The organism is Afipia sp. GW821-FHT14H12 (genome assembly GCF_058803465.1).
In genome coordinates this window covers 1-55,428 of the sequence record NZ_JBXAOZ010000003.1, presented here as the reverse complement: position 1 = coordinate 55,428, position 55,428 = coordinate 1, and the positions used below count along the sequence as shown (strand labels likewise).

General features: G+C 62.5%; 58 protein-coding genes and 1 tRNA gene (1 of these 59 only partly in view). 29 read left to right on the top strand and 30 right to left on the bottom strand.

All coding sequences use genetic code 11. From position 1 onward, the window contains the following. The 4 genes from dxs to AC1RNA_RS14740 form a co-directional block, all read left to right on the top strand. On the top strand, positions 1-635 hold the end of the coding sequence (gene dxs / locus AC1RNA_RS14755; RefSeq protein WP_492951588.1) for a 1-deoxy-D-xylulose-5-phosphate synthase. It extends 1,282 nt beyond the left edge of the window; only the last 635 of its 1,917 coding nucleotides appear in the window; its start codon lies beyond the left edge, outside the window; the stop codon is at positions 633-635. A 38-nt stretch (positions 636-673) separates the two neighbouring features. Next, positions 674-1,405 carry a TlyA family RNA methyltransferase gene (locus AC1RNA_RS14750; RefSeq protein WP_492951587.1) on the top strand — a complete coding sequence of 244 codons (732 nt, stop codon included), beginning with the start codon at positions 674-676 and terminating at the stop codon, positions 1,403-1,405. After that, complete coding sequence (locus AC1RNA_RS14745) at positions 1,405-2,646, top strand: class I SAM-dependent RNA methyltransferase (RefSeq protein WP_492951586.1); 1,242 nt, start codon at positions 1,405-1,407, stop codon at positions 2,644-2,646. Before AC1RNA_RS14750 ends, AC1RNA_RS14745 begins: the two co-directional genes overlap by 1 nt. Positions 2,647-2,873: 227 nt before the next feature. Further along, entirely contained in the window at positions 2,874-4,556 is a 1,683-nt protein-coding gene (locus AC1RNA_RS14740; RefSeq protein WP_009340445.1) for a methyl-accepting chemotaxis protein, read from the top strand. A gap of 67 nt (positions 4,557-4,623) precedes the next feature. Here AC1RNA_RS14740 and AC1RNA_RS14735 read toward each other — a convergent pair whose 3' ends face one another. From AC1RNA_RS14735 to fabI, 4 genes are all read right to left on the bottom strand, one after another. Beyond that, on the bottom strand, positions 4,624-5,223 hold the full coding sequence (locus AC1RNA_RS14735) for a hypothetical protein (RefSeq protein ID WP_492951585.1): 600 nt from the start codon (positions 5,221-5,223) through the stop codon (positions 4,624-4,626). 88 nt (positions 5,224-5,311) lie between these two features. After that, a complete protein-coding gene (gene aroC, locus AC1RNA_RS14730; protein ID WP_492951584.1) occupies positions 5,312-6,394 on the bottom strand; it encodes a chorismate synthase in 1,083 nt (360 codons plus the stop codon). A gap of 204 nt (positions 6,395-6,598) precedes the next feature. After that, positions 6,599-7,198 (bottom strand): histidine phosphatase family protein, encoded by a 600-nt coding sequence (locus AC1RNA_RS14725; protein ID WP_009340442.1) that lies wholly within the window; start codon positions 7,196-7,198, stop codon positions 6,599-6,601. A 152-nt stretch (positions 7,199-7,350) separates the two neighbouring features. Continuing rightward, a complete protein-coding gene (gene fabI, locus AC1RNA_RS14720) occupies positions 7,351-8,169 on the bottom strand; it encodes an enoyl-ACP reductase FabI (protein ID WP_009340441.1) in 819 nt (272 codons plus the stop codon). 213 nt (positions 8,170-8,382) lie between these two features. Between fabI and AC1RNA_RS14715 the strand changes: the two genes are divergently transcribed. Both AC1RNA_RS14715 and AC1RNA_RS14710 read left to right on the top strand, forming a co-directional pair. Further along, complete coding sequence (locus tag AC1RNA_RS14715) at positions 8,383-8,868, top strand: sigma-70 family RNA polymerase sigma factor (protein WP_492951583.1); 486 nt, start codon at positions 8,383-8,385, stop codon at positions 8,866-8,868. Between the two features lie 27 nt (positions 8,869-8,895). Then, on the top strand, positions 8,896-9,669 hold the full coding sequence (locus tag AC1RNA_RS14710) for an anti-sigma factor family protein (protein ID WP_009340439.1): 774 nt from the start codon (positions 8,896-8,898) through the stop codon (positions 9,667-9,669). Positions 9,670-9,767: 98 nt separating this feature from the next. Here the strand turns inward: AC1RNA_RS14710 and AC1RNA_RS14705 are convergent, their stop codons facing one another. The 4 genes from AC1RNA_RS14705 to AC1RNA_RS14690 form a co-directional block, all read right to left on the bottom strand. Further along, the gene (locus tag AC1RNA_RS14705; protein WP_009340438.1) at positions 9,768-10,118 is read right to left on the bottom strand and encodes a PRC-barrel domain-containing protein; all 351 of its coding nucleotides are present in this window, start codon (positions 10,116-10,118) and stop codon (positions 9,768-9,770) included. Positions 10,119-10,257: 139 nt separating this feature from the next. Then, complete coding sequence (locus tag AC1RNA_RS14700; protein ID WP_009340436.1) at positions 10,258-10,563, bottom strand: hypothetical protein; 306 nt, start codon at positions 10,561-10,563, stop codon at positions 10,258-10,260. 87 nt (positions 10,564-10,650) lie between these two features. Continuing rightward, on the bottom strand, positions 10,651-11,631 hold the full coding sequence (locus tag AC1RNA_RS14695; protein ID WP_492951582.1) for a DnaJ C-terminal domain-containing protein: 981 nt from the start codon (positions 11,629-11,631) through the stop codon (positions 10,651-10,653). Between the two features lie 83 nt (positions 11,632-11,714). Further along, positions 11,715-12,284: an RT0821/Lpp0805 family surface protein gene (locus tag AC1RNA_RS14690; RefSeq protein WP_009340434.1), complete on the bottom strand. Its 570-nt coding sequence runs from the start codon at positions 12,282-12,284 to the stop codon at positions 11,715-11,717. Here AC1RNA_RS14690 and pdxH point away from each other — a divergent pair. The 3 genes from pdxH to ligD all read left to right on the top strand — a co-directional run bounded on the left by pdxH (position 12,261) and on the right by ligD (position 16,413). Beyond that, complete coding sequence (gene pdxH / locus AC1RNA_RS14685; RefSeq protein ID WP_040298502.1) at positions 12,261-12,896, top strand: pyridoxamine 5'-phosphate oxidase; 636 nt, start codon at positions 12,261-12,263, stop codon at positions 12,894-12,896. The two genes, AC1RNA_RS14690 and pdxH, sit on opposite strands and share 24 nt — an antisense overlap. Before the next feature lie 45 nt (positions 12,897-12,941). After that, the gene (locus AC1RNA_RS14680; protein WP_009340432.1) at positions 12,942-13,700 is read left to right on the top strand and encodes an SDR family NAD(P)-dependent oxidoreductase; all 759 of its coding nucleotides are present in this window, start codon (positions 12,942-12,944) and stop codon (positions 13,698-13,700) included. Positions 13,701-13,761: 61 nt separating this feature from the next. Then, complete coding sequence (gene ligD / locus AC1RNA_RS14675) at positions 13,762-16,413, top strand: DNA ligase D (RefSeq protein WP_492951581.1); 2,652 nt, start codon at positions 13,762-13,764, stop codon at positions 16,411-16,413. A 1-nt stretch (position 16,414) separates the two neighbouring features. Here the strand turns inward: ligD and cutA are convergent, their stop codons facing one another. Both cutA and AC1RNA_RS14665 read right to left on the bottom strand, forming a co-directional pair. After that, complete coding sequence (gene cutA / locus AC1RNA_RS14670) at positions 16,415-16,732, bottom strand: divalent-cation tolerance protein CutA (protein WP_492951580.1); 318 nt, start codon at positions 16,730-16,732, stop codon at positions 16,415-16,417. Between the two features lie 86 nt (positions 16,733-16,818). Continuing rightward, complete coding sequence (locus tag AC1RNA_RS14665) at positions 16,819-17,796, bottom strand: magnesium transporter CorA family protein (RefSeq protein WP_009340429.1); 978 nt, start codon at positions 17,794-17,796, stop codon at positions 16,819-16,821. Positions 17,797-18,102: 306 nt separating this feature from the next. On the opposite strand from AC1RNA_RS14665, the gene AC1RNA_RS14660 reads away from it, so the two are divergent. After that, positions 18,103-18,777, top strand: coding sequence for a L,D-transpeptidase (locus AC1RNA_RS14660; protein ID WP_009340428.1), 675 nt, complete (start codon positions 18,103-18,105; stop codon positions 18,775-18,777). A gap of 63 nt (positions 18,778-18,840) precedes the next feature. Here the strand turns inward: AC1RNA_RS14660 and AC1RNA_RS14655 are convergent, their stop codons facing one another. Continuing rightward, positions 18,841-19,620, bottom strand: coding sequence for an extensin family protein (locus tag AC1RNA_RS14655; protein WP_492951579.1), 780 nt, complete (start codon positions 19,618-19,620; stop codon positions 18,841-18,843). Between the two features lie 270 nt (positions 19,621-19,890). On the opposite strand from AC1RNA_RS14655, the gene AC1RNA_RS14650 reads away from it, so the two are divergent. Further along, positions 19,891-20,619, top strand: a complete 729-nt coding sequence (locus AC1RNA_RS14650; RefSeq protein WP_009340426.1) for a sulfite exporter TauE/SafE family protein — start codon at positions 19,891-19,893, stop codon at positions 20,617-20,619. 86 nt (positions 20,620-20,705) lie between these two features. Continuing rightward, positions 20,706-21,557: a DUF1499 domain-containing protein gene (locus AC1RNA_RS14645; RefSeq protein WP_009340425.1), complete on the top strand. Its 852-nt coding sequence runs from the start codon at positions 20,706-20,708 to the stop codon at positions 21,555-21,557. On the opposite strand, the gene AC1RNA_RS14640 is transcribed toward AC1RNA_RS14645, so the two are convergent. From AC1RNA_RS14640 to ribB, 3 genes are all read right to left on the bottom strand, one after another. Continuing rightward, on the bottom strand, positions 21,530-22,456 hold the full coding sequence (locus AC1RNA_RS14640) for an MBL fold metallo-hydrolase (protein ID WP_492951578.1): 927 nt from the start codon (positions 22,454-22,456) through the stop codon (positions 21,530-21,532). The genes AC1RNA_RS14645 and AC1RNA_RS14640 overlap by 28 nt on opposite strands. Positions 22,457-22,477: 21 nt before the next feature. After that, positions 22,478-23,683, bottom strand: coding sequence for an acyl-CoA dehydrogenase (locus tag AC1RNA_RS14635; RefSeq protein WP_009340423.1), 1,206 nt, complete (start codon positions 23,681-23,683; stop codon positions 22,478-22,480). 86 nt (positions 23,684-23,769) lie between these two features. Beyond that, the gene (ribB, locus tag AC1RNA_RS14630) at positions 23,770-24,846 is read right to left on the bottom strand and encodes a 3,4-dihydroxy-2-butanone-4-phosphate synthase (RefSeq protein ID WP_009340422.1); all 1,077 of its coding nucleotides are present in this window, start codon (positions 24,844-24,846) and stop codon (positions 23,770-23,772) included. 260 nt (positions 24,847-25,106) lie between these two features. Between ribB and AC1RNA_RS14625 the strand changes: the two genes are divergently transcribed. Continuing rightward, entirely contained in the window at positions 25,107-25,562 is a 456-nt protein-coding gene (locus tag AC1RNA_RS14625) for a DUF2147 domain-containing protein (protein ID WP_009340421.1), read from the top strand. 30 nt (positions 25,563-25,592) lie between these two features. On the opposite strand, the gene AC1RNA_RS14620 is transcribed toward AC1RNA_RS14625, so the two are convergent. From AC1RNA_RS14620 to AC1RNA_RS14585, 8 genes are all read right to left on the bottom strand, one after another. After that, positions 25,593-26,327, bottom strand: a complete 735-nt coding sequence (locus AC1RNA_RS14620) for an ABC transporter ATP-binding protein (RefSeq protein WP_009340420.1) — start codon at positions 26,325-26,327, stop codon at positions 25,593-25,595. Continuing rightward, positions 26,324-27,076: an ABC transporter ATP-binding protein gene (locus AC1RNA_RS14615; RefSeq protein WP_009340419.1), complete on the bottom strand. Its 753-nt coding sequence runs from the start codon at positions 27,074-27,076 to the stop codon at positions 26,324-26,326. The genes AC1RNA_RS14620 and AC1RNA_RS14615 overlap by 4 nt, the downstream gene beginning before the upstream one ends. Further along, entirely contained in the window at positions 27,073-28,029 is a 957-nt protein-coding gene (locus tag AC1RNA_RS14610) for a branched-chain amino acid ABC transporter permease (protein ID WP_048756693.1), read from the bottom strand. The genes AC1RNA_RS14615 and AC1RNA_RS14610 overlap by 4 nt, the downstream gene beginning before the upstream one ends. After that, positions 28,029-28,895, bottom strand: coding sequence for a branched-chain amino acid ABC transporter permease (locus AC1RNA_RS14605; protein WP_009340417.1), 867 nt, complete (start codon positions 28,893-28,895; stop codon positions 28,029-28,031). Before AC1RNA_RS14605 ends, AC1RNA_RS14610 begins: the two co-directional genes overlap by 1 nt. A 144-nt stretch (positions 28,896-29,039) precedes the next feature. After that, on the bottom strand, positions 29,040-30,305 hold the full coding sequence (locus tag AC1RNA_RS14600) for an ABC transporter substrate-binding protein (RefSeq protein WP_009340416.1): 1,266 nt from the start codon (positions 30,303-30,305) through the stop codon (positions 29,040-29,042). A 31-nt stretch (positions 30,306-30,336) separates the two neighbouring features. After that, positions 30,337-30,600, bottom strand: coding sequence for a hypothetical protein (locus tag AC1RNA_RS14595; protein WP_492951577.1), 264 nt, complete (start codon positions 30,598-30,600; stop codon positions 30,337-30,339). A 56-nt stretch (positions 30,601-30,656) separates the two neighbouring features. After that, positions 30,657-31,922, bottom strand: coding sequence for an ABC transporter substrate-binding protein (locus AC1RNA_RS14590; protein ID WP_009340415.1), 1,266 nt, complete (start codon positions 31,920-31,922; stop codon positions 30,657-30,659). A gap of 586 nt (positions 31,923-32,508) precedes the next feature. Next, positions 32,509-32,585: transfer RNA gene (locus AC1RNA_RS14585), tRNA-Pro, on the bottom strand. Between the two features lie 95 nt (positions 32,586-32,680). On the opposite strand from AC1RNA_RS14585, the gene AC1RNA_RS14580 reads away from it, so the two are divergent. Both AC1RNA_RS14580 and AC1RNA_RS14575 read left to right on the top strand, forming a co-directional pair. Then, positions 32,681-33,661: an L-threonylcarbamoyladenylate synthase gene (locus tag AC1RNA_RS14580; RefSeq protein WP_492951576.1), complete on the top strand. Its 981-nt coding sequence runs from the start codon at positions 32,681-32,683 to the stop codon at positions 33,659-33,661. Next, positions 33,658-35,076 carry an FAD-binding oxidoreductase gene (locus AC1RNA_RS14575; protein WP_492951575.1) on the top strand — a complete coding sequence of 473 codons (1,419 nt, stop codon included), beginning with the start codon at positions 33,658-33,660 and terminating at the stop codon, positions 35,074-35,076. Before AC1RNA_RS14580 ends, AC1RNA_RS14575 begins: the two co-directional genes overlap by 4 nt. A gap of 12 nt (positions 35,077-35,088) precedes the next feature. Here the strand turns inward: AC1RNA_RS14575 and AC1RNA_RS14570 are convergent, their stop codons facing one another. Then, on the bottom strand, positions 35,089-35,835 hold the full coding sequence (locus AC1RNA_RS14570; RefSeq protein WP_492951574.1) for an SOS response-associated peptidase: 747 nt from the start codon (positions 35,833-35,835) through the stop codon (positions 35,089-35,091). A gap of 82 nt (positions 35,836-35,917) precedes the next feature. Between AC1RNA_RS14570 and AC1RNA_RS14565 the strand changes: the two genes are divergently transcribed. The 4 genes from AC1RNA_RS14565 (at position 35,918) to AC1RNA_RS14550 (ending at position 37,682) form a co-directional block, all read left to right on the top strand. Next, positions 35,918-36,418 carry a hypothetical protein gene (locus tag AC1RNA_RS14565; RefSeq protein ID WP_009340411.1) on the top strand — a complete coding sequence of 167 codons (501 nt, stop codon included), beginning with the start codon at positions 35,918-35,920 and terminating at the stop codon, positions 36,416-36,418. A 4-nt stretch (positions 36,419-36,422) separates the two neighbouring features. Continuing rightward, on the top strand, positions 36,423-36,845 hold the full coding sequence (locus tag AC1RNA_RS14560; RefSeq protein WP_009340410.1) for an NUDIX hydrolase: 423 nt from the start codon (positions 36,423-36,425) through the stop codon (positions 36,843-36,845). A 65-nt stretch (positions 36,846-36,910) separates the two neighbouring features. Further along, a complete protein-coding gene (locus AC1RNA_RS14555) occupies positions 36,911-37,288 on the top strand; it encodes a TIGR02301 family protein (protein ID WP_492951573.1) in 378 nt (125 codons plus the stop codon). A gap of 130 nt (positions 37,289-37,418) precedes the next feature. Beyond that, on the top strand, positions 37,419-37,682 hold the full coding sequence (locus AC1RNA_RS14550; RefSeq protein WP_009340408.1) for a hypothetical protein: 264 nt from the start codon (positions 37,419-37,421) through the stop codon (positions 37,680-37,682). Between the two features lie 69 nt (positions 37,683-37,751). Here AC1RNA_RS14550 and AC1RNA_RS14545 read toward each other — a convergent pair whose 3' ends face one another. Both AC1RNA_RS14545 and AC1RNA_RS14540 read right to left on the bottom strand, forming a co-directional pair. Next, positions 37,752-38,033, bottom strand: coding sequence for a hypothetical protein (locus tag AC1RNA_RS14545; RefSeq protein ID WP_492951572.1), 282 nt, complete (start codon positions 38,031-38,033; stop codon positions 37,752-37,754). Positions 38,034-38,131: 98 nt separating this feature from the next. Continuing rightward, entirely contained in the window at positions 38,132-39,466 is a 1,335-nt protein-coding gene (locus AC1RNA_RS14540) for a dihydroorotase (protein ID WP_492951571.1), read from the bottom strand. 186 nt (positions 39,467-39,652) lie between these two features. Here AC1RNA_RS14540 and ygfZ point away from each other — a divergent pair, with 186 nt between their 5' ends. The 6 genes from ygfZ to AC1RNA_RS14510 all read left to right on the top strand — a co-directional run bounded on the left by ygfZ (position 39,653) and on the right by AC1RNA_RS14510 (position 44,766). Beyond that, positions 39,653-40,528 (top strand): CAF17-like 4Fe-4S cluster assembly/insertion protein YgfZ, encoded by an 876-nt coding sequence (gene ygfZ / locus AC1RNA_RS14535; protein ID WP_492951570.1) that lies wholly within the window; start codon positions 39,653-39,655, stop codon positions 40,526-40,528. Further along, positions 40,525-41,142: a DNA-3-methyladenine glycosylase I gene (locus tag AC1RNA_RS14530; protein ID WP_492951569.1), complete on the top strand. Its 618-nt coding sequence runs from the start codon at positions 40,525-40,527 to the stop codon at positions 41,140-41,142. Before ygfZ ends, AC1RNA_RS14530 begins: the two co-directional genes overlap by 4 nt. Then, on the top strand, positions 41,139-41,753 hold the full coding sequence (locus AC1RNA_RS14525) for a YfbR-like 5'-deoxynucleotidase (RefSeq protein ID WP_009340404.1): 615 nt from the start codon (positions 41,139-41,141) through the stop codon (positions 41,751-41,753). Before AC1RNA_RS14530 ends, AC1RNA_RS14525 begins: the two co-directional genes overlap by 4 nt. Positions 41,754-41,823: 70 nt before the next feature. Further along, entirely contained in the window at positions 41,824-42,330 is a 507-nt protein-coding gene (locus tag AC1RNA_RS14520) for a tyrosine phosphatase family protein (RefSeq protein WP_492951568.1), read from the top strand. A gap of 4 nt (positions 42,331-42,334) precedes the next feature. Then, positions 42,335-43,318, top strand: coding sequence for an NUDIX hydrolase (locus AC1RNA_RS14515; RefSeq protein ID WP_048756704.1), 984 nt, complete (start codon positions 42,335-42,337; stop codon positions 43,316-43,318). Positions 43,319-43,482: 164 nt separating this feature from the next. Next, a complete protein-coding gene (locus AC1RNA_RS14510; RefSeq protein ID WP_050789618.1) occupies positions 43,483-44,766 on the top strand; it encodes a DUF3422 family protein in 1,284 nt (427 codons plus the stop codon). Between the two features lie 13 nt (positions 44,767-44,779). Here the strand turns inward: AC1RNA_RS14510 and AC1RNA_RS14505 are convergent, their stop codons facing one another. After that, positions 44,780-45,292 (bottom strand): hypothetical protein, encoded by a 513-nt coding sequence (locus AC1RNA_RS14505; RefSeq protein WP_009340400.1) that lies wholly within the window; start codon positions 45,290-45,292, stop codon positions 44,780-44,782. A gap of 122 nt (positions 45,293-45,414) precedes the next feature. After that, a complete protein-coding gene (gene acuI, locus AC1RNA_RS14500; RefSeq protein ID WP_492951567.1) occupies positions 45,415-46,401 on the bottom strand; it encodes an acrylyl-CoA reductase (NADPH) in 987 nt (328 codons plus the stop codon). 273 nt (positions 46,402-46,674) lie between these two features. Between acuI and nadA the strand changes: the two genes are divergently transcribed. The 3 genes from nadA (at position 46,675) to nadC (ending at position 50,325) form a co-directional block, all read left to right on the top strand. After that, on the top strand, positions 46,675-47,781 hold the full coding sequence (nadA, locus tag AC1RNA_RS14495; RefSeq protein WP_009340398.1) for a quinolinate synthase NadA: 1,107 nt from the start codon (positions 46,675-46,677) through the stop codon (positions 47,779-47,781). A 61-nt stretch (positions 47,782-47,842) separates the two neighbouring features. Continuing rightward, positions 47,843-49,441, top strand: a complete 1,599-nt coding sequence (locus AC1RNA_RS14490) for an L-aspartate oxidase (protein ID WP_492951566.1) — start codon at positions 47,843-47,845, stop codon at positions 49,439-49,441. Then, on the top strand, positions 49,438-50,325 hold the full coding sequence (nadC, locus tag AC1RNA_RS14485) for a carboxylating nicotinate-nucleotide diphosphorylase (RefSeq protein ID WP_492951565.1): 888 nt from the start codon (positions 49,438-49,440) through the stop codon (positions 50,323-50,325). The genes AC1RNA_RS14490 and nadC overlap by 4 nt, the downstream gene beginning before the upstream one ends. Positions 50,326-50,335: 10 nt before the next feature. On the opposite strand, the gene AC1RNA_RS14480 is transcribed toward nadC, so the two are convergent. Together AC1RNA_RS14480 and ppdK are read right to left on the bottom strand one after the other, a co-directional pair. After that, a complete protein-coding gene (locus AC1RNA_RS14480; RefSeq protein WP_048757051.1) occupies positions 50,336-51,721 on the bottom strand; it encodes a cell wall hydrolase in 1,386 nt (461 codons plus the stop codon). Between the two features lie 274 nt (positions 51,722-51,995). Next, positions 51,996-54,737, bottom strand: a complete 2,742-nt coding sequence (ppdK, locus tag AC1RNA_RS14475) for a pyruvate, phosphate dikinase (protein WP_492951564.1) — start codon at positions 54,735-54,737, stop codon at positions 51,996-51,998. Here ppdK and AC1RNA_RS14470 point away from each other — a divergent pair. After that, positions 54,730-54,990 carry a hypothetical protein gene (locus AC1RNA_RS14470; RefSeq protein ID WP_492951563.1) on the top strand — a complete coding sequence of 87 codons (261 nt, stop codon included), beginning with the start codon at positions 54,730-54,732 and terminating at the stop codon, positions 54,988-54,990. The genes ppdK and AC1RNA_RS14470 overlap by 8 nt on opposite strands. A gap of 87 nt (positions 54,991-55,077) precedes the next feature. Here AC1RNA_RS14470 and AC1RNA_RS14465 read toward each other — a convergent pair whose 3' ends face one another. Then, a complete protein-coding gene (locus tag AC1RNA_RS14465) occupies positions 55,078-55,224 on the bottom strand; it encodes a DUF3096 domain-containing protein (protein WP_009340393.1) in 147 nt (48 codons plus the stop codon). Positions 55,225-55,428 lie beyond the last annotated feature (204 nt).

Below are 55,428 nucleotides of genomic sequence, written 5' to 3'. Positions count from 1 at the left end.
ACGGCCCGACCCATGCGGGCGCGTTCGACAACACCTATCTCGGCTGCCTGCCGAACCTCATCATCATGGCGGCAGGCGACGAGGCCGATCTCGTCCACATGGTCGCAACGCAGGTTGCGATCGGCAACGCGCCGAGCGCGCTGCGTTATCCGCGCGGCGAAGGCCTTGGGCTTGAACTGCCGGATGTCGGCGTGCCGCTCGAAATCGGCAAGGGCCGCGTGCTGCGTGAAGGCGCGAAGGTCGCGCTGTTCTCGTTTGGCACCCGGCTCGGCGAATGCCTCAAGGCCGCCGACGAACTGGAATCGTACGGCCTATCCACGACAGTTGCTGACGCGCGCTTCCTCAAGCCGCTCGACATCGACCTCACGCTGAAACTCGCGCGCTCGCATGACGTGCTGATCACGGTCGAGGAAGGCGCGATCGGTGGCTTCGGCACCCATGTCATTCAGGCGCTCGCCGATCATGGCGCGCTCGACAAGGGTGTGCGGGTTCGCTCGATGGTACTGCCCGACATCTTCATCGATCAGGACAGTCCCGCAAAGATGTACGAACAGGCCGGGTTGGATGCGAAAGCCATCGTGGCGAAGGTGTTCGAGGCGCTCGGCAAGGGTGCGCCGTCCAGCAAGCTGGCGTAAGCTGGCTCACGTCATCCTGAGACGTGAAAGGCGCGGCCATGACCGAACGCAAACGCGCTGATGTGCTTCTGGTCGAACGCGGCCTGTTCGAGAGCCGCGCCCGCGCGCAGGCCGCTATCGAAGCCGGATCGGTGACCGCCAACGGCAAGGTCGTCGCCAAAGCCTCGGAAACGATTGCAACTGACGCGGACATCAGAGCCGAGCCCGCGCATCCGTGGGTGTCGCGCGGTGGCGTCAAGCTCGCGGCGGCGCTGGAGCGCTATCCGCTCGATATCGAGGACCATGTCTGTGTCGATGTCGGCGCGTCCACCGGCGGCTTCACCGAAGTTCTACTCGCCAACGGCGCGAGCCTCGTCTTCGCCATCGATGTCGGCACCGCGCAACTGCATCCGAGCCTGCGCGGCAATCCCCGCGTCATCTCTATGGAAAACACCGACATCCGCTCGCTCGAAGGCCGCCGTCTCGAAAAGCGCCCGGATGTCGCCGTGATCGATGTGAGCTTCATCTCGCTGAAACTCATATTGCCCGCGGTGTTCTCCTTCACCGCCGCGCCGATGCAGATGCTCGCGCTGATCAAGCCGCAATTCGAGGCCGGGCGTGCGCAGATGAAGAAGGGCATCGTCCGCGACGAGGCCGTTCATCGCGCCATCTGCGACGATATCGCGGCCTTCGCCACCGCGCAGGGCTGCACCGATATCGAGGTGTTCCCCTCAGCCATTGAGGGCGGGGACGGCAACCGCGAATTCTTCCTCGGCGCAAAGCGCGGCTGATGCAGGTGGAGCGCCTCACCATCGATCATGTCGGCCAGCACGGCGACGGCGTCGCCTTCGATGGCGGCCGGAACATCTATGTCCCCTACACGCTCGGCGGCGAAGCCGTCGATACGGCAGCCTCGCCCGGCAGACCTGCGGACCGGCGCGATCTCGTCCAGATCATCACGCCGAGCCCCGAGCGGATCGCGCCCTTCTGCGAGTATTTCGGCGTCTGCGGTGGCTGCGCGATCCAGCACTGGCAGGTGGATGCCTATCGCAATTGGAAGCGCCTCCTTGTCGTGGATACGCTGAAGCAGGCCGGCATCGCCTGCGAGGTCGGCGCGCTCGTCGATGCGCACGGCACCGGACGCCGCCGCGCCACCTTCCATGCGCGGCAGGGATCTGGCGAATTGCGCGTCGGGTTTGCCGCCGCCGGACGGCACGAGATCGTGCCAGTCGGCCATTGCCCTATTCTCGATCCGGCGATGGATGGCGCGATCGCGGCGGCCAATGCCATTGCCGAGCTGCTGAAGCCCGTCGCCAAGCCGCTCGATATTCAGGTCAGCGCCACCGACAATGGCCTCGACGTCGACGTGCGCGGCTCCGGCCCGCTCGACACCGCGATGCTCACAAAGCTCTCAGGACTGGCGAAGGAGCACCGCCTCGCCCGGCTGACGCGGCATGGCGAACTGGTGCTGCTTCAAGCTCCGCCGACCGTGCGCGTCGGACGTGCGACCGTGACGCTGCCCGCAGCCTCGTTCATGCAGCCGACGCAGGCGGGCGAGGAAACGCTCGCTGCTCTGGTCGCAGAACGATGCAAGGGGACCAAGCGGATCGCAGATCTGTTCTGCGGCTTCGGCCCATTCGCGCTGCGGCTCGCGGAAAAATTCCGCGTCTCCGCCTTCGACAGCGACGCTGCCGCCGTCGCCGCGCTGAACGATGCCATCCGCGCCACGCAGGGCCTGAAACCACTCACCGCAGAGGCGCGCGACCTGTTCCGCCGCCCTCTCGTGCCGCAGGAATTGCGGGAGTTCGACGCCGCCGTGTTCGACCCGCCCCGCCAGGGCGCGGAGGCACAAAGCCGCCAGTTCGCGGCCAGCCGGCTGACGCACGTCGTCGCCGTGTCCTGCAACCCCGCCACCTTCGCCCGCGATGCCAAAATCCTGCTTCGCGGAGGCTTCAAATTAAGCGAGGTGACCCCGGTGGATCAGTTTCGCCACACCCCCCATGTGGAACTGGTGGCGCGCTTCAGTCGATAAATCTCCAAACCGCTGAAAATCGACATGAAACCGTCACTTGCCGTGACGGCATGAAGAGAAATTTACTAACATTTCACACTAACTTTATACCTTTGACACGCGGACCCCGTCTCTCGCGGGACGCTCGGTCCGACTGGAACTCGCCACCCATTTCCCCGCCGTTCGAGCCCATTTCGGGCAACGCGGCTTTGCGTTTTTCAAGGCTCACCAGCCTAAGGACTTTGACCATGCTCTCCAGGCTCTCGATCAGCGCCAAACTCATCGCTCTCGTCTCCGTTCTGCTGCTCTCGCTCGTCGCGCTGGGCACCTACTCCATCATCGAGATGCGGACGATCAACAAGTCGACCCAGGAAATCCGGGGCAACTGGCTTCCCAGCATCCGCCTGCTCGGTGAGATGCGGACCCAGGCCGCACGCTTCCGGGCCGTTTTGCGCGATTACCTCCCCGGGCCTGATGAAACGGAGATGCTCGACATCCAGAAGAATATCGATGCGCGATCGCGTGATTTCGTGAAGGCCTTCGAAGCCTACGGCAAGCTGGCCACCACGTCTGAAGAACAGGCGATGTACCAAGACTTGGGCACCGAATGGAAAGCCTTCCGGGCAGGGGCCGATGAAGTGATCTCCGCAGCTCGCAAATACGACTTTGCTCAGGCACGCAAACTGAACGCCACCAAGGTCGTGAAGGTCGGCCGGGCGATGGATGCCGCTCTCGCGAAGATCGTGGTCTTCAACGACAAGGGTGCCGATCGCGCCGGCGATACGGCCACCAGCGAGTACGAAAGAGCATTCCTGGTCATGCTCAGCGGGCTCGTTATCCTGATCCTGCTCGGCGCAACTGCTGCCTTCCTGATCGTGCGCGACGTCACGAAGGGCATTGCCTCGGTCGTCGAGCCGATGCAGTTGCTGGCCCAGGGCGATCTGTCCCCGGAAATTCCCCATCAGGGCAAGAAAACCGAGATCGGCAAGATCGCCGCGACGTTGCAGGTCTTCAAGGAGGCACTGGTCGCCAAGAAGGCGGCTGATGCTGCCGCCGCCGAGGAAGCGACGGCCAAAATGCAGCGCGCCGAAACCGTGGACGGCATCACCCGCAAGTTCGAGAGCATGATCGGTGAGCTTGTGACGTCGTTCTCATCCGCCTCCACCGAGATGGAATCCTCTGCGGGAACGCTGACAAAGGCCGCCGACGTCACCCAACAACTGTCGACTTCCGCCGCCAACGGCTCGCGCACCGTGTCGGAAAGCATCCAGTCGACCGCTGCCGCCACCGAGGAGATCACCTCCTCCGTCGGCGAGATCGGCCGCCAGGTCATGGAATCGAGCCGCGTCGCCCAGCGCGCGGTTCAGCAGGCCGAAAAGACCAACTCCAGCATCAGCGAGCTCTCCGCCGCCGCCGCCCGCATCGGCGACGTCGTCAAGCTGATCACCGCGATTGCCGAGCAGACCAACCTGCTCGCGCTCAACGCCACCATCGAGGCGGCGCGTGCCGGTGAGGCCGGGCGCGGCTTCGCGGTTGTGGCGTCCGAGGTGAAGGCGCTGGCATCGCAGACCGCGAAGGCGACCGACGAGATCGGCGCGCAGATCGCCGGGATGCAGGCCGCGACCGACGACTCGGTGGTGACCATCAAGGAGATCAGCGCGACGATCGACCAGATCTCGGAAATCTCCTCGGCCATCGCCGCCGCCGTCGAGGAACAGGGCGCCGCGACGCAGGAAATCGCCCGCAACGTCCGCCAGGCCGCCGAGCTTTGCTCGCAGGTTGCTGTCAACATCGACGACGTCAGCCGCGGCAACAGCGAAACGGGCGCAGCCTCCTCGCAGGTGTTCTCCGCCGCGCAGTCACTGGCGCAGGAAAGCACCCGGCTCCAGGTCGAGGTGCAGAGCTTTATCACCCAAATCCGCGCCGCTTAAGCAGCGCAGCTTTCACAAGCAAAAAACGGCGGCCGCCTGGCCGCCGTTTTTATTTGCTCGCACGCCATCACTGGCAGACGTTCACGGTGCGTTTGTGCCAGCCGCTGCGCGTGTGGTAGCGCTGAATGCGATAGCACCCGTCATAGTCGTTGTAGGCATAATCGTCGCCGTAATAGCCATCGTCGTAATAGGCGCTGTCGTACGGGTAATCGTCGTAATAGCCACCATAGTAGCCGTAGCCGAACGCCAGCCCCGGTGCGAAGAAAGCATGGCGCCGGCCGTGGTGATGCCAGCCGGAATTCCCGTTATTCCAGTGGTGATACTGCATGTTCTGCGACATGCGGGCGGTGTTGCTGAACGAGCGATTCACCGTCGCATTCCGCATCACGCCTGAATTGGTGGACGCGAAACTGTTGCGGACGCCGCCGTGCGCCGCAAAACTGTTGAATCCTCCGCCGCCGCGAGCAAAGCCGCCGCCGCCGAAATGCGCGCCGCCCCCTCCACCGAAGTGAGCACCGCCACCTCCACCGAAGTGAGCACCACCGCCGCCACCCATGTGGCCACCACCGCCGCCACCGTGTCCGTGGCCCTGCGCCAGCGCGACGCCGGGATTGAACGCCGCCACGGCGCCGGCCAGCGCCGCACCCATCATGATTTTCCTGATCATCGCACACCTCCACATCCGTATCCGTGGAGATAATGTGCGAGGCTCTATTTCCTTCCCCACTCAGTAAGTTGTGAACGAGGAACCGGCGTCACGTGCCGTTCTGGCCGCGGTGCCGCAAAAAGTGATCCGCCAGCACGCAGGCCATCATCGCCTCGCCCACCGGAACGGCGCGAATGCCAACGCAGGGGTCATGCCGCCCCTTGGTGACGATATCCGTCTCAGCGCCGGAGCGATCCACCGTCCGGCGCGGCGTGAGGATCGACGAGGTCGGCTTCACTGCAAACCGCGCCACCACCGCCTGCCCGGTCGAGATACCGCCGAGAATGCCCCCGGCGTGGTTCGACAGGAACACCGGGCCGTTGTTGCCATGACGCATCTCGTCGGCGTTGTCCTCGCCGCGCAGTTCCGCCGCGCCGAAGCCTGCGCCGATTTCCACGCCCTTCACCGCATTGATGCTCATCATCGCCGCCGCGATGTCGCCATCGAGCTTGCCGTAGATCGGCGCGCCCCATCCAGCCGGAACATTCTCCGCGACAACTTCGATCACCGCGCCGATCGACGAACCGCTCTTGCGAATGTCGTCGAGATATTCCTCGAAGAATTGCGCCTTCACCGGGTCGGGACAGAAGAACGGATTGCGCGCGACCTCGTCCCAGTTCCAGTTGGCGCGATCGATCTTGTGCGGCCCCATCTGCACCAGTGCCGCACGTATCTTCACATCGGGAACGACCTTGCGTGCCACCGCGCCCGCCGCGACGCGCGCAGCGGTTTCGCGCGCCGACGAGCGGCCACCGCCGCGATAATCGCGGACGCCGTATTTGGCTTCATAAGTGTAATCGGCGTGACCCGGACGATATTTATCCTTGATGTCGGAATAGTCCTTCGAGCGCTGGTCGGTGTTCTCGATCATCAGCGCGATCGGCGCGCCGGTCGTCACCTGCCCGTGCTCTGTCTCCATCACGCCGGACAGGATCTTGACCTGATCGGCCTCCTGCCGCTGGGTGGTGAAGCGCGACTGGCCGGGTTTGCGACGGTCGAGGTCCAACTGGATTTCCTCAACGGTCAGCGGAATCCGCGGCGGGCAGCCATCCACCACGCAGCCAAGCGCCACCCCGTGGCTTTCGCCAAAGGTGGTGACGCGGAACATGTGACCGAAGGTATTGAAGGACATGGAGCTAATCCGGGCCGCACAAACTACGAAGTGTAGTCAAAATCACTACATTTCGTAGACGGATGTTACGATGATCGCAACAGCCGTCCTGGCCGCGCTTGACCCGGCCATCCACGTCTTAACCATGCGGGGGATGTGGATGCCCGGCAGAAGGCCGGACATGACGAAAAGCCGGTGCAGCAGGTAGGCAGCTAACGCCCGCCCTTAACTATGCTTCGTGACCTTACCGTCCTTGAAGACGTAGACCACGCCCTGCTCGATATAAATCTCGGCGGCGTTGACCGGCGTCTCAATCTCCAGCGCGGCCATCAGCGCGCGGCAGGAGCCGCCATGCGAGACGGCCACCGTGTCCTGCAACAGCGAATCGTACCAGTCGCGCATCCGCAGGCTCACCGAGGCATAGCTTTCGCCACCCGGCGGCGGCACACCCCATTTGTCCGCCTGGCGCTGGGCGAACAATTCGGGATGCGACTGCTCCATCTCGATCAGGGTCGAGCCTTCCCAATGGCCGTAGCCGATTTCGCGCAGCCGGTCATCGACCTGATAGCCGTGCGGCGGCACGCCGATCTCGCCACGCACCAGTTCCATGGTCTGGCGCGCCCGGCCGAGCGGCGACGCCACGAACGGGATGCGCTCCGGATGGTGGGAGTCTCCGGCCAGAATGCTGGCGAGTAATTCACCGGCGCGAACCGCCTGCGTCTTGCCAAGCTCGTTCAGCGGGATGTCCTGCGAACCCTGAAAGCGGCCGACCGCATTCCATTCGGTCTGGCCGTGGCGGATGAAGTAGATGGTCGGATTGGGCATCAGTCTCTCTAAATGCGAGCCGTCATTGCGAGGAGCGTTTGCGACGAAGCAATCCAGCTTCGTCTTCTCAGCCTTCCGGATTGCTCTGCGAAGCCTGTCACCGGGCGACGCATTCGTGCCGCCCCGTTGACTCACAATGACGCCGCCGGTTGTTATTCCTTGGCCAGCGAAATGTCCGGCGCGTCGGGCCGCTTCATGCCGACGACGTTATAGCCGGAATCGACATGATGGATTTCGCCGGTGACGCCGCGCGACAGGTCGGAAAGCAGATACATCGCACTGTCGCCGACTTCTTCCTGCGTCACGGTCCGGCGCAGCGGCGAATTGTACTCGTTCCACTTCAGGATGTAGCGGAAATCGCCGATGCCCGATGCGGCGAGCGTCTTGATCGGCCCGGCTGAGATGGCGTTGACGCGGATGTTCTTCTCGCCGAGATCGGCGGCGAGATAGCGCACGCTCGCCTCGAGCGCGGCCTTGGCGACACCCATGACATTGTAATGCGGCATCCACTTCTCGGCGCCGTAATAGGACAGCGTCAGGATCGAGCCGCCCTCGGTCATCAGATGCTCGGCGCGCTGGGCGATTGCCGTCAGCGAGTAGCAGGAGATCAGCATCGACTTCGAGAAGTTCGCTTCGCTCGTGTCGAGGTAGCGGCCATCGAGTTCGTCCTTATCGGAAAACGCGATGGCATGGACCACGAAATCGATCTTGCCCCACTGCTTTTTCGCTTCGGCAAACACCGCATCGATGCTGGCGGCGTCGGTCACGTCGCAATGGCCGAGCGTGATCGCGCCAAGCTCCTTGGCAAGCGGCTCGACACGCTTCTTCAGGGCGTCGCCCTGCCAGGTCAGCGCAAGCTCCGCGCCCTGGTCGCGACAGGATTTGGCGATGCCATAGGCAATCGAGCGATTATTGGCGACGCCAAGAATAATGCCCCGCTTGCCGCGCATCAGGCCGGTGATGTCCGCCATGAAAGCCGTCCGTTTTGGCTGAAAAAATGGAGGCCCGTCTTGGCATAGGCGGTCTGGCCGGGCAAGGCGGGAATCAGCGAAACTGGGCGGGCCTTGGCCGTCCGCCCCGAAGGCTGGGCAAGGTGGGAATAGACGTGTTTTCACGGTGTTATAGCTGACAACCAACTTTACACGCCGACCCGGCGGACCCCTTTGCAGGCCCAAAACAGGTCCATGACCGACTTCCGCGACAGTGTTGAGACCCAGATCCCCGCGCTGCGCCGCTATGCGCGGGCATTGACCCGCGATACGGACCTCGCCGACGACCTCGTGCAGGATACGCTGGTGCGGGCGTTGCGCTCGGAGAAGCTGTTTCTGGGTGGCGATCTGCGCGCCTGGCTTTACACGATCCTGACCAACCTCAACCGCAATCGCCGGCGCTCGCTGGCGCGGCAGCCGGTGCTGACCGAGCTTCATGACACGCCCGAGCCCTCCGGCACCGAGGCCGAGGGCCGCGACATCACCCGCGCACTCGCCACGCTGCCGGAAGAACAGCGCGCGGTGCTGCTACTGGTGGCGCTGGAAGGCTTGAGCTATCGCGACGTGGCCGAAATCCAGGGCGTGCCGATGGGCACCGTGATGTCACGCCTCGCCCGCGCCCGCGCGCAAATCCGATCCGTACTCGAAGGCGAACGCCCCGCGCTTCGCTGCGTCAAGTGAACCCGTGCTTCTGGAAAAGACACAGCAATGATTCACGATACCCCCATCACCGAAGACGAACTCCACGCCTATGTGGACGGCGAACTGCCGCCGGAACGCCGCGAGGCCGTGGACGCGTGGCTCACCGCGCATCCCGACGATGCCGCGCGGGTCCATCAGTGGCGAGCGATGAGCGACATGCTGCATGCGAAGTATGACAGCGTGGCCGATGAACCAATTCCGGCGCGCCTCAGGCTCGACCGGCTCGATCAGCGTCCGCGACAGTGGGCTTACATGGCCGTCGCCGCAACGCTCGCCGCCTTCGTCATCGGCGGCGGCACCGGCTACGCGCTGCGCGGCACGACCGCACAGCCATCCACCATCGCAAGTTTCACCGGAGACGCGCTGGAGGCGCACCGGCTTTACGTGGTGGATGTGCGTCATCCCGTCGAAATTGCCGCGAGCGAACGCGCCCATCTACAGCAATGGCTGACCAACCGCTGCGGATGGCAGGTGCGCGCTCCCGAACTCGACGCGCAGGGCCTGAAGCTCGTCGGCGGCAGGCTGCTGCCCGGCCCGACCGGACCAGCCTCTTTCTTCATGTACGAGAATGCGGCGGGTGAACGCTTCACGATCTATGCCTCGCGCGCGAGCAACGAGACCACCAACATGCGCTATGCCACCCGTGACAAGGATGGCGCGATGTATTGGGCCGACAAGGGCGTCGGCTATGTGGTGGCGGGACCGGTTGACAAGCAGAAGCTGACGCAGGTCGCGCGCCTTGTGTTCGACCAGACCGATCAGGCAGCGCAGAAGCTGTAGGGTCCGATTCATTGCGATTTATCTAGCCGTCATCCCCGCGAAAGCGGGGGTCCAGTCGTCAAACTGGATTCCCGCTTTCGCGGGAATGACGGGTGACTTCACGCCCCATAATATTCGCCCACGGATTTCGTGCCGGCGGCCCAATCCCACTCGGCGCCGGCCTCGTATTTCGGCCCGGCCTTCAGCTTCTCGATGGGGATCATGATCTGGTAGCCGCCCAGTTCGACGTTGTATTTCAGCGCCGGCCACGGCAACGGATAGTGCTCGTCACCGATACCGAGAAAGCCGCCGAAGCTCAGCACCGCGAACGAGACGCGACCGCTGACCTTCTCGATCATCACGCGTTCGATCACGCCGATCTTCTCGGCATTGGCATCGAACACCGAGGTGCCTTGCACACGATCGCTTCCGATCAAACTCGATGTCGAGCGATTGAGGTTCGTCGGCATGGCCATCCTCCTTTCAGGACAAGGAGTTAATGCGTGCACCGGGGACGTGGTTCCCATACTACGGAGGCGGCAAAACGCATCATGGCCTGAGCATAGCTCAGGCCATGATGTATCAGCGAATGATGACAGGTTGAGATCTTTACGTGCTGCGTCCCGCTTCGCGCTGGGCCGCGAGAAAATCGGACAGCTTCTGCGCCTTGGTGCGCGCATCCTTAGCTTTGGTGGCTTTCGTGGCTTTCGCTTTCTTCAAAACAAGCGGCGCGTTCTCGGCCTCCTCCGCCTCCTTCGCGAGGCGCAAGGCGCGGAGTCTTTCCATATTCTTGCGGACAGCGATCGCATTACGCTCGAAATCCGCGAGCGCCTTGTCGCCCTCGATCCGGGCAATACGCTGCTTTTCCGCGCGAGCGATCTGTTCAGGGGTCTGGGGCTTGGCTGTTTTGCTCATCCCAAGAATATAGGGATGAAAGTGCAGATTTCCACCCGTTAAAGCTCGGAAAACGGCTCATTTCGGCCAATTTTTGGCAAATAGCGATTAACCAAGCCCGCTCCGCGGATTGTAGACGTGGCTAGTGCGCCATTTCTCCATCAGCGCTTCCAGTTCCGCATCGTTGCCATCCGGCAATACGATACGAATTGTGACATAGAGATCGCCGCCCGCGCCCTTCGCAGGGACGCCCTTTCCCTTCAGCCTGAAGGTGCGGCCGCTGGAGGTGTTCTTCGGGATCGTCAGCTCGACCGCGCCCTTCAGCGTCGGTACGCGCACCTTGCCGCCGAGCACGGCCTCATACAGCGTGACGGGCAATTCCACGCGCAGATCGTTGCCGTCCACCTTGAAGAACGGATGCGGTGCGATGTTGATCGTCAGTAGCACGTCGCCGGGCGGATGACCGGGCGCGGTGTCGCCCTGCCCCTTCAAGCGGATCTGCTGTCCGGAGGTTACACCCACCGGAATCTTGACGTTGAGCTCCTTGCCGTTCGGCAGGCGGATGCGCTTGTTGGCACCGTTCACGGCTTCTTCCAGCGATACGCTCATCGTCGCCGCGACATCGAGATCGACGCCGACACCGGAATCGAATTCAAAGCCACCGCGCCCCGCGCGCGCACCTCCACCCATGCCAACGCGGCCACCGAACATGCTGGAGAGAATGTCCTCAAAACTGTTCGCGCCTGCGGCGCCTGCACCCGGCCCGCCGCCCGTGAAGGAATATTCAAAGCCGCCGGGACCCGCGCGGCCCTGAGCGCCGCGTGCGCCGAACGGAGAGCCTGCGCCCTCGAAGCCCTGAAAGCGTGGCTTGCCCTCGGCATCGATCTCGCCGCGATCAAACTGCTTGCGCTTGGCCTCGTCGCCCAAAATTTCGTTCGCGGAATTGATCTCGGCAAAACGCGCCGCCGCTTTCGCGTCGTTCTTGTTGGCGTCGGGATGGTGTTTCTTGGCGAGCTTGCGAAATGCGCTTTTGATCTCGGCAGCGCTTGCGCTTCGCTGCACCCCCAAGACCTCATAGGGGTCGCGCATTCGTGGTCTCTCCTTTGAGCAACAAGATTAGGCCGAACGGCCCGGTGATTAAATGGGAACGCTCCGGTCCCGTTGCAACCGCTTTATGACCGCTTCCAGGGCTTCATGTTGCGGATTTCCCAGGCCCCTGTGGTGGATTTGCACGCCTCACCCTGCAACCAGCCCTCATTGGTGCCGTGCACGTAGCTTGCGAGAAAATCCCGGCAGGTCCGGCCGCCCTCGCCGGTATAGGCCGAGGCCAATGGTGTGACCGAGCCGCGCGCGCCGGTCTGCGGGTTTTCCCAGGGCTGGCTCGCATCCTTGGTGCCGCGGGTGAGCACATCGGAAGCTGCATTGCGCGCCAGCGCAAGGTCACTGTCGGATAAATTGGTATCGTCGGTCAGCCGGATCGGGACAATCGAGCCCGTGATGTCTTCGGCGGCAACCACAGGCGTTTCCTTCGCCTTGTCGCCTCCGAACATATCACCGAGCCGATAGCTGCAACCGCCCGCGCAAACGCTGAATCCAGCCAGCAGCGTCACCACCGCGATCCGGCGGATCGGCGATATCCCCGCGCGACGGCATGCCGTATAAGGGGGGTGAGACGCGCAATCGAAAGGCGCGGTCGGACGCAACGCGGTACTCCAGACATGAACGGTCCAGACTCCATCCAACAACAGACTCCGTTAACATCCGGTGATTTTACGGAAAGCACTGAACCATTTGAGCTTTTTACTGCGTGGTTCGATGAGGCCAGAGCGTCGGAGCCCAATGACCCAAACGCCATGGTGCTGGCCACCGTAGACGCCGGGGGAATGCCGGACGTCCGTATGGTGCTGATGAACGGCCTCAGTCCCGAGGGCTTCGTGTTCTACAGCCACATCAACAGCGCCAAGGGGCGTGAACTGGCTGCAAATCCGAAAGCTGCCCTGCTGTTTCACTGGAAGTCGCTGCGCCGTCAGGTGCGCGTCCGCGGACCTGTCAGCCCCGTCAGCGATGCCGAAGCTGACGCCTATTTCGCGACCCGCCCGAAGCAATCACAGATCGGCGCATGGGCGAGCAAGCAAAGCCAGCCGCTGGAGAGCCGCCTCGCCTTCGAGAAGGCGATCGCGCTCAATGCGGCGAAATATGCGATCGGTGAAGTCCCTCGCCCGCCGGGATGGAGCGGATGGCGGATTGTCCCGCAATCGATCGAATTCTGGCACGATCGCCCATTCCGCCTGCACGACCGCATCGTGTTCCAGCGCGAAGGCGACGGCTGGACCAAGACACGCCTCTATCCTTGAACGATTCCACTGGCGTCCCCCCTCTTGTAAGTGAACAATCCCGTCATGACCGCATCAACGACCTCCAATCAGCCACGCCGCACGCTGCTGCTCACCGGCGCGAGCCGCGGCATCGGCCATGCGACTGTAATTCGTTTCTCCAGCGCAGGCTGGCGGGTCATCACCTGTTCGCGCCATCCATTTCCCGAACAGTGCCCGTGGGACGCAGGCCCTGAGGATCACATCCAAGTCGATCTGTCCGATATCGCTGACACCGAGCGCGCGATTCAGGAAATCCGCGGGCGTCTCGAAGGCGGCCAGCTCCATGCGCTGGTGAACAACGCTGCGATCTCCCCCAAGCTTGAGGGCGGCGGCCGGCTCGGCACGATCAAGACCGACAACGACACCTGGGCGAAAGTCTTCCGCGTCAATTTCCTCGCGCCGGTGTTTCTTGCGCGCGGCCTGATCGAGGAGTTGAAAGCCACCAAGGGTTCGGTGGTAAACGTCACCTCCATTGCGGGCTCGCGCGTGCATCCGTTCGCGGGCGCGGCCTATGCGACATCGAAAGCCGCACTCGCGGCGCTGACGCGAGAGATGGCCTACGATTTCGGCAAGGTCGGCGTGCGCGTCAACGCCATCGCCCCCGGCGAGATCGACACGTCGATCCTCTCTCCCGGCACCGACAAGATTGTCGAGGAGCAAATCCCGCTGCAGCGGCTCGGCACGCCTGACGAAGTGGCGAAAATCATCTACGTGCTGTGTACCGAAACCTCGTCCTACGTGAACGGCGCGGAAATCCACATCAACGGCGGCCAGCACGTCTAGGCAAGGCGGAACCTGAACGTGGCCTTGCGGGTTTGTCTCTATTCTTCGCAAGGCGATTCCCGTGGCACGCAAAAAACTTTCCGTCTACCGGACCAAACGCGACTTCACGAAAACCGCGGAGCCGAGCGGCGCCGCGACAGTCGCGCGCGGAAAGCTGCCGCGCTTCGTCATCCAGAAACACGATGCGACGCGGCTGCATTACGACCTGCGGCTCGAATTCGACGGAGTCTTCAAATCCTGGGCGGTGACGCGCGGCCCTTCGCTCGACCCGAAGGATAAGCGCCTTGCGGTCGAGGTGGAGGACCATCCGCTCGACTACGGCGATTTCGAAGGCACCATCCCGAAAGGCCAGTATGGCGGCGGCACGGTGATGCTGTGGGATCGCGGCTATTGGTACAGCGACAATCCGGAAGCAGGCTTGAAGAAAGGCGATCTCAAATTCGCGCTCGAAGGCGAGAAGCTGCACGGCGAATGGGTGCTGGTGCGTATGCGGCATGACCGCACCGGCGGCAAGCGCACCAACTGGCTACTCATTAAACACCGCGATGAATATGCGCAGGAGGGCAGCGATATTCTTGATGAGGACCGCTCCGTTGCCTCCGGCCGCACGATGGCGCAGATCGCACAAGGCAAGGGGCGCGGACCCACGCCGTTCATGACGGCCAAAGGAAGTTTAAAAGGAGGCCGCACCAAGGCCGACCGGGTCTGGCAATCCAATCAGGGCTTGGCCGCGAATCTGCGAGCAAAGTCCGAGACGAAGACGCTCGCTCCCTCCAAAGGAAGGGCCCCGGCGAAGGTCGCGCGCAGTGTGGAGCAGCTCCCCGACTTCATTGCACCGCAATTGTGCAAATCCGTCTCGCGCCCGCCCACCGGCAGAGAATGGATTCACGAGATCAAGTTCGATGGCTACCGGATGCAACTGCGCATCGAGGACAAGAAGGCCACTCTGCGCACACGCAAGGGCCTCGACTGGACCGCGAAATTTCCGGCCATCGAGAAAGCCGCTGCAAAACTACCCAATGGCATCATCGACGGCGAGATCGTCGCTCTCGACCACAACGGCCATCCGAGCTTCGCATCGCTGCAGGCGGCGCTGTCAGATGGCGACACCGATGGACTGATCTTCTTCGCCTTCGATCTGCTATTCAGCAAGAACAGCGACCTGCGGCGATTGCCCCTGAGGGAGCGCAAGGCCCAACTGAAATCATTTTTGAACAACGACACCGCCAGCGGCGTGATCCGCTATGTCGAACATTTCGAGACCGGCGGCGATGCAGTCCTCAAATCGGCCTGCCGCCTGTCGCTGGAAGGGATCATCTCAAAGCGCAGGGACGCGCTCTATCATTCCGGCCGCACTGAAAGCTGGCGAAAAGCCAAATGCCGCGCAGGGCATGAAGTCGTCATCGGCGGCTGGAAAACCACCGCGGGCAAATTCCGCTCGCTGATGGTCGGCGTACCGCACGAGGACCATCTCGCTTATGTCGGCATCGTCGGCACAGGATACGGCAAGGATGTCGTCAAGCGGATCATGCCGGAATTGAAGAAGGCCGCATCGACGACAAACCCATTCGGCGGCAAGAACGCGCCGAAGAAAGCAACAGACGTGCACTGGGTAAAACCAGAGCTTGTCGCCGAGATCGAATTCGCAGGCTGGACCGGTGACAGCATGGTGCGGCAGGCTGCTTTCAAGGGGCTGCGCAAAGACAAGTCTGCCGACGAAGTGCAGGTGGACGAGCCGACCGTCACCACCGTGGCCAAGCCCGCACCGCGCAAAATACGCGCGGCAAAATCCGCAAGTGCGCCGTCTAAAGGCAACGCCATAGTGATGGGGCTGACCATCTCGAAACCGGACAAGCCGCTCTGGCCGGACGACGGCAAGGGCGAGCCGATCACCAAGCTCGACCTCGCCCGCTACATGGAAAGCATCGGCGACTATCTGCTGCCGCATATCGAAGGGCGGCCCTGCTCCATCATCCGCGCGCCGGACGGTATCAATGGGGAGACATTCTTCCAACGCCACGCCATGGCCGGAATGTCGAACCTCATCAACGAAGTTCGCGTGTCCGGCGACAGAAAGCCTTACATCCAGATCGATCGCGTCGAAGGTCTTGTCGCGGCGGCGCAGATCGGCGGGGTCGAATTTCATCCATGGAATTGCGCCGAAGGCGAACCCGACGTGCCCGGCCGTCTGGTGTTCGACCTCGACCCTGCCCCGGATGTTGCTTTCACCGACGTCATCAAAGCCGCGCGCGACCTGCACGAGCGCCTTTCATCTCTCGGATTGGAAAGTTTCTGCAAGACCACCGGCGGCAAGGGATTGCATGTCGTCACGCCGTTGAAAGACGCGAAGAAAGATCGCATCGACTGGAAGGGGGCAAAGGCCTTCGCGCAGGCCGTGTGCCAAACGATGGCAGCGGACGATCCGGAGCGCTATCTGCTCAACATGTCGAAGAAGAAACGCGATGGAAAGATCTTCCTCGACTATCTGCGCAACGACCGGATGTCCACGGCGGTCGCGCCGTTCTCGCCGCGCGGCCGAAAATTCGCGCCGGTGTCGATGCCGCTGACATGGGCCCAGGTGCGTCCCGGCCTCGAGCCGCTCAAATTCACGCTGCGCACCGTGCCTGCATTGGTGAAGAAGTCGAAGGCATGGGCGGATTACGACCGCGCCGCAAGTTCGCTCAAAAGCGCGATCAAAAAGATCGGATTGTAATTTACCCGACTTCGCTCAAGAGCCAGTCGCGGTATTTTCCGCTGACGCCATCGACCGGCAGCCGGACGATTTCCGGCACCTCATACGGATGCCGTTCGAGAAGAAACCCTTCGAGCGCGGAATATTGATCGGCCAATGTCTTGAACAGGATCATCTGTTCGCCGTCCTCGACGATCTTGCCGTCCCAGCGATAGCAACTCGAAATCGGCAGAGTCTGCGCACAGGCCGCGAGGCGAGCCTCGATGACGGCACGCGCAAGCGCTTTCGCCTGCGCCGCGTCCGCTACGGTGGTCATCACGATGCAGACGTCACCAGCCATCGCAATCGCTCCGCGCCTTCAGATCATTATTTGACGCGTTTTCTTCACGCGAACCGGTTTCCACTTCGCTTGAAAACGCTCTGATGCTACAGCCACTTCTTCCACTTGAAGAACATGTAGGGCAACACCGCGGCGAACAGCATAGCAATCAGCGCCAGCGAATAGCCGTGCTGCCATTCCAGCTCCGGCATGACCTTGAAATTCATGCCGTAGATCGAGGCGATCAGCGTCGGCGGCATCAAGACCACGGCCATCACCGAGAACAGCTTGATGATGTTGTTCTGTTCGAGGTTGACGACACCGAGCATGGCGTCGAGCACGAAGGTGATCTTGTTCGACAGATATGAGGCGTGATCGGTGAGCGACTGCACGTCGCGTTGCAGGGTCTTGAACTGCGCTTTCTGTTCCTTGCTCCAGCGCCCGTTCTGGTCGGTCTCGACGGTGACGAAGGAAATGACGCGCCCGATCGACACCAGACTTTCACGTACCTTCGATGTCAGGTCGCCCTTGCGGCCGATGGTCAGAAGAATCTGGGAATATTTGCGCGCATGGCCGCGATCGGCGGACGGCTCGAAAATCTCGTTGCTCACGGTATCGACGTCTGATCCGACACGCTCGAGAATATCCGCGGAGCGGTCGATGATCGCATCGAGCAGATCGAGCAGCACGGTGTCGCCTGTAATTCCCGACGGGCATGCCCGGCCAAGCTTGGCGGCAACCAGCATGAAGGGCTTCGGCTCGTCGTAACGGACCGTGACGAGGCGATGCGCGGTCAGAATGAACGACACCGGCGCGGTACGTGGGTTGGCGCCGTCGGTGCCGCACATCAGGGTCGCCGTCATGTAACGCGCGCCGTTCTCGACATAGAGACGCGAGGAGATTTCAATCTCCTGCATGTCCTCGCGGGTCGGGATTTCGATGCCCACGAGCTTTTCCACCGCCTTGTCCTCGCCGGGAATCGGCGATTTGAGGTCCAGCCAGACGGCGTCCTCCGGCAGCGCGGCGAGATCCACGGTTTCCAGCTTTTTCAGCGAGCCTGCCGAGGGTGCGAATACGGACAGCATGAAAAATGGCCTCCGGCATGCGGCGTGGTGTCACTTCGCCAAAACGCAAATTCGTTCGATTCGGGCAAGCCGGGAGGGGCGAAAGACCCGGGAAATGCCAAGTCCGTGATGAGGGGCATCCTTGGGGGGTATTTGTCGCATAAGAGTGCGGCAGCAATGCCACAGGTCCGATGTTGCGTAGCAAAACCCACGCCGAATCTCTGGAATTGGGTGAAAACCTGATGTTTATAAACTGTAGCGATACTGCGGCGAGCTTCGCTCCTTAGAGCCATTTTCGGTCTTTCGCCGCCACCGGGATTTACATCGATGCCGTCGATTGCTTCCAAGTTTGCCGTCCTCGCCGCCGGCCTGATGCTGGCAGGCTGCATGCAGACAGCCCATTACGAGGCCATGAACGAAAGCCAGCTCAAGCCGCGTGACAAGGATTACCTGGCCAAGGTTTCCTACGTCAAAACGCCGGTCGCCGAGCCGTTCCGCCGCGCCATCGTCGAATATCACCGCAAGGAAGCGCCCGGTTCCATCGTGGTCGATTCCGACAACCACTACCTTTATTACGTCCTCGATGGCGGCAAGGCGATCCGCTACGGCATCACCGTCGGCGAGGAAGCCATGGCCTGGTCCGGCATTGCCAAGGTCGGCGCCATGACCGAGTGGCCGGACTGGCACCCGACCAAGGGCGAGATCGAGCGCCTCGGCGTGCCGACCTTCGTCAAGGGCGGCCCGGACAACCCGATGGGCTCGCGCGCGATCTACCTTTACTCGGGCGGCAAGGACACGCTGTTCCGCATCCACGGCACCAACCAGCCGGAATATATCGGAGCCTCGATTTCCTCGGGTTGCATCCGCATGACCAACGAGGACGTCATCGACCTGTACAATCGGGTCAAGATGGGCGCGATCGTCGTCGTGCTCGATCCCAAGCAAGGCGACTCGCCTTACAATTCGAAGATGGCGCTGCAAGGCGGCACGGCTTACCAGTAAGCCTCTGCACCTCATCTGACGACAAACGCCGCCCATTGGGCGGCGTTTTTCATTGGGCGCTGGTCATTTCTCGCGCGCGGGTTCGGCCTGCCCGTCCGTGGCATCCCCGGAAGCCGCCGCGCCCTGCTCCACCGCTGTGGCACCCGGCGGTGCATCCGCAGGCCGCTCGGCAGGCAGCAGCGGCGCCGTCTCCGGCAGCGGATCGTACACACCCCACTGGCACAGTTTGTAATTGTTGCGGCGCTGCGCGATATCGAGATGGATGTGGTCCTCGTGATACCAGTCCGAGCCCGGCCCGAGCACCGTGGTGAACCGCCCACAGACCGACCACAGCACCTTCTCACGAATCTCGCGCGATAAACCGCGATCCGTCAGGGACAATTTGGTGCCGTTGGCGAGATCGAGACTGCGGACATCGAGGGCATTCGCCTTGCCATGCTCTGACAGCTTGGCGCCTTTGACCCGGTTACGTCCGCGGCATTCGTAAGAATCGAAATTATCGAGACCGCTGAGAACGGAGCCGAGGCTTTCCGCGAGCGGTTCGGCATCGTCGCGAATCCAGTCAGCCACCGCCTTTGCCATCTCACAGCGCAGCGTCGCCGCCGGTTTCAGATCGACACGCTGGCCGCCGCGCAGCACCACGGCTTCGAGCTTCACCAGATCGTCACCGCCGCATCCGCCATCCCCATGGATCGGCGCAATCGATGGCGCGATGGCGATATCCTCGGTCAGCGCACGGCGGCAAGCCGAGGGCTCGGGTGCGGCCGGTGCGGCGGGAGCCGCTGCCTTGCCCTCCTCCGGCTTCGGCGCCGTGTCGGGGTTTGCGGCCGCAGGAGCTTCCATGGGCCGAGGCTGCGGCAAAGGCACGGCAGTCTCCGCCACGGACGGCATCGTGAGCGAGAGGCTGAACACGAGGGCTACGCCTGCGCTCCGGCGCATCTCCGCGCGATGATTTCGGTGAAAGAGCATCGGCGGGCAAAGCATTCCGGAATTCGGATTCCTGCAGGAGGGATGAAAAGAAACCGGCGCGTCCGCACTCGTTTTGAGCCAGCATAAGGTGCCATGCAGCCGCTGCCAATTCCGGCGACCGCATCGATACGATAGAACGAAACCATGGGGTTGATTCTTGTTCTCATCGTGGGGCTCGTAGCCGGTATTTTCAGCGGGATCGTTGGAACCGGCTCGTCCATCATGCTCGTGCCGGTGCTGGCCACGATCTACGGCCCGAAGGCGGCCGTGCCGATCATGGCCGTCGCTGCCGTGATGGCGAATTTCTCCCGCATCCTCGCATGGTGGCGCACGGTCGACTGGCGCGCCTTCGCGGCTTACAGCATCACCGGCGGGCCGGCGGCGTTCCTTGGCGCGCAGACGCTCCTGATCCTGCCGAACCGTGCGGTCGATCTCACCATCGGGCTGTTTCTGATCTCGATGATTCCGATCAGGCACTGGCTTGCCAGCCGGATGATCCGCCTGAAGCTGTGGCATATGGCGATTGCCGGCGCCGTGGTCGGCTTTCTCACCGGCATCGTGGTGTCCACCGGACCGATTTCCGTTCCGGTCTTCCTCGGCTACGGGTTGGTGAAGGGCGCTTTCCTCGCGACAGAGGCCGCCTCCTCGCTGGTGATCTATGTGGTCAAGGTGCTGACCTTCCAGACCAGCGGCGCGCTGCCATGGGATCTGGCGTTGAAGGGACTCATTACCGGCTTTTCCATCATGGCAGGCACCTTCATCGCCAAACCGTTCGTGCTGCGCCTCTCGCCGGAGACCTTCCGCCATGTCATGGACGGCCTGATGCTGATCTCCGGCCTGACCATGGTCTGGAATGCGGTATTTGCGACGTGAATTCGCCGTTCTGCGGCTTCCCTCCCCGCACGGAAATGCGCTAGGTCAAGCCATCGGCGCATCCTCCGGCGCCCGTGGATCGTCGAATGGGCCGCCGCTTTTCCGCCGCTTATCAGAAGGAGCCGATCTCCGCCCTCGCCTCATGGGCGCGGCGGATGGCCATGTTCGCGCTGGTCGCCACTCTGGCGTCGGTTCTGGTGGTGCGCTTCGGCTTTCTCGATTTCCGTCCCGCGCTCGCGACCTTCTTCGGCGCGCTGGCGCTTTCCGGCATTTCCATTCTTCTGTGCTTCGCCGCCTTCGCCGCGATCTGGCAGAACGGATCGCGCGGCATGACCCGCATCCTGTTCGCGCTGCTCATCAACGCGTTGATCCTTGCCTACCCGGCCTATCTGGCCATCCAGTATCAGCGACTGCCGCGCCTGTACGACATCTCGACCGATCCGATTGATCCGCCCCGGTTCGATGCGCTGGCCCGCCTGCGCGCCGCCGACGGCGCCAACACCGCCGCCTATGCCGGACTCTATTCCGCCGAGCTGCAGCGCAAAGCCTATCCCAAGATCGAGCCGATCCTGCTCGACCTGTCGCCGCAGCGGGCCTACGACATGGTGCTGCGGCTCGTCGCGCACCGCAAATGGCTGATCGTCGACGAACGTCCGCCACTGCCGCCGCAGCGGGTCGGACGGATCGAAGCCGTGGCGCGCACACTCGTCATGGGCTTGCGCGAGGATGTCTCGATCCGCATCGTTCCCGACGAGGATGGATCGCGCGTCGATATGCGTTCGTCCTCACGCTATTTCGAGCATGATTTCGGCAGCAATGCCGCCCGCATCGCCTCATTCACGAGCGACCTCAACGACGCCGCCGACAACGCCAAGCCTGAAAAGAAGATTCTCGCGCCGGCCAAGGAGCCTCAGCCCAAGGGCACCAAGAGGCGATAGGTCTTGTCGATGGTCGGCGCACCGTCGGTCGCGACGATGCCACGCTCGACCATGTCCTCCAGATGCGCCAGCACCGAATAGCCCGCCGCATTTATGAGCCGCGGATCGATGCCGATATAGCTCGCGCGCACGATGCTTGGAATATCCGCCTCGCCCTTCGCAAGACGATGCAGGATCGAAGCCTCGCGCGCCCTGCGGTGCCGGATCATGAACTGGGTGAAGCGCGGACCTTCCGGAATTTCCGGCCCATGGCCCGGAAAATAAAGCTGCTCGGATCGCGCAGCGAGCTTCTCGAGCGAGCCCATGTAGTCGATCATCGCGCCATCCGGCGGCACCACGATGGTGGTGGACCAGCCCATGACATGATCACCAACGAAGGTCAGCGAGCGCTCTGCCCATGCAAACGCCATGTGGTTCGCGGTGTGGCCCGGCGTGGCGATGGCCTGCAAGGCCCATCCTTCGCCCTCAACCACCTCGCCGTCCTTCAATCGAACATCGGGACGGAAATCCAGATCGTTGGATTCCTTGCGGGCTGGCTCGCCGTGATGCATCGGCCGCGCGGGACGGTGCGGCCCTTCGGCATAGACGGTCGCGCCGGTCGCCTTTTTGATCAGCGGCACGGCAGGCGAATGATCGCGATGGGTATGGGTGACAAAAATATGCGTCACGGTCTCGCCGCGCACCGCATCGAGAAGGGCCGCGATGTGCGTCGCGTCGTCCGGCCCCGGATCGACGATGGCGACACGGCCCTCGCCGACGATGTAGCTCACCGTACCGGTGAACGTGAAAGGACCGGGATTGTCGCACACAACGCGCCGCACGCCCGGCACGGGGCGATCGACAACTCCGGGCTTCAGCGGAAAGTTGCGATTGAACGGAATGTCATCATTGACGGACATGCGCGTGGATCGCCACCCGTCTTACATAAAGGCCTGAATGCCGGTTATGGCACGGCCCAGGATCAGCGCATGTACGTCATGCGTGCCTTCATAAGTGTTCACGCTTTCCAGATTCTGGGCGTGACGCATGACGTGGAATTCGCTGGAGATGCCGTTGCCGCCGTGCATGTCGCGCGCGACGCGGGCGATATCGAGCGCCTTGCCGCAATTGTTGCGCTTCATCAGCGAAATCATTTCGGGCGCGAACTTGCCTTCATCCATCAGGCGACCGACCCGCAATGAGCCTTGCAGGCCGAGCGCAATCTCGGTCTCCATGTCGGCGAGCTTCTTCTGCATCAACTGGGTCGCCGCGAGCGGACGACCGAACTGCTTGCGATCGAGCACATATTGCCGGGCGCGCTGGAAGCAATCCTCCGCAGCCCCCATCACGCCCCACGAAATGCCGTAACGCGCGCGGTTGAGACAGCCGAAGGGACCGGAGAGCCCCGAGCAATTCGGCAACAGCGCGCTTTCCGGCACCACCACGCCGTCCATCACGACCTCGCCGGTGATCGAGGCGCGCAACGACAGCTTGCCCGCGATCTTCGGCGCCGACAGGCCCTTCATTCCCTTTTCGAGGATGAAACCCCGGATCTTGTTGTCGTGCGCCTGCGACTTCGCCCAGATCACGAACACATCGGCGATCGGCGCGTTGGAAATCCACATCTTCGAGCCGGTGAGCCGGTAGCCGTCCGATACCTTCTCGGCGCGCGTCTTCATGCTGTCGACATCGGAGCCCGCATCCGGCTCGGTCAGGCCGAAGCAGCCGACCCACTCGCCGCTCGCAAGCTTCGGCAGATACTTCTTGCGCTGCGCCTCGTCGCCATAAGCATAGATCGGATACATCACCAGCGAGGACTGCACGCTGTTCATCGAGCGATAGCCGGAATCGACCCGCTCGACCTCGCGGGCAACAAGCCCATAGGCGACATAGCTGGCATTGGCGCAGCCATATTCTTCGGGCAGCGTGATGCCGATCAGGCCAAGCTCGCCCATTTCACGGAATATATCGCGGTCCGCAGTCTCATCCTCATAGGCCGCGCGCACACGCGGCAACAGCTTTTCCTGCGCATAGGCATGCGCGGTGTCGCGGATCATCCGCTCGTCTTCAGTCAATTGATCGTCGAGAAGAAACGGATCGTCCCATTTGAATACGGGCTTGTCCTTCGCCTGGGAACGCGCGCTCATGACCGATCTCTCATCTCTGTATCTTGGGGAAAAGTCTAGCACGCCATCGCGCCGGCCGTATACCGGGGGGCCGTTACGATATGTCGTCAGCTCTCGAACGGTTCGTTGCCGACGATTTCGATGCCGTAACCCGACAGGCCCTTGTAGTCGTGGACCGCAGACGTCAGATGCCGGATCGACGTCACGCCGAGATCGCGCAGAATCTGCGCGCCGATGCCGACTTCACGCCACTGCCGATGCCGGTCTTCCTCCGAGGAGTGATGCTGCTCCAGAGGCGCCACCGGCACACCGACGACGCCATCCCGCAAATAAACGAGAACGCCGCTGCCATTGGCCTTGAACCGCTCCAGCACCTTCTCGAGACGATGCGAACTGAAAAAAATGTCCTTGATGACGTTCGGCTTGTGAATGCGGGTCAGCACGCCCTTACCGTCGCCGAGCCCGTTATAGACGAAAGCCGCGTGATAGACCGGATCGAACGGCGAGCGATAGGCATAGCCCTGTAACGGCCCGATCGGGGAATCCGTCGTAAATGTCGAGACGCGCTCGATCAGCTTTTCCCGTGCCTGCCGGTAAGCGATCATGTCCGCGATGGTGACGTGCTTCAGGTTGTGCTTTTTGGCGAAATCCGAGACCTGCTGGCCCTTCATCACCGTGCCGTCGTCATTCATCAGTTCGCTGATGACGCCGACAGGTGGCAGCTTGGCGAGCTTGCACAAATCGACAGCCGCTTCAGTATGGCCGGCACGCAGCAGCACACCGCCCTCGCGCGCGATCAGCGGGAAGATATGCCCCGGCCGCGCGAAGTCCGCAGCACCCGCGTTCGGATTGGCCAATGCACGGCAGCATGCAACCCGCTCATCGGCGGAAATGCCGGTTGTCATGCCGGGCTTGTAATCGATGGACACCGTGAAGGCGGTGGTGTGGTTGGAATCGTTATGCGCGACCATCGGATCGAGGCGCAGCCGCCGCGCGTCCTCCACCGTCAACGGCGCGCAGACGATGCCGGAGGTATGGCGGATGATGAAGGCCATCTTTTCCGAAGTACACAGGCTGGCGGCGACAATCAGATCGCCCTCACCCTCACGGTCGTCATCGTCGGTGACGACGACGATCTCGCCCGCGGCAAAAGCCTTCAGAACTTCGGCAATGGAATTCGGCATTTTTCGGTTCTCTGACGCAACTGGGCGGATCGTATGACGCACCCCACAGCCGCGTGCAACGGCCCGCGTGCTGACAATTCCTTACCTATCCGAGGCAAATGGCACAATCGGAATTCCGTAAGGTTTTCATAGACTCTTTTCACAGCCCACCATTTGACGCATTGAACATAGGTGCTCAATCGCCCATATCCAGAACGGAATTTGCCGGCTGGCTCCCGCCGCCGCTCACCCTTCAAATCATCGGCACCTGCACGATCCTCATGCCTCTTTTCGTCACTCGAATCCTGACCGCCGGTCTTGCAAGCCTCGTCGTGGCCGCCGGTTCGCTTCCCGGCAACGCTCAGGACAACAGCCCCGTCACTGGAATCTGGCTCACGGAGAAGGGTGACGCCAGGATTCGCATCACGACCTGCGGCGCCGGGATTTGCGGCAAGGTCATAGCGCTGCGCGAACCGATCGATCCGGACACTGGAAAGCCCGCGACCGACAATAAAAATCCAAATCCGGCACTCGCCCAGCGCCCGGTCATCGGACTCAATCTGTTCAACGACATGCGCGCGACCGGTCCCGCCAGTTGGGCGGGCCGCATCTACAATGCGGACGACGGTCAGTTCTACGCCAGCAAGGTCATGCTTCAGGGACCGGCGCGGCTGCGCGTGGAAGGCTGCGTCGGCGCGCTGTGCGGCGGCGAAACCTGGAGCAAGGTCGGCAACTAGGCCGACTCCGCACGCGAAGCCAGAGCGCGATTACGCGCCCTGCTCCGGTTCCCAGTTCTCCGCACTTGCACCGGCCAGCGCCCTGACCCGCTCCTCGTCGCGGGCGAATTCCGAGGCGATCCCCGAATACACCACGTGACCATCGTCGAGCACGTAGGCGCGATCCGAAATCTCGACCGCCGCGCGCACGTTCTGCTCGACCAGCAGCACCGAGATGCCCTGATCGCGCGCCCGCTGGATCACCCTGAACACTTCCTGCACGATGAGCGGCGCGAGTCCCTGCGACGGCTCGTCCAGCAGGATGAGTTTCGGATTGAGCAGCAGCGCGCGGGCAATCGCCAGCATCTCCTGCTCGCCGCCCGAAAGCTGGCCACCCTTGTTGCTCTTGCGTTCCGCGAGACGGGGGAATAGTTCGTACACCCGCTCGATCGACCATGGTCCCGGCCGCTCGGCGGGGACTTTCAGGTTTTCCTCCACCGTCAGGTTCGGGAAGATCTTCCGTCCCTCCGGCACGAAGCCCACGCCGAGCGCGGCAATCCGATAGGGATTGAGCTGCGTCGTGGTCTGGCCGAAAATCCGCACCGTTCCCTCGCGTGCCTTGGTCAGTCCCATCAGGCTGCGCATGGTGGTGCTTTTGCCCGCGCCGTTGCGGCCGAGCAGCGAGACGATCTCACCCTCCCGGACCTCGAGGCCGACGCCGCGCAGGATGTGGCTCTTGCCATAATAAGTGTGAAGGCCTTCGGCCTCGAGCACTACGCTTGTCATTCTGCACCCTTTCCGAGATAGGCCGCCTGAACGACCTCGTTGGCGGCAATCTCCGGCGGGGTGCCTTCCGCCAGCATCTTGCCTTCGGCCAGCACCGTGATGCGGTCGGCCAGATGAAAGACGACGCGCATATCGTGCTCGATCAGCACGATGGTGAGCTTCTCGTCGCGATGCAATTTCCGGATCAGCTGGGTGACATCGTAGGTTTCCTGATCGCCCATGCCGGCGGTCGGCTCGTCGAGCAGCAGCAGCTTCGGATTGAGCGCAATCGCCATCATGATTTCGGTCGCACGCTGGTCGCCATGCGATAGCTCGCCCGCGATACGGTCGGCCTTGGCGGTGAGATTGCCCCTCCTCATGAGATCGGTCACTCGCGCGGCGACCTTCTCGGCCGCTTCGGGCGACATCCGGAAACTCAGGCGATAGCCTTCCGCAACTTCAACGGCGACCCGGATATTCTCATAGACCGACAGCTCCGGAAATATTTCCGTGATCTGGAAGGTGCGCGCCATGCCACCCCACACACGCTCCACGGGCGGCATGTCCGTCACGTCGGTTTCATTGAACGTGATCTTGCCGGCGCTCGGGCTCAGAAAACCGCTGATCATGTTGAAGAACGTGGTCTTGCCGGCCCCATTGGGGCCGATCACCGCCCGCAACTCGCCCGGCTGCACGGTCAGCGAGACGCTATCCACGGCAACAAGGCTGCCGAACCGTTTCGTGACGTTTTCGATCCGTAGAATGCTCATGACGTGGCCTTCCGTTTCAGCGCACCCAACACACCGCGCGGGAAGAACAGCACGATCAGCACGAAGAACAGGCCGACGAACGACATCCAGTTCTCGGTCTGGCTCGACAGATAATCCTGCAACACGACGAAGATCGCGGCGCCGATCATCGGCCCCCAGAACGAGCGCATGCCGCCCAGCACCGCCATGATCACGAAGTCGCCGGATTGCGTCCAGTACAGCGCGCGCGGATCGACGAAGTTGTTCAGGAGCGCATAGAGCGCGCCCGCGAGGCTGACGAAGGCGCAGGAAATCGTCCACGACATCCAGATGTGCCGATCGATCGGAATGCCGAGGAATCGTGCACGCCGCTCGTTTTCGCGAATGGCGATCAGCGTGTGTCCGAACGGCGAACGCAGCACCCATGCCATCACCGCGACCGCGATGGCGAAGATCGCGAGTACGAAATAGTAGAACAGGCGTGAATTGCCCTGAATGTCGAGCGTGGTGAAGCCGAGGTCGATCGGCAAGCGCGACCAACCCGTCAGGCCGTCGTCGCCGCCCGTCACCGAATGCCATCGGAATGCGATGAAGTAGAACACCTGGCCGAACGCGATCGTCACCATCGCGAAATAAACGCCACGCAGCCGGATGATCATCGGGCCGATGATCGCGGCAGCGAACGTGCCGAGAGCTACGCCGAAGATGATCGCCAGCCCTGTGCTCGGATAGAGATAGCGCAGCATCAGGCCGGCGCCGTAAGCGCCGAGGCCGAAATACGCCGCATGGCCGAACGACAGCACGCCGGTGTAGCCGAGCAGGAAGTTCAGCGACATCGCCGCGAGGCCAAGAATGACGACGCGCGTTCCAAGCTCGGTATAGCCGCCGATGAGCGGAAGCCAATATGGCATCGTCGCGAGGACGAGCCAGACGCCGATGTTTGCAAGCAGTTTATTGCGATCGAGGGAATTCATCAGAAACGTCCCTCCTCGCCGAGAAGGCCGCGAGGCCGGACCAGCAGCACTGCTGCCATCATTACGTACATGATTGCTTCCGTTGCAGAAGGAAAGAAAACCGTGGCAAGCCCCGATGCGACGCCGATCAGCAAGCCACCGAGCAGCGTGCCCGGCAGGCTGCCGAGACCGCCGATGATGATCGCCACGAAACTCGGCATGATGAGCGAGCTGCCGATGGTCGGCTGCAGGCCGAGCTGGCCAACCGCAAGCACGCCGGCAAGACCTGCGAGATAGATGCCGAGCCCGAAATTGAGGTTACGCAGGATGCGCACGTTGACGCCGAGAACCGACACCGTTTCGAGGTCATGCGTGCCGGCGCGGATGCGGATGCCGAGTCTCGTGTAGCGCAGGATCAGGAAGAGTCCGGCGACCGCGATCGCGACGATCAACACCATGAACAGCCGATAACCGGTCAGGAAGAAGTAATCCTGGCTAAGCGGTGTGACGAGCCAGCCCGGCACCTGAAACGGCAAACTCTGCGCCCCCCAGATGAAACGCGCGCCGTCCTCCAGAATGAAGGCAAGACCGAAGGTCAGCAGCAGGCTGTAGAGCGGATCGCGCCCATAGACCCTGCGGATCAGGAACCGCTCGACGATCAATCCCAGAAACGCGGTGAGGATGGGCGCAACCACGAGGCCGCCCCAGAAACCGATATAGGGGATCAGCGTGTAGGCGATGTAGCCGCCAAGCGCGAGGAACCCGCCATGCGCGAAGTTGATCGTCCCCGAGAGATTGAGGATCAATGACAGACCTAGCGCCATCAGCGCATAGAACGCGCCGACGATCAGCCCGTTGAAGATGTTGAAGAGAATAAGCTGTGTCATGTCTGGAAAATGCCGTTGGCCTGTTTGCCACTCCACCCGTGAAGGCGTGAGCATGCAAACCCGTGAATCCGATTATCAACACACCTTTTGAAATGGCCCGGACCGCAAGATGCGAACCGGACCATTTCAATCAGGTCGCGGAGATCAGGCAGGCCACGCCATCTTGCAGCCCGTTTCGGCGACCGGCAATGCAGCGGTCGCGCCATCGACTTCCTGATCGACCACGAACAGATCCTCGGGATCGTCCTTGCCCTTCGACTGCGCATGTCCGACGAACAGCGTCGGCATCAACTGGTTGTCGCCTTCGCGGAAGAAAGCACCCTTCGGCATCAGCGCGACTTCCGGCGGCAGCTTGAAGCCCTGCAACGCCTTGGCCATCTTCACCGCATCGAGCGACTTGGCGTTCTCCGCGGCGAGAGCGCAGGTCCAGGTCGACGCGAAGCCGAACCAGGTGCGCGCGGTCGGCACATGGCCGCCGGACTTCTTGCGGATGTCGGCGACGAACTCCTTCACGTGAGGCGTGTTGGGCTGATTCCAGTACCACTCGAACACCCAGTTGCCGATGCGAGCCTCCGGCGGCAGACCGACCAGAGCTTCCAGCTCCTGCTGGGCACCCGCCAGATGGAATTTCTTGTCGAGACCGAACTGAACGGCCTGCTTGAGGGCGTTGATCATATCATCGCCGGCGTGCAGGAAGATGATCACGTCCGGATTGGCGGCCTGCGCCTTGATCAGATAGGACGAGAAGTCGGTCGTTCCGAGCGGCGTGAGATCGCCGCCGACCTTGGTGCCGCCGAACTGCTTGAGGCTGGCCTCGAAGCCCAGTTGCAGGGTGTGGCCGAAGGCGTAGTCCGGCGTGATGAAGTACCACTTCTTGCCGAACTTCTCGAACAACAGCTTCGAGATCGAGTTGGTTTCCATGCGTGTGGTGTTGCAGACGCGGAAGACGTTCCAATGGCAGTTCGAACCGGTGACCGAATCGGTGTGGCCGCCGGGAACGACGTGAAGGACCTTCTTCTCATAGGCGACGTTCGCGATCGCCTGCGCCAGCGCCGAGTTGACGTTGCCGAGCAGGAAATTGACCTGATCGCGATCAACCAGCTTGCGCGCCTTCTGCACGGCCGTGCCGGCATCGCCACTGGTGGAGTCTTCGACCAGAAGTTCAGCCTTGCGCCCGAGAATGCCGCCCTTGGCATTCATCTGCTCGATCGCGAGCTGCGCGCCGATCAGTTCGTTTTTGCCGAGCGCCGCGTAGGTACCGGTCAGCGGATTGTCGAGGCCGATCTTGACGGTGTCGGCAGCCCAAGAGGAAACAACAAAAGGCGACGCAACCTGCGAAACGCCCGCGAGTGCTGTCGCCTTCAGCAGAGAGCGACGACTCAATTTTGGCAATTCGAATTTCGAACTCATTAAAACACCCTCCCAGATGTGATTTTATGCGTTAGCCTCGATCGTCTTGTCGTTGAATTTTCTTGGATGCCATTGCTGGCTCAAAAACCAGAAAATTAAAGTGCAGATGTATCTGTTTGTCGAGAATGTGATGAAAGACTTTCGTCTCATGCCGACAATGCTCGAGCGTCTCTTTCCTTTTGTATCGTTTGTGCATCGTCGTCACATCGCGCCGCGATAGAGCGAACATCATCGGAGCGCAAAGCGCGCCGACAATCACGCCAAGCGTCATGCCGTGAAAAAAGGAAATCAGCACGGATTGATCCGGACCGCGAACGCACGGTCCGGACCATTCCGATCAGGCAGGCTGGATCAGGCAGGCCATGTCAGCTTGCAGCCGGTCTGTGCGACCGGCGGCGCGGCTTTGATGCCGTCCACTTCCATGTCGACAACGAACAGATCCTCCGGATCGTCCTTGCCCTTCGCCTGCGCATGGCCAACGTAGAGCGTCGGCATCAGCTGGTTGTCGCCTTCGCGATAGACCGTGTCCTTCGGCATCAGCGCGATTTCCGGCGGCAGCTTGAAGCCTTGGAGCGCCTTGGCCATCTTCACCGCATCGAGCGACTTGGCGTTTGCGGCAGCGAGAGCGCAGGTCCAGGCCGACGCAAAGCCGAACCAGGTGCGCGCGGTCGGCACATGGCCGCCGGTCTTCTTACGGATGTCGGCAACGAACTCGGCGACATGCGGCACGTTCGGCTGCTTCCAGTACCACTCGAACACCCAGCTTCCGATCCGCGCCTCCGGCGGCAGGCCGATCAAGGCCTCAAGTTCCTGCTGAGCGCCGGCGATGTGGAAACGTTTGTCGAGACCGAACTGCACGGCCTGCTTCAGCGTGTTGACCATGTCTTCGCCCGACGTCAGCACAATGATGACCTCGGGATTGGCCGCCTGTGCCTTGATCAGATAGGACGAGAAATCGGTGGTCTGCAGCGGCACGAGATCGCCGCCCACCTTCGTTCCACCGAACTCCTTCAAGCTGGCCTCGAAGCCCTGCTGAAGCGTGTGGCCGAAAGCATAGTCCGGCGTGATGAAGTACCACTTCTTGCCGTACTTCTCGAACAGCACCTTCGAGATTGAGTTGGTCTGCATGCGCGTGGTGTTGCACACGCGGAAGACGTTCCAGTGGCAGTTCGAGCCGGTGATCGTATCGGTATGACCGCCCGGAACGATGTGAAGAACCTTCTTCTCATAGGCGACGTTCGCCATCGCCTGCGCCAGTGCCGAATTCACGTTGCCAAGCAAGAAGTTGACCTGATCGCGGTCGATCAGCTTGCGCGCCTTCTGCACGGCCGTGCCGGCGTCGCCGCTCGTCGAATCCTCTACCAGCAGCTCGACCTTGCGGCCGAGAATGCCGCCCTTGGCATTGATCTGTTCGACCGCGAGCTGCGCGCCGATCATCTCGTTCTTGCCGGTCGCGGCGTAAGTTCCGGTCAGCGGATTGTCGAGGCCGATCTTGACGGTGTCGGCGGCCCATGACGTGACCACAAAGGGGGACGCAACCTGCGAAACACCTGCCAGCGCGGTCGCTTTCAACAACGAACGGCGGCTCAATTTCGGCAATTCAAACTTCGAACTCATAAACGTCCTCCCAGATGTGATTTGTTTTTGCTTCAGGCCATGGCCATTTTTGATTTTTGAATTTTTGTGTGACGCCAATGCTGGCTCAAAGAATGCAAAATTAAAATCCAGATATCGTCTCTTGTCGAGAACGTGATGGAAAACTTTCGTCTCACTCTCGCTGAGTTGTTCAGATATCTTTCTCTTTTGCATATCGCGCTGCGATAAGAGCAGCGCACTGCAAAAACCGGCCAAGGCCATCCGATATAATTGGCCACAAGCTCGCGGGCAGATTCCGGCCATAAGAATTTTCAGAGACTGGGAATATTCTTCAATCAGTGGTGTCGGACATTATCCATCAAAATATGTGCTGAGAATTATCGCGGCACGATACGGGATCATGCGCGCCAGCAAGCGAGCCTCCAATGGCAGCGCCACTCCTCATCGTGAAGGAGTCAAAAATCACCATCGGAGGCGATGGCACACCACGTCATTCTGAATCCCGCCCAGGAAATATCATGCGAGAATCGACGATCACGCCCGGCGATCATTCGCGGGACGCCTATAGACATGAATATGGAGTGTGATGAGGCCGGGACGGGCGGAATGGTCGGAGTAGCAGGATTCGAACCTGCGACCCCCTGCTCCCGAAGCAGGTGCGCTACCGGGCTGCGCTATACTCCGACGTGAGGCCGGTCTTATAACCGCGCACCCCTCGCCCTGCAAGGCGCGTGAGAAGCACTTTGACGCCGTCCGCTCCAGCGCCCATAAAAGGGGCCATGAGCCTGATTTTGACCACAAAAACCGTCCCCGCAGCAGCCGCCGCGCGCCCGGCTGCCGATTGCCTCGCCGCGGGCGGACTCGTCGCCTTCCCCACCGAGACCGTCTACGGCCTCGGCGCGGACGGGACCAACGGCAAGGCCATCGCACGGCTTTACGAGGCCAAGGGGCGGCCCTCCTTCAACCCGCTCATCGCTCATCTGCCGACGCTGGAAGCCGCCCAGCGCGTCGCCATCTTCAATGAAACCGCCCTGAAACTCGCCCGAGCCTTCTGGCCGGGACCGCTCACGCTGGTGTTGCCCAAAGCACCCGGATGCCCGGTGAGCGAACTCGCCACGGCGGGCCTCGATACCGTCGCGGTGCGGATTCCGGCTCATCCGGTGGCGCAGGCGATTCTTCAGGCGCTCGGCCGGCCGATCGTCGCGCCGTCCGCCAACCGTTCGGGCCACGTTTCGCCCACCACGGCCGCGCATGTGCTCCATGACCTCGACGGCCGTATCGACCTGATCGTCGATGGCGGACCGGTCAGCGTCGGTGTCGAGTCCACCATTGTTGGATGCAGCGGCGCGCCCGTCCTGCTGCGGCCGGGCGGCACGCCCCGTGCCGACATCGAAGCCGTGCTCGGCGTTCCCCTTGGACGACTCGAGACCATACCGGGCCATGACAGCCCGCTCGCGCCGGGCATGCTGGAATCGCATTATGCGCCTGCCGCCGCTGTCAGGCTCGGCGCCACGGCGCTCAACGCAGACGAGGCGCTGCTCGCTTTCGGCGAGGCGCTGCCCGGCGCACGGCCTGAACGCACACTCAACCTCTCGCCGCGCGGCGACCTGATCGAGGCGGCGGCCAACCTGTTCGGCCATCTGCGCGCATTGGACGAAACCGGCGCGCAGGCCATCGCGGTGATGCCCATCCCAACACACGGCCTCGGCGAAGCGATCAACGATCGACTCCGCCGAGCCGCAGCCGACCGGCCCGCATGATGACAGCACTCTCTCCCCTTTCGGCGGAGTTGCTGGCGCGTTTCCGCGCCATTGTCGGCGACAAGCACGCCATCATGGAGGGCGACGAGAAAGCACCCTACCTCGTCGAGGAGCGCGGCCTCTATCAGGGCCACTCCCCGCTGATCCTCCGTCCGGGCACGACCGGCGAAGTCGCCGCAATCTGCAAGCTCGCCACTGAGACCCGAACGCCACTGGTGCCGCAAGGCGGCAATACCGGTCTGGTTGGCGGACAGATACCTCATCACGGCGAAATTCTGCTTTCGCTGCGTCGCCTCGACAAGGTTCGTGAAGTCGATCCCTCCTCCAACACCATGATCTGCGAGTCCGGCGTCATCCTCGCCAATGCGCATGTGGCAGCGGAAAAAGCCGAACGCATCTTCCCGCTGTGGCTCGGCTCGGAAGGAAGCTGCACCATCGGCGGCAACCTCTCCACCAATGCAGGCGGCATCGCCGCGCTGTCCTACGGCGTTGCGCGCGATCTCGTGCTCGGGCTTGAAGTCGTGCTCGCCGACGGGCGTATCCTGAGTGGTCTGTCGAAACTGAAGAAGGACAACACCGGCTACGACCTGCGCAATCTTTTCATCGGCGCGGAAGGCACGCTCGGCATCATCACCGCCGCCGTGCTGAAGCTTATGCCGAGACCGCGCACGGTGGAGACGGCGTTCGTCGGCCTCGCCTCGCCCGAAGCCGCGCTCAAGCTTCTGAACCTGTCGCAAGCCTTCGCTGGTTCGGCACTGACGAGCTTCGAGCTGATCGCCGACATCGCGGTGCAGTTCGCGCTCAGGCATGGCCCCGGACTGCGCGCGCCGCTTTCAGAGCCTCACCCGTGGTACGTGCTGATGGAAATCTCCTCGCCGCGTGACGACGCGCGCACGCTGATCGAGAGCACGCTCGAAGCGGCGATGGAAGCGGGCCTTGTCGATGACGCCGTGATTGCCTCGAGCCTCGACCAGCGCCAGGCGTTCTGGACGCTGCGTGAGGTGATTTCGCCGGCACAGAAACCCGAAGGCGGCTCGATCAAGCACGACGTCTCGGTGCCGGTCGCCGCCGTGCCGCAATTCATCGCCGAGGCAGATGCGGCGGTGACGAAACTCATTCCGGGTGCGCGGCCGGTGGCGTTCGGCCATCTCGGCGACGGCAACATCCACTATAACGTCAGCCAGCCGGTCGATGCCGACAAAGCCGCCTTCGTCGCGCGCTGGCATGAAGTCAACGACACGGTCCACGCCATCGTGCGCAAGCACGGCGGCTCGATCTCGGCCGAACACGGCATCGGCCTTCTCAAGCGCGATGAGCTGCCGCATGTGAAGGACCCGGTCGCGCTCGATCTGATGCGCGCGCTCAAGCACACGCTCGATCCGCTCAACATTCTCAATCCGGGCAAGGTGGTGTGACGAGTTGCGCGGCTAGAACAGCGAGCCCTGCCTCTCATCCGCCGCGCGGCGTGAGGGACGCAGCGATGCTTCCGGCTTCACGACTTCGGAAAAGAGTTCGATACGTTCCAGCAATCCCTCGTGATCGTTGGCGACACGATTGACCTCGGTGGAAACAGGACGCCACGCAAGGCTGCCGGAAGCTGGCGGCTGTAACAGGGCAATCGCCTGTTCCGTCGCAACCTCTCCGCCGTCCAGCCAGCAGGCGTAATCGCGCGGCGCGATCACCACCGGCACCCGCGCATGCAGATGAGCCATCTCCTGCCGCGCGGCGGCCGTTACGATCGCGACCGTGTCGAGTTCTTCGCCATTCGGACCGACCCATGTTTCGGCGACCGCCGCCAATCCCATCGGCGCGCCGTCACGCGGATGAATGAAGAAGGGCTGCTTGCGCCCGCCCTTGCTCTGCCACTCGTAATAACCGTCAGCAGGCACGAGACAGCGCCGCCGTCTGATCGCATTCCGAAAGGCCGGCTTCTCCAACACCGTCTCGGAGCGGGCGTTGATGACGAGCGAGAATGTCTTCGGGTCCTTCACCCAAGCCGGAATAAAGCCCCACCGCATCAATTGAAAATGCCGCGCGCCCGGCTCCGAGGTCACCACCGCCACGGGCTGCGTCGGCGCGATATTGTATCGGGGCGGAAAATTCGGCTGTTCGGCATATTCGAATGCTTGTCGCAGGATGGCCGGGGCCGACGTCAGCGTAAATCGCCCGCACATGCGTCCCCCTTTAACCGGATACCGATCATTAATTGCCGTCCTGTAATGTTAATTGGTCCTCTGCGATCCTTCAAAGCTCCCGATGGCGTTATCCCAGACTACAGCCTCGACGAACCTGCCCGATGCGGCCGCCCAGGCCGCACACCGTCAGCTATTGAAGGACAACAACATCAACCCGCGCACCGGACTCGCGACCGACTATCTCAACCATTTCAATGAAGCGATCATGCTGCTCGAAATGATCCCGGACATGCCCGAATGCGCCGAGGATTTTCTGAGCTGGCGGCCCCTGACCTATCGCGAGCATTTCGAGGCCTCCAACCTCAAGGCCAAGGAACTCACGATCCAGGCCTATGAGCAGGCCGAGGTTGCCCTGAAAGCCGAATTCGACCGGGTGATCGGCTCGATGCGGGATATCCTGGTGGCGGTGAGCGAGGGCATGCGCAGCACCACGCAGGATGCAACCCGCATCAAGCTCGCCACCGAGGCCATCGGCTGGATACAGCCTTTGCTTGCGATGGCCGGCGCTTTGATCCACGGTGTCTCGGACGGAACCGACATCGACAGTATTATGGAATCCTGAAAACGTGACTGACTCCACCGCCTCACGGCCGCAGGTCGCGGTCAGCGCAGGCATTTTCCGCGACGGCAAGATCCTCCTGACGCGGCGGACCAACAATCCCAAAGGACCGCTCTGGACGTTCCCCGGCGGCCGTATCGAGTTCGGCGAAACCATGGCCGAAGCGCTCAAGCGCGAAATCCTCGAGGAAACCGGGCTGACCATCGAGATCGCCGGGCCGGCCGGCGTCCGCGAAATGCTGCACGTCCAATCCGGGCATGGGCACTTCATCATCCTGCCGTTCGCGGCGCGCTGGGTCTCCGGCGAGGTCACGCTGAACGACGAACTTGCGGAAGCCCGCTGGTTCGACCCCGACGAGACCCGCGGGCTGATGGTCACGGACGGCCTGCATGAGGTGATCGCCACCGTCCGTGAGGTCGTGGGCGTCTGACCCCTGTAAGCCGCCTTGCTTCCCTTGTTGCGTTCTTTGGGCCGGGAAGGTTAAGACCTGCCGCCATGCTGCGCCGTTTCCTCGCCGTGCTCCTGACCTGCTCGATCCTGCTGCCGGCCACTGTCCGCGCGGAGGACGAAGCCGCACCGTTCGATGCCGACCTGCAGCGGCTGGCTGAGATTATGGGTGCCCTGCATTACCTGCGCGGTATCTGCGGAACCAATGACGGCCAGAAATGGCGCACCGAAATGCAGGCCCTGCTGGAGGCCGAGACACCCTCCGGCGACCGCCGCACCCGAATGATCGCGAGTTTCAACCGCGGCTATAACGGTTTCCAGCAGACCTACCGGACCTGCACCCCGGCCGCTCATCTGGTCGTCCGCCGCTACCTGATCGAGGGGGCCGACATTTCCCGGAACCTGACCTCGCGATACGCGAACTAAAGTTATCGACAGCCCTCCCCTTTAAATTAACCTTTTCGCAAGAACTCACTGGGATGGCCCGCCCTGCATGTTAAAGCTCGAGGACATTGCCACGGCGCTTTTGCGCCCGTTTTCCGGATTGTCCTCTTTCATGTCGTACTCGCCTCTCGCCCCTTCCCGCGCTCCTCTCCCCGACCAGGAGCAGAAGCAGGCCGCGCTGACCTATCTGAACGAGGCGTGGGCCGAGGCGCTTCACGATGGCATCGACGGCGACTGCCTCGCGCAAGCGAGCCTGTTCGCTGCCTTCGCCGAACTCGTGAATACCTATGGCGAGGATGCGGTCGCGAAATTCGTCGAGGGCCTGCCCGCGCGCATTCGCAGCGGCGAGTTCTCGGTCGTGATGTTCAAGCAGTAACTTCGACGTCGATATTCAATACGTCGTCCCCGCGCAGGCGGGGACCCATCATCAGCCAATAGCGCGCGCTTATTCTGAGCGATCCTGAAACGGGAATCGGAATCCTCTTTTTTCATCTGCTGCCCGTTCCCATCTACCAATAAAAAGAAATAGAAGGCCAAGGCCAAGAAAAATGACGGGTATGGGGTAAACACTCTCGCTAATCAGCGCGGTTAACAAGATGAGCGCTGCACTGACCCATAACAAAATGGTCTTCAGCTTTTGAGGAAGACTTTTGGAAAGTGCCCCTAAGCTGTAACAGCTAAAAACAAACATACTTCCAAAAATCACCGACACTGCTTCGCTGGTCATGCCATTTTCCGATCCGTTGATCGCACTTTTAGAAAACCGACAAGTCCAGTAATAACGATCGAGGTTTCTGGATCCCCGCCTTCGCGGGGACGACAAGATCAAGGCTTCAGCGTTTCCATGAAACGCACGGGCTCGCCTTGCGAAGGCGTCGCCAGTTCGCCCTGCCACATCACCCGGCGTCCGCGCACGACCGTGCCGACCGGCCAGCCTTTCACCTTCACTCCATCATACGGCGTCCAGCCCGCGCGCGAGGCATTGTCCTCGTTGCGGATCGTCTCGCTGCGCTTCATGTCGACCACGGTGAAGTCGGCATCGTAACCGGCAGCGATGCGGCCCTTGCAGGCCATGTTGAAGATGCGCGCGGGCCCCGCGCTCGACAAATCGACGAACCGCGCCAGCGACAGCCGCCCCGCATTGACGTGATCGAGCATGATCGGCACCAGCGTCTGCACGCCGGTCATGCCGGACGGCGACGCCGGATAGGTTTTCGATTTTTCTTCCAGCGTGTGCGGCGCGTGATCGGAGCCGAGCACATCGATGATGCCCTGCGAGATGCCACGCCAGATCGCGTCGCGATGGCTGGCGTCGCGCACCGGCGGGTTCATCTGCGCGCGGGTGCCAAGCCGCTCATAGCATTCGGGCGCCGCCAGCGTGAGGTGATGCGGCGTCGCCTCGCAGGTCGCGACATCCTTGTGGTCGCGCAGATAGTCGATCTCCTGCTTGGTGGAGATATGCAGGACGTGAATCCGCTTGCCGTATTCGCGCGCGATGCCGACAAGGCGTTGCGTCGCGATCAGCGCGGCGGGTTCGTCGCGCCACACCGGATGCGAACGCGGGTCGCCTTCGATGCGCAGGTTCTTGCGCTCGTTGAGGCGGTATTCGTCCTCGGCGTGGAACGCAGCACGCCGACGGATCACGCCGAGAATTTTCCGCAGGCCGTCGTCATCCTCCACCAGCAGGCTGCCGGTCGAGGAGCCGATGAACACCTTGACGCCCGAACAGCCCGGCGCGCGCTCCAGCTCCGGCAATTCACGATAGTTCTCGCGCGTGCCGCCGATGAAGAAGGCGAAGTCGCAATGCATGCGGTGATGCGCGGCCTTGATCTTGGCGGTGAAGGTTTCTTCCGTGATCGTCAGCGGATTTGTGTTCGGCATCTCGAACACCGCCGTGACGCCGCCCAGCACCGCGCTGCGCGAGCCGGTTTCCAGATCTTCCTTGTGCGTGAGGCCCGGCTCGCGAAAATGCACCTGCGTGTCCATCACGCCGGGCAGGATGTGCAGGCCCTTGCAGTCGATCACCTCGCCCGCGCTGGCGTTGTCCGGTACGTCGAGCGCGGCGATCTTGCCCGCCGTCACGCCGATGTTGCGCACGCCCTCCCCGTCCTGGTTGACCACGGTTCCGGATTTGAGGATGAGATCGAAAGTTTGAGCCATTATCTTGAATGCCCGAATCTTGAGTGCCGAAGTTGCTGAGATACTATAATTTGCCCTGCGCAGACCTGCGCGGGGCTTGTTGCGCGCACCTTACAGCCTTACGTTTCGCAGCGATATCGGCGTTGCGCGATTCTTCGCAAAACTTCTGCCGGTCAAAACCTCAAGAATCCGCCACTCAAGAATCCCATGAAATCTGCATTTCTCACCGATCGGGGCGTGGTCAAAGTCGGCGGCGAGGATGCCCGCCACTTTCTCAACGGCCTCGTCACCACCAATATCGATCTGGTCCGGCCGGGACTCGGGCGTTTCGGCGCGCTGCTGACGCCGCAGGGCAAGATCATCGCCGATTTTCTGGTCACTGAAATACCGGCCGGCCATGGCGGCGGCTTTCTGCTCGATTGTCCGAAATCGCTGGCACAACCGCTCGCCGCGCGCCTTGGCATCTACAAGCTGCGCGCCAAGGTCGCGATCGAAAACCTCTCCGATGCTTTCGGTGTGCTTGCCGTCTGGGGCGGAGAGCCGCAGATGACGCCGGATCTCGCTTTTGCCGATCCTCGCGATGAATCACTCGGCTGGCGCGTGCTGCTGCCGCAAGAGTTTGCAGGCAAGGCCACCACAGCAATCGGCGCGCAGATGGTTGATGAAACCGAATACGAGGCGCATCGCATCGCATGCGGCGCGCCGCGCGGCGGCATCGACTTCGCCTATAACGATGCCTTCCCTCATGACGCCAACATGGACCGTCTGCATGGCGTCGACTTCGACAAGGGCTGCTACATCGGTCAGGAGGTCGTCTCCCGCATGCAGCATCGCGGCACCGCGCGCACCCGCATCGTTCGCGTCGGCCTTGGCGATGCCATCGCCGCCGGAACGCCGGTGACGGCAGGAGAGAAAACACTCGGCACGTTCGGTTCATCCGCAGGCGATCGCGGGCTTGCACTGTTGCGCATCGACCGCGTCGCGGATGCGGTGGAGGCAGGCACGCCTGTCCTCGCGGACGGGCATCCGCTGTCCTTCATCGCACCGCAGGACATCCAGCCGCCGAAGAAGGCGTCCGCATGAGCGCCACGCCAGCAAAGGCAGCCAAGGTTTCGCGCTGTGCGTGGCCGGGCGAAGACCCGCTCTACGTCGCCTATCACGACGAGGAATGGGGCGTGCCGGAATATGACGACCGCGCACTGTTCGAAAAACTGATCCTCGATGGTTTTCAGGCCGGGCTGTCGTGGATCACCATCCTGCGCAAGCGCGACAATTTCCGCAAAGCGTTCGACAATTTCGATCCGGTGAAGATCGCACGTTACGACGCGAAGAAGATCGCCGCGCTGATGAACGACGCCGGTATCGTGCGCAACCGCGCCAAGATCGAGGGCGCGGTGAAAAGCGCGCAGGCTTACCTCGTCATCATGCAGGAAGGCCCCGGCTTCTCGAAACTGCTGTGGGATTTTGTCGATGGTGCGCCGAAGGTCAACCGCTTCCGCAGCAAGAGCCAGGTCCCTGCCGCGACGCCGGAATCGATTGCGATGTCGAAGGAACTGGTGAAGCGCGGCTTCAAGTTCGTCGGCCCCACCATCGTCTACGCCTTCATGCAGGCAACCGGCATGGTCAACGACCACATGGTCACCTGCCATTGCCACGCGACCTGCGGCAAACCCAAACGAGCACGCAAGGCCAAATGACCGCGAAACATATGCCTCCGAAAAAAGCCGCCCGCGCGTGGCAACGGATGCTGTCGGGGCGGCGGCTCGACCTGCTCGATCCTTCGCCGCTGGACATCGAGGTGGCGGACATCGCGCATGGCCTTGCCCGCGTTGCCCGCTGGAACGGACAAACTCATGGCGCGCACATTTTTTCGGTCGCGCAACACACATTGCTGGTGGAAGAAGTACTGCGCACACGCTCGCCACGCATCGACCGCCGCGTGCGGCTCGCGGCGATGCTGCACGACGCCCCTGAATACGTGATCGGCGATATGATCTCACCGTTCAAGGCGGTGATCGGCGGCTCCTACAAAGCGGTGGAGAAGCGGCTGCTCGCGGCGATCCATCTGCATTTCGGCCTGCCCGCTGTCCTGCCTGCCGACATCGAAGCCCTGATCAAGACCGCCGACATGGGCGCGGCCTATCTCGAAGCTACCTCGTTGGCGGGTTTCAGCCAGGCCGAGGCGAAACGCCTGTTCGGCCGCGACCCCAAGCTCAATCCTGCGACCGTCGAGAATTATCTCACGCCGTGGTCCGCGACCAAGGCGGAAAGACAGTTTCTCGCGCGTTGCCAGTCGCTGATCGCATAATTGTTCCGGTTTTTACGCGCTTTCGCAGCGCTGCGCCCTGACGTATAGAGGGCACAGTCACGAGGCCATAATGATCCACGTCTGCTCGCTTGCCGAACTCCACCCGACCGTCGCCGCCATCGGCGCGAGCCACATCATCACGGTAATGGGCAAGGTCGAAAAGGCGCAAACGCCCGCTTCCGTGCTCGATGCCAACCACCTGCGCGTCTCGATGGACGACATCACCGAGGTTGCCGACGGCTTCACGGCTCCCGCAGCTGCACATATCAATACAGCGCTCGATTTCGTGCGGCGCTGGGATCGCCGCGCACCTCTCGTGGTGCATTGCTTCGCCGGAATCAGCCGCTCCACCGCGACCGCGTTCATGGCGGCTTGCGCGCTCAACCCGCGCCGCGCCGAAGACGACATCGCCAAGGCCATTCGTGCGGCCTCTCCGAGTGCAAGTCCGAACAGGTTGATCGTGCAACTGGCCGATCGCGCGCTCGGCCGCGAAGGCCGCATGATCCGCGCCGTCGAACGCATTGGGCCGGGCAGCGCCGTTCTCGAAGGCCGTCCATTCCATATCGATCTTGAGTGAGGCGATGGCAGAGAAGTCGCTGACCCCCATCGAGATCGGCCTGACTGCTGCCATCGTGTCGATCAACGACAACGAACCACTGATCCTCACCGCACCGGGCAGCGGACAGGATGAACTTGCGGGCCTGCCGTTTGGCCCGTTCGACGCGGTCAGCCATCGCACCTTCGAAATCGGCCTGCGGGCGTGGGTGGCCGAACAGACCGGCCTCAGCCTCGGCTATGTCGAGCAGCTCTATACCTTCGGCGACCGGGGCCGCCACGCAACGCTCGACCACACCGGCGTGCATGTCGCCTCCATCGGCTATCTTGCGCTGACGCGCGGCGTCGATGGCGAATCCTCTCCCAAGGTCGAGGGCGCGACATTCGAACCGTGGTACCGCTACTTCCCCTGGGAAGACTGGCGCGTCGCCAAGCCTGCGATGATCGACCGGGAAATTCTTCCCGCCCTGCAGGCATGGGCGGCGGCATCGGATGCACGGAACGCCAACCGGGCGCTCGGCCGCGCCGATCGCGTGCGGCTTTACTTTGGCGCCGAAGGCACCCATTGGGACGAGGAGCATGTCCTCGACCGTTATGAGCTTCTCTATGAGGCAGGCCTCGTTGAGGAAGCCAAGCGCGACGGCCGCTCCGCTGCGCTCGCGCGCAAGTCGTTGCCGCCGCTCGGCGTCGCGATGCGCTTCGACCACCGCCGCATTCTCGCGACCGCGATCGCGCGGCTGCGCTCCAAGCTGAAGTACCGCCCCGTGGTGTTCGAACTGCTGCCGCCGGAATTCACGCTGACGGAATTGCAGCATACGGTGGAAGCGATTTCGGGCCGCCATCTGCACAAGCAGAACTTCCGCCGCCTCGTCGAAGCGGGGGCGCTGACCGAGCCGACCGGCGAGATGTCGACGCGGACGGGCGGACGGCCTGCGGCCCTGTTTCGTTTTCGCCGCGAAGTGTTGCAGGAGCGCCCTGCTCCGGGCCTGCGGGTGCGTGCACGCAGGTAGTCTGCCACAACCGTCTGGCGCATAGCCGGGCTCATGAAAAGGCTTTACACCACGTCAAAGCCGCCCGAAAAATTCATCAGCTCGCCCATTGCGTAAAGACGATTTGCAGGATCAAGCCTTTGACCAACGATGTAACGACCGCCGCACTGTCAGACAAACCGGCAATGATTCCTCCTCTGGTACCGCACCGGCTGCGCGCGGCGATCCTCAACGAATTGCACGCCCGCCCCTTCACCGCACTCCCCGTGCCGCGGCGCATCCTGCATTTCGGCTTTCACACCGATGAGACCGCCGCCCAGATTGACCGCCAAAACCTTCTTGCTTTCTGCATCGCCCGCGGCCTTCCGGGACCACGGCCTTCGGAAAACCATTACCGCGTTTCGCTCGGCGCGACCGCCCTGCGCTGGGAGCAGCACTCCGAATTCACCACCTACACCTGGGAGATGCCGTCCGCCCTCAATGACGCGCCGTTCACGCCGAACGTGGCGATACTAGAGCCGCAGACACGCGCAATCCCTCAACCCGGCCCGCTGCTGGTCGCGATCGACCTGCATATCCTCCAGAAGAATCCGGATCACCTTCCGGTCGAGCAGATTTTCGATCGCGCGAGCCTTGCAAGCGCCGAGAACAGCGACGGGAGCGCGTCCTACGCAAGCGACTTCCGGCTCGATCCGTCGGGATTCGTCCGCATTCTCATCACCGATAACGGCCTCAGCAGCGAACGCGCGGGCGCGCTGGTGCAGCGCGTGATCGAGATCGAAACCTATCGGACGCTGGCGCTGCTCGGTCTGCCGGAAGCGCAGCGGCTGTTGCCCTCGATCAACCGGATCGAGCACAAGCTCGCGGAAGTGACGCAGAAGATGCGCGAGGCCAACGACCTCGGCAGCAACCGCCAATTGCTCGATGAACTTGCCGCCCTCGCCGCCGACCTCGAAGCCGGCGCCGCCGCTAGCGTGTTTCGTTTCGGCGCGACGCGCGCCTATGACGAAATCATCCACCAGCGGCTGGAGACCATCGGCGAGCACAAGATGGGCGGCTTGCCGACATGGACCTCGTTCCTCGCCCGGCGGATGGCGCCCGCAATCCGCACCTGCACCACCACCGAAACGCGGCAGACCGAATTGTCGCTCAAGCTGTCACGCGCCGCCGACCTGTTGCGCACGCGCGTCAATGTCGAACTGGAAAAGCAGAATCAGGAACTGCTGAAATCGATGAACGAGCGCACGCGCATGCAGCTCAGGTTGCAGACCACCGTCGAAGGGCTGTCGGTCGCGGCGATCACTTATTACGTGGTCAGCCTGTTCGGCTACGTCGCCAAGGCGGCTCACGAGACCGGCTACGTCCATATCGAGCCAGCCTATATGATCGCCGCCTTCATCCCGGTCGCCGCACTGGCGATCTGGGCGACCGTGCGGCGCATTCGCAAGCACCACATCTCGCACGATTGATGAATTTGGTCGCTTAGTCGGTCTTGGTCCGGCGCAACTCCGCCACCGGCTCGGAACGCACCTCGGCGTTCGCCTCCGTCTTGTGTGGCGGATGCAGCGAGCGCGGCTTGCGGATCATCCGCGTCAGGAAGGTGCGGACATTGCCCTGGCGGTGGAAATCGCAATAAGCGAATCCTAGCCCGGATACCGAACCGCGGAAGCTGACTTCGTCATACTTGTTCAGGTTGAAACACGGCTCGAACGGCATGCCCTTGATCGAGGCGCAGACCGCACCGGAGCGGACCTGAAGCGTGTTGCTGGGCAACCGCATATGGCGCAATGGGCCCGAGCCGCCGAACTGGACCGATCCCGCCGCGGAGCCGTCCTCATAGATGCGGCCGGCGCCCTTGGTGCCGTCGAAGCAGGTGAAGGAGAACAGTTTGTTGGCAACGAACTTGCGCGCCTGACTGGCATCCATCTGCTCGGCGAAAGCGGGTGCGACCGCGCACCCGGCAAGCGCAACACCAAAAGCCAATCGCGCGAACATGCGAACCACTCCAACTCGTGACATTCGGGATGAGACCGCGACAAACGCCGATCTTAAGCCCCTGATTACCATATCAACCATGGCAACAATGGAGCACTATGGTTTGCAAAGCCTGAACATCCTCAGGCTATTTTCACCACCACGCGGCCACGGACCTTGCCCGCGAGAATATCGGAACCGGCGGCAATCACCTCGTCGAGCGAAATTTCACGAGTTATTTCAGCAAGTTTTGCCTTATCCAGATCCTTCGCCAGCCGCGCCCAGGCGGCTTCCCGCAGAGGGAGTGGGCACATCACCGAGTCGATACCCAAAAGGCACACCCCGCGCAAAATGAAAGGCGCGACGGTGGTCGGCAGGTCCATGCCGGCAGCTAACCCGCAGGCGGCGATGGCGCCATGGGCCTTGGTCATCGACAGCACGTTGGCGAGCGTCGTCGAGCCGACGCTGTCCACGCCCGCCGCCCAGCGCTCCTTGGCGAGCGGCTTTGCGGGCCCTGAGAGTTCATCGCGACCGATGATCTCCGCCGCGCCGAGATCCTTGAGATAACCGCTTTCACTGGCGCGGCCGGTGGAGGCGATGACGTGATAACCGGCCTTCGCCAGCAGGCTCACCGCGACCGAGCCGACGCCACCGACAGCCCCGGTGACGATCGCAGGACCATCCTTCGGCGTGATGCCGTGCTTCTCCAGCGCCAGCACCGACAGCATGGCGGTGAAGCCAGCCGTGCCGATCGCCATCGCGTCGCGCGCACTCATGCCCGCCGGCAGCCGCACCAGCCAGTCGCCCTTGACGCGGGTCTTCTCCGCATAGGCGCCGAGATGGGTTTCACCCATGCCCCAGCCGGTGCCGATCACCTTGTCGCCCACCTTCCACTTCGGATTTTCGGACGAAATCACAGTGCCCGCGAAGTCGATTCCGGCGATCATCGGGAAGCGCCGCACCACTGGGCCCTTGCCGGTGAGCGCCAAGCCATCCTTGTAGTTGAGGGTGGACCATTCGACGGCGACGACCACGTCGCCCTCCATCCACTCGCTTTCGTCGAACTGCGTCAGCGCCGCGACAGTGCCCTTCTCGGCCTTGTCGATGCGGATGGCTTTGAACGTTCCCACAACTTGCTCCTTCATTCGTGCAGGCGAACAGTAGTGGCGAGAAGCGGGGCGTCAAATCGACGATGGTGTTATGCAGAAGCCCTCCTATTCCCGGCGGAATAAATTTGCAGGAAGCTCTGGCGAGGACGTCAAAGACCTGTTATATTTGTTTTGCTCTAGTTGAGGATAACTGATCGCCATACCGGCGGAAAGTTCAGGTAGGGCAACACACCGGCCTTCGCCGGTTTTCTCAGACACCATATATGCTCAATTCGAGTATATAGGGAGATGACCATGCCGCTGACTGGACTGTTTGGACCCGAAGACTTCGGCACTCCCGCTCTACCCAAGAACCCGGCCGCTGACCGCTGTCCGTCACGCGAACGCTTTACCTCGCTGCCGTCGCCCTCGCTGGAATGGACTCCCGAGGTCGAGCGCGCGACCGCGCACCTCTATGAGCGCGTCAAGGAAGTCATCCCGCCGGTCGAGTGGCCGTTCATGGCGCCCTACATCAAGGCGATCAACGACCTGAAGCGCGAGCGCAACGCCGTGATCCTCGCGCACAACTACCAGACACCGGAAATCTTCCACTGCGTCGGCGACGTCGGCGGCGACTCGCTGAAACTCGCCATTGAGGCGACGAAAGTGAAAGCCGACGTCATCGTCCAGTGCGGCGTGCACTTCATGGCCGAGACCTCGAAGATCCTGAACCCGGCCAAGACCGTATTGATCCCGGATTCGCGCGCGGGCTGCTCGCTCGCCTCATCGATCACCGGCGAGGACGTGCGCCTGTTGCGCGAGCGCTTCCCCGGCGTGCCGGTGGTCGCCTACGTCAACACCTCGGCCGATGTGAAGGCCGAAGTCGATATCTGCTGTACCTCCTCGAACGCCGTGCAGGTTGTCGAGAGCCTCGGCAGCGACACCGTCATCATGGTGCCGGACCAGTACCTTGCGAAATACGTTGCGACGAAAACCAAGGTGAAGATCATCGCCTGGAAGGGCGCGTGCGAGGTGCACGAGCGCTTTACCGGCGACGAGCTGCGCAGTTATCGCGCCGCCGACCCGGACGTGCAGATCATCGCGCATCCGGAATGTCCGCCCGACGTCATCAAGGAAGCGGACTTCACCGGCTCGACCGCGCACATGATCGACTGGGTTCGCAACAACAAACCCAAGCGCGTCGTCATGGTCACCGAATGTTCGATGGCCGACAACGTGCAGGCGGAGTTGCCGGAGATCAACTTCGTCAAGCCGTGCAATCTGTGCCCGCACATGAAGCGCATCACGCTGCCGAAGATCCTCGACAGCCTATTGTACATGCGCGAGGAAATCGTGATCGACCCGATGATCGCGGACAAGGCCCGCCGCTCGGTGGAGCGGATGGTGAATCTGAAGAACTGACCAAAAGCCGGACAACCGGCGGCCTTATGGACCGCCGGCCGGCGCATCAAAGGCAAACGGCATGAGCCACAAGGAAGCCGCTCGGGTGCAGTCGCCCGATCATGTCGTCATCGTCGGCGCGGGGCTTGCGGGCCTGTTCTGCGCACTGAAACTCGCTCCACGTCCCGTCACTGTCATTTCGGCCGCCTCGCTCGGCGAAGGCGCGTCCAGCGTGTGGGCGCAGGGCGGCATCGCCGCAGCCGTCGGCGAAGGCGACACCCCTGAAGCGCACGCGCGCGACACCATCGCCGTCGGCGGCGGCATCGTCGATGAAGCAGTTGCTCATCGGCTGGCCGGCGAAGCCGCGGGACGCATTGATGACCTTCTGAGCTATGGCGTGCCGTTCGACCGCGATCTTGAAGGCAGGCTTGCGGTTGGCCGCGAGGCCGCGCACTCCGCGCGCCGCATCGTCCATGTCCAGGGCGACCGTGCCGGCAAGGCTATCGTCACCGCCCTGATCGAGACCGTGCGCAAGACGCCGTCGATCAAAGTGATCGAAGGCTACAGCGCCGAGGAATTACTGGTCGCGAATGGCGCGGTGACGGGACTGCAGCTGCGCAGCACCGCTAATGGAGAGACGCTTGCGTTGCCCGCGCGCGCCGTGGTGCTCGCGACCGGAGGCATCGGTCATCTCTATGCCGTCACCACCAACCCCGCCGAATCCTATGGCGGTGGTCTTGCCATCGCCGCCCGCGCGGGCGCGGTGATCGCCGATCCGGAATTCGTGCAATTCCATCCGACCGCCGTGATGATCGGCAAGGACCCCGCCCCGCTCGCCACCGAAGCGCTGCGCGGCGAAGGCGCGACGCTGATCAACGGTGACGGCGAGCGTTTCATGCTCAAGATCGATCCCCTCGCCGAGCTTGCGCCGCGCGATATCGTTGCGCGTGGTGTGTTCGCGGAGATCGCCGCCGGACGCGGCGCATTCCTCGACGCCACCAAAGCCGTCGGCGCAGCCTTCGCCCAGAAATTCCCGACCGTCTATGAAAGCTGCCTCGCGGGCGGGATCGACGCCGCCACGCAACCGATCCCGATTGCGCCCGCCGCGCATTACCACATGGGCGGCATCGCCGTGGACGGGCGCGGACGCTCGTCGATTGTCGGCCTGTGGGCCGCGGGCGAAGTGTCGTCCACCGGTGCGCATGGCGCCAACCGTCTCGCCTCCAACTCGCTGCTGGAAGCCGTGGTCTATGCCGCGCGCATCGCCGACGATATCCGCCGCCTTCACTGGCAGGCGCCGGATCCCATCGCATCCGCCACGAAGGAACATTCGTCTGCGCCTGAAAAAGATCTCGAGGCCAGATTGCGCAAGACGATGAGCACCCATGTCGGCGTCATCCGCGACGCCGATGGACTCGCGAAGGCGATCCGCGTCTTTGGCGAAATCAAAGCCACCTCCGAAAGCATCGCGCTGCGCAACATGGCGACGACGGCGCTCCTCATCGCAACCAGCGCCTATGTCCGCGAGGAAAGCCGTGGCGCGCATTTCCGCTCCGATTTTCCGAAGGCCAATCCCGATTTTGCCCGCCGCACCATGACGACGCTCTCCGCCGCACGCCATGTCGCGGCAGACCTCGTCCGCACGCCTTCGCTCGCCGAGGTGATCGGAAGCCTGGCATGACGGCAACAACGTCCCCCGCTTCGCTGCTTCTCCCGGATGGCTTTCTGGCGCTGCCGACCATCACGGACGCCGTGCGGCACGCGCTCGCGGAAGACCTCGGCCGCGCCGGCGACATCACCTCCATCGCCACCATTCCGGAAGAAACTCCTGCCCGCGCGGTCATGGTTGCGCGGCAGCCCGGCATCATCGCGGGCCTGCCGCTCGCGATCGAGGCGTTCCGGCAGCTTGCGCCTGAGATGAAGATCGAGGCTCACGCCCGCGATGGCGATACCGTTACGAAGGGGAAATCGCTTCTCACCATCGTGGGCCCCGCCCGCGCCGTGCTCGCAGCCGAGCGCGTCGCGCTCAATTTCGTCGGCCGCCTGTCCGGCATCGCCACTCTGACGGCGAGCTATGTGAAACAGACCGCAGGCACCAAGCTGCGCATCTGCTGCACCCGCAAAACCACGCCGGGCCTGCGCGCGCTGGAGAAATACGCCGTGCGCTGCGGCGGCGGCTTCAACCACCGCTTCGGGCTCGATGATGCCATCCTCATCAAGGACAACCACATCGCGGTGGCAGGCAGTATCTCAGAGGTGCTGAAACGTGCCCGCGCGGTCGCGGGGCATCTGGTCAAGGTGGAGATCGAGGTCGACACGCTCGATCAGTTGCGCGAGGTGCTCGGCACCGGATTGGCCGACGTCGTGCTGCTCGACAACATGGATATCTCGACGCTACGCGAGGCGGTTGCACTTGCGGCGGGCCGCGTGGTGCTGGAAGTGTCGGGCGGCGTCACCGTGGATCGCATCGCAGAGATCGCGAAGACCGGCGTCGACTATGCGTCGTCCGGCGCACTGACCCATTCGGCTCCGAATTTCGACGTCGCGCTGGATATTGAAGTGTAAGCGCGGCGTCTTATCGCCGGGCTTCCAGCTCGGCCGAGCTTTTCGCTTCCGCGACCAGTTCCTTGGAAATCTCCGCCGTCTGTGCGGCGTTGCCCCAGCTCGGCGCGTCCTTGCCGTCGCCCCATGCCTTCGGTCTGTAGAAGGTATGGACGCCGAAGCGATACATCTTCTTCATCTCGTGCACCCATGACGGGCGCACCCAGTAGGCGTGATAATGCGTGGACTTGCCGACTTCTGGCAGCCACAGCTTGCCGTCCAGCGTCGCCTTGGCGATCCGCTTCGCCCGCTCCCACATGTCCGGCTCGTTGATGACATCGCGGACGTTGTCGCAAGCAAATGTGAACTGGCAGGCGAGATGGCGGCCCTTATTCTGGTAGACCACGCCGCAGATCGTCGTCGGATAGAAGCCAGAGAACACGCGGTTCATCACCACCTGCGCCACCGCGATCTGGCCGCGCACGGCTTCGCCGCGTGCTTCAAAGTACACAGCCTCTGCAAGGCACTTCTCACCCTTGGCGCGCGCCTTCGCATCGAGATGGAGGCGCTGCGCAGGAGATTCCTTGTTGACCTCGCCCTTGGGCGCAATCGACTCTCCACCTGCCGACGGATCGGCATTCGGCGTAAGAGAGACGTGCTGCTTCAGATCCGGATCGCCGCTCGGCAGGATCACGACCGGCTCCTCGCCGGGTTGCCAGCGCTCCAGCGTTTCGCCGGTGTCGCCGAGCGCGGAGCTGCCGAAGAACAGGCTCGCGGTCTTGACCGTGAAGGGATCGCGCGGCGCGACCGCATGACTGGACGTTGCGTGGAGTGCTGCCAGCGCGCTGTCATCAAGAACGGCATCGTCGGTCTTGGGCGCGTCATATTGCGGCAGCCGCGGCGAGTTCAGCGCCTCCTGCAATTCCTGATCAAGCGGCTCGCCTGCAGCCGTGTTCTCGGCGGCAGCCTTCGCATCTTCAGCCGGAACATTCTGCGACGCAGGCGAGACGGAATGCGCGGGCGGCACGGCCAACGGCAGACGATCTCCCTTCGCGGCACGCATCACGGCCGGATAATCGGAGGCCTGCAGCGGACGGACCGCCGGAGCGAACGGGTTACCCCCACCGAGCGAGCCGGTGATATCCGAATTGCGGCCGCCAAGGCTCACAAGCGTCACCGAGGCGGCATCGGGTACATCGGTGCCGATCGGGCGGACGAAATTGAAGGAAGCGATGCGGAGCGCATTGCGCGGGGTCGCAAACAGATGCTGCTGCCAGCGCTGCGCGACGCCCGGCTGGTGCGCGAGCTGCGAAGCGATGTCCTGATAACCGATTTCGGTCGGCATCATCGCGAGAAGGCAGAGAACAAAACTGAAGGGCGCAAAATTTGCGCCCTTCAGCCTGTCACGCAACATAACCATCATTACGCTCACGCAACAACACTACACACACGCGATCTCCTCGCACATTCAGTGCAATTTGATCGTTTTTGGTGTTATCGAATTAAAGTTGCCGCTGGGTTAATTGCGGTGCAGGCGCGCCACACGCAATAATATCGCACCATTTCGGCGATCACGCCGTAATGCTTGGTAAATGGCGGTTTTCACAGTGTGGTAAAAAATCAGTCAACGCACAAAAAGCATCAGGCCGCACCTTCATGACGAAGGTACGGCCTGAAAATCGTGAAAGCGCTTCTTAGGCCTGGCCGGCGGCGGTCTTGCCGAGGGCGGCCTGCGCCGCAGCCAGACGCGCGATCGGCACGCGGTAAGGCGAGCAGGACACGTAATCCAGCCCGACCTCATGGCAGAATGCGACCGACGCCGGGTCGCCGCCATGCTCACCGCAGATGCCCATCTTCAGGTTCGCGCGCACCTTGCGGCCACGCTGCGCGCCGATCCGCACCAGTTCGCCGACACCGTCGCGGTCGAGCGAGATGAAGGGGTCCGTCTCCAGAATGCCCTTGGCGACATATGGCCCAAGGAACGAGGCGGCGTCGTCGCGGCTGATGCCGAAGCTCGTCTGCGTCAGGTCGTTGGTGCCGAAGGAGAAGAACTCCGCCGTCTTGGCGATGTCGTCCGCCTTGAGGCACGCGCGCGGCAGTTCGATCATGGTGCCGACCTGATAGGTCAGCTTGCCGCCGGTCTCCTTGGTCACCGCATGCGCCATCGCATCGATGCGCTCGCGCACGATGTCGAACTCGGCGCGGGTCGCGATCAGCGGCACCATCACCTCGATCACCGGCGGCTTGCCGGTACGCTTGGCGGCTTCGACCGCCGCCTCGAAGATGGCGCGCGCCTGCATCTCCGCAATCTCCGGATAGGCGATCGCAAGACGGCAGCCACGGAAGCCGAGCATCGGGTTGAATTCGGCAAGCTCCCGCACGCGATCCGCGATCTTGCGGGGGTCGGTGTTGAGAACGCGCGCGACCTCCTCGATCTCGGCCTGCGTGTGCGGCAGGAACTCGTGCAGCGGCGGATCGAGCAGACGGATCGTGACGGGCAGGCCCTTCATGATCTCGAACAGTTCGACGAAGTCGGCGCGCTGCATCGGCAGAAGCTTTGCAAGCGCCGCGCGGCGGGCCTGTTCGTCTTCGGCGACGATCATCTCGCGGACGGTGCGGATGCGCGTTTCCTCGAAGAACATGTGCTCGGTGCGGCACAGGCCGATGCCTTCGGTGCCGAACTTGAGCGCGGTGCGCGCATCCGCCGGGGTATCGGCATTGGCGCGGATCTTGAGTTTGCGGAACTGATCGGCCCAACCCATCAGCGTGCCGAACTCGCCGGACAGTTCCGGCTCGATCATCGGCATCTGACCGGCCAGCACCTGACCGAGCGAGCCGTCGATGGTGATGACATCGCCCGCCTTGAAGGTGCGGTTGCCGATCGACATCGTGCCGCGACCGTAATCGACGCGGATGCTGCCCGCGCCGGAGACGCAGGGCTTGCCCATGCCGCGCGCCACAACGGCAGCGTGCGAGGTCATGCCGCCGCGCGTGGTGAGGATGCCCTCGGAGGCGTGCATGCCGTGAATGTCTTCCGGCGACGTCTCAACACGCACCAGCACGACCTTGCGGCCATCGGCATGCAGCTTGGCAGCTTCATCCGAGGAGAACACGATCTCGCCGGACGCGGCACCCGGCGAGGCCGGAAGGCCAGTCGCCACCACATCGCGCTCGGCATTGGGATCGATGGTCGGGTGCAGCAACTGATCGAGCGAAGCAGGCTCGATGCGCGCCACCGCATCCTTCTTCGAGATCAGGCCTTCGTTGGCGAGCTCGACCGCGATGCGCAGCGCAGCCTTGGTGGTGCGCTTGCCGTTACGGGTCTGCAGCATCCACAGCTTGCCCTGCTCGACCGTGAATTCCATGTCCTGCATGTCACGGTAGTGCTTTTCGAGCTTCTGATATATGCGCGTCAGCTCCGCGAAGGCATCCGGCATTTCGGATTCCATCGACGGCTTGTCCGAACCCGATTCCTTGCGGGCGGATTCAGTGATTTCCTGCGGCGTGCGGATGCCGGCGACGACGTCCTCGCCCTGCGCGTTGATGAGGAATTCGCCGTACAGCTTGCGCTCGCCGGTCGAGGGATTGCGCGTGAACGCAACGCCGGTCGCCGAGGTCTCGCCCATGTTGCCGAATACCATCGACTGCACGTTGACGGCGGTGCCCCACGACTCGGGAATGTCGTGCAGGCGGCGATAGGTCACGGCGCGCGCCGTCATCCACGAACCGAACACCGCGCCAATCGCACCCCAGAGCTGCTCGTGCGGATCCTGCGGGAAATCGTTGCCGGTCTCGCGCGCGATCACCTCCTTGTAACGTCCGACAATGACCTGCCAGTCGTCGGCGTTGAGATCGGTGTCGAGCGAATAGCCCTTGCTGTCCTTGTAGGTGTCCAGCACATCCTCGAAGTGATGATGCTCGAAGCCGAGCACCACGTTCGAGTACATGGTGATGAAGCGGCGATAGCTGTCATAGGCAAAGCGGCGGTCGTTCGAATTCGCAGCCAGCGCCTCGACCGTGGTGTCGTTGAGGCCAAGGTTGAGGACAGTGTCCATCATGCCCGGCATCGAGGCCCGCGCGCCCGAGCGCACCGAGACCAGAAGCGGGTTCTTGGCATCGCCGAACTTCTTGCCGACAATCTTGCCGACGGCTTCCAGCGCCTTTTCGACCTGCGCCTTCAGCTCCTTCGGATAGCTCTTGTTGTTGGCGTAGAAGTAGGTGCAGACCGTGGTCGGGATGGTGAAGCCGGGCGGTACCGGAAGACCGAGATTGGACATCTCGGCGAGATTGGCGCCCTTGCCACCGAGCAGCTCACGCATGCCCGCCTTACCTTCGGCCTTGCCGTCGCCGAACAAATAAACCCATTTTCCGGCTTTTGCGGCGGTCTTGGTATTCGCCGCGCGCTTGGCGGGAGAGGATTTCAGGGTCTTGTTCACAGTCTTGGCAGAGCCCTTCGCGGCCTTGGCTTTTGCAGCCGGCTTTTTGGGGGCCGGTCGCGGCGGTGCCTTTCCGACTTTCTTACGCGCCGGAGACGATGCCGCGCGCTTTACTGAGGACTTTGCTTTTGCAGATGATTTTTTGACCCTGGAGAGAGCTTTTGCCATGACCGCCAGTCGCTGGATGGAATTGGAAAGCAGGCGCGTTACACCACGGTTTCAAGGCGTGATGCAAGGCGCGCCTGACGCATAGCTGGGTGCCGGAATACCAACTTTCGGCTAGGGACGGTTCAAATCCCTCGCGGGTTCTTCAAGCGGACTTCCGGCCTGAACCGTCAACTCAGTGAATGATACCCAATCCGACGATCCCGACGAAAATCAGGTAGATCGCGACGATGTAATTCAGAAGGCGCGGCATGATGAGAATGAGGATGCCCGCGATAAGCGCGACAACCGGCTGAAGGTGGGCAATTCCCGTAATCGTCATTGCATCATCTCCTGAAATTTTAGGGGTGGAATGCTCGCGAAGTGCATCGCCACGAGCGCGATAGACGATCAACGACGATTCTGAAAGCGGATCGGTTCCCTCCCTGCACAAAAAGGCCCCAATGAAGTCACGACTGGTGCAGGAACACCTGCATCGTCTGCGGATTGTCAGGCATCGGCCGCATCATGCGGCCTTCGCTTTGAC

Coding starts and splice junctions, on each gene's coding strand:
- AC1RNA_RS14705 (WP_009340438.1), bottom strand. CDS start 10,118: ATGCCGACGAACCTCAATCGCTCGACATCGAGTTTGATCGGAAGCGAT.
- AC1RNA_RS14600 (WP_009340416.1), bottom strand. CDS start 30,305: ATGAGTTCGAAATTCGAATTGCCAAAATTGAGTCGTCGCTCTCTGCTG.
- AC1RNA_RS14490 (WP_492951566.1), top strand. CDS start 47,843: ATGAGCCACAAGGAAGCCGCTCGGGTGCAGTCGCCCGATCATGTCGTC.
- aroC (WP_492951584.1), bottom strand. CDS start 6,394: ATGTCCTTCAATACCTTCGGTCACATGTTCCGCGTCACCACCTTTGGC.
- AC1RNA_RS14550 (WP_009340408.1), top strand. CDS start 37,419: ATGTCGTACTCGCCTCTCGCCCCTTCCCGCGCTCCTCTCCCCGACCAG.
- AC1RNA_RS14620 (WP_009340420.1), bottom strand. CDS start 26,327: ATGACAAGCGTAGTGCTCGAGGCCGAAGGCCTTCACACTTATTATGGC.
- AC1RNA_RS14625 (WP_009340421.1), top strand. CDS start 25,107: ATGCCTCTTTTCGTCACTCGAATCCTGACCGCCGGTCTTGCAAGCCTC.
- AC1RNA_RS14515 (WP_048756704.1), top strand. CDS start 42,335: ATGGCAGAGAAGTCGCTGACCCCCATCGAGATCGGCCTGACTGCTGCC.
- AC1RNA_RS14540 (WP_492951571.1), bottom strand. CDS start 39,466: ATGGCTCAAACTTTCGATCTCATCCTCAAATCCGGAACCGTGGTCAAC.
- AC1RNA_RS14635 (WP_009340423.1), bottom strand. CDS start 23,683: ATGAGCGCGCGTTCCCAGGCGAAGGACAAGCCCGTATTCAAATGGGAC.
- AC1RNA_RS14590 (WP_009340415.1), bottom strand. CDS start 31,922: ATGAGTTCGAAGTTTGAATTGCCGAAATTGAGCCGCCGTTCGTTGTTG.
- AC1RNA_RS14530 (WP_492951569.1), top strand. CDS start 40,525: ATGAGCGCCACGCCAGCAAAGGCAGCCAAGGTTTCGCGCTGTGCGTGG.
- AC1RNA_RS14510 (WP_050789618.1), top strand. CDS start 43,483: ATGATTCCTCCTCTGGTACCGCACCGGCTGCGCGCGGCGATCCTCAAC.
- AC1RNA_RS14735 (WP_492951585.1), bottom strand. CDS start 5,223: ATGATCAGGAAAATCATGATGGGTGCGGCGCTGGCCGGCGCCGTGGCG.
- AC1RNA_RS14605 (WP_009340417.1), bottom strand. CDS start 28,895: ATGACACAGCTTATTCTCTTCAACATCTTCAACGGGCTGATCGTCGGC.
- AC1RNA_RS14750 (WP_492951587.1), top strand. CDS start 674: ATGACCGAACGCAAACGCGCTGATGTGCTTCTGGTCGAACGCGGCCTG.
- AC1RNA_RS14700 (WP_009340436.1), bottom strand. CDS start 10,563: ATGAGCAAAACAGCCAAGCCCCAGACCCCTGAACAGATCGCTCGCGCG.
- pdxH (WP_040298502.1), top strand. CDS start 12,261: ATGAACGGTCCAGACTCCATCCAACAACAGACTCCGTTAACATCCGGT.
- AC1RNA_RS14640 (WP_492951578.1), bottom strand. CDS start 22,456: ATGTCCGTCAATGATGACATTCCGTTCAATCGCAACTTTCCGCTGAAG.
- AC1RNA_RS14505 (WP_009340400.1), bottom strand. CDS start 45,292: ATGTTCGCGCGATTGGCTTTTGGTGTTGCGCTTGCCGGGTGCGCGGTC.
- nadA (WP_009340398.1), top strand. CDS start 46,675: ATGCCGCTGACTGGACTGTTTGGACCCGAAGACTTCGGCACTCCCGCT.
- AC1RNA_RS14645 (WP_009340425.1), top strand. CDS start 20,706: ATGGGCCGCCGCTTTTCCGCCGCTTATCAGAAGGAGCCGATCTCCGCC.
- ygfZ (WP_492951570.1), top strand. CDS start 39,653: ATGAAATCTGCATTTCTCACCGATCGGGGCGTGGTCAAAGTCGGCGGC.
- AC1RNA_RS14520 (WP_492951568.1), top strand. CDS start 41,824: ATGATCCACGTCTGCTCGCTTGCCGAACTCCACCCGACCGTCGCCGCC.
- AC1RNA_RS14655 (WP_492951579.1), bottom strand. CDS start 19,620: ATGGAAGCTCCTGCGGCCGCAAACCCCGACACGGCGCCGAAGCCGGAG.
- AC1RNA_RS14565 (WP_009340411.1), top strand. CDS start 35,918: ATGGCGTTATCCCAGACTACAGCCTCGACGAACCTGCCCGATGCGGCC.
- AC1RNA_RS14525 (WP_009340404.1), top strand. CDS start 41,139: ATGACCGCGAAACATATGCCTCCGAAAAAAGCCGCCCGCGCGTGGCAA.
- AC1RNA_RS14480 (WP_048757051.1), bottom strand. CDS start 51,721: ATGGTTATGTTGCGTGACAGGCTGAAGGGCGCAAATTTTGCGCCCTTC.
- AC1RNA_RS14715 (WP_492951583.1), top strand. CDS start 8,383: ATGACCGACTTCCGCGACAGTGTTGAGACCCAGATCCCCGCGCTGCGC.
- AC1RNA_RS14695 (WP_492951582.1), bottom strand. CDS start 11,631: ATGCGCGACCCCTATGAGGTCTTGGGGGTGCAGCGAAGCGCAAGCGCT.
- cutA (WP_492951580.1), bottom strand. CDS start 16,732: ATGGCTGGTGACGTCTGCATCGTGATGACCACCGTAGCGGACGCGGCG.
- nadC (WP_492951565.1), top strand. CDS start 49,438: ATGACGGCAACAACGTCCCCCGCTTCGCTGCTTCTCCCGGATGGCTTT.
- AC1RNA_RS14580 (WP_492951576.1), top strand. CDS start 32,681: ATGAGCCTGATTTTGACCACAAAAACCGTCCCCGCAGCAGCCGCCGCG.
- AC1RNA_RS14545 (WP_492951572.1), bottom strand. CDS start 38,033: ATGACCAGCGAAGCAGTGTCGGTGATTTTTGGAAGTATGTTTGTTTTT.
- AC1RNA_RS14610 (WP_048756693.1), bottom strand. CDS start 28,029: ATGAATTCCCTCGATCGCAATAAACTGCTTGCAAACATCGGCGTCTGG.
- AC1RNA_RS14615 (WP_009340419.1), bottom strand. CDS start 27,076: ATGAGCATTCTACGGATCGAAAACGTCACGAAACGGTTCGGCAGCCTT.
- AC1RNA_RS14740 (WP_009340445.1), top strand. CDS start 2,874: ATGCTCTCCAGGCTCTCGATCAGCGCCAAACTCATCGCTCTCGTCTCC.
- AC1RNA_RS14725 (WP_009340442.1), bottom strand. CDS start 7,198: ATGCCCAATCCGACCATCTACTTCATCCGCCACGGCCAGACCGAATGG.
- AC1RNA_RS14665 (WP_009340429.1), bottom strand. CDS start 17,796: ATGCTGTCCGTATTCGCACCCTCGGCAGGCTCGCTGAAAAAGCTGGAA.
- AC1RNA_RS14660 (WP_009340428.1), top strand. CDS start 18,103: ATGCCGTCGATTGCTTCCAAGTTTGCCGTCCTCGCCGCCGGCCTGATG.
- ribB (WP_009340422.1), bottom strand. CDS start 24,846: ATGCCGAATTCCATTGCCGAAGTTCTGAAGGCTTTTGCCGCGGGCGAG.
- AC1RNA_RS14680 (WP_009340432.1), top strand. CDS start 12,942: ATGACCGCATCAACGACCTCCAATCAGCCACGCCGCACGCTGCTGCTC.
- AC1RNA_RS14745 (WP_492951586.1), top strand. CDS start 1,405: ATGCAGGTGGAGCGCCTCACCATCGATCATGTCGGCCAGCACGGCGAC.
- AC1RNA_RS14710 (WP_009340439.1), top strand. CDS start 8,896: ATGATTCACGATACCCCCATCACCGAAGACGAACTCCACGCCTATGTG.
- AC1RNA_RS14650 (WP_009340426.1), top strand. CDS start 19,891: ATGGGGTTGATTCTTGTTCTCATCGTGGGGCTCGTAGCCGGTATTTTC.
- AC1RNA_RS14465 (WP_009340393.1), bottom strand. CDS start 55,224: ATGACGATTACGGGAATTGCCCACCTTCAGCCGGTTGTCGCGCTTATC.
- AC1RNA_RS14570 (WP_492951574.1), bottom strand. CDS start 35,835: ATGTGCGGGCGATTTACGCTGACGTCGGCCCCGGCCATCCTGCGACAA.
- AC1RNA_RS14555 (WP_492951573.1), top strand. CDS start 36,911: ATGCTGCGCCGTTTCCTCGCCGTGCTCCTGACCTGCTCGATCCTGCTG.
- fabI (WP_009340441.1), bottom strand. CDS start 8,169: ATGGCGGACATCACCGGCCTGATGCGCGGCAAGCGGGGCATTATTCTT.
- AC1RNA_RS14575 (WP_492951575.1), top strand. CDS start 33,658: ATGATGACAGCACTCTCTCCCCTTTCGGCGGAGTTGCTGGCGCGTTTC.